The organism is Duganella sp. HH101 (assembly GCF_001758795.1).
In the GTDB taxonomy this organism is placed as follows: domain Bacteria; phylum Pseudomonadota; class Gammaproteobacteria; order Burkholderiales; family Burkholderiaceae_D; genus Rugamonas; species Rugamonas rivuli.
Genome location: NZ_LRON01000007.1, coordinates 228,475 through 284,672 on the forward strand (window position 1 = coordinate 228,475; position 56,198 = coordinate 284,672).

Here is a 56,198-nt window from a genome sequence, read left to right on the forward strand (position 1 = left end):
CGTTCCAGGAATTCCGGCAGCGCCGGCACGATGATGCGGCTGGCCACCGAGGAACCGGTGTCCACGCGCAGGTGGCCGCGCGGTGTGCCGTGGGCGGCGCCGAAGCTGTTGTCGATGTCCCCGAGATCCTTGATGAACCGCGTCGCCCTCTCGTAGTACAGGGCGCCGTCTTCCGTGACGGCGACATGGCGCGTGGTCCGCTGCAGCAGGCGCACGCCCAGGTGCGCCTCCAGCGACTGCACCAGCTTCGTCACCGTGGCCTTGGGCATTTGCAGCGAATCGGCCGCCTTGGTAAAGGTTCCCGCCTCCACCACGCGGGCGAAGGTGCGCATTGCCAGTAGCTGATCCATGATTCCTCCTGCTTCGATTATACATACAGGGGAATAAAGCATTCATTTATAGCTACTTTATCGAATAATGCGATGGCCTTAAAGTGGCTGCACTCAACTCACTTTATGGAGCAGATCATGAAACTTCAAGGCAAAGTAGCACTCATCACCGGCGGCACCTCGGGCATCGGCCTGGCGACGGCGCAGGAGTTCGCGCGGCAGGGCGCCACCGTCTACGTTACCGGCCGCCGCCAGCCGGAGCTCGACGCCGCGGTCGACGCCATCGGCCACGGTGCCGTCGGCGTGCGCGCGGACAGCGCCAATCTGGCGGACCTGGACCGCGTGTGTGCGGAAATCGGCCGCCGCTCCGGCCAGCTGGACATCCTGTTCGCCAACGCCGGCGGCGGCGACATGCAGCCGCTGGGGGCGATCACCGAGGAGCATTTCGACCGCATCTTCGGCGCCAATGTGCGCGGCACCGTGTTCACCGTGCAGAAGGCGCTGCCGCTGCTGAAGGATGGCGCCTCGGTGATACTGTCCGGTTCGACGACGACGGTGCAGGGCACGGAGAACTTCAGCGTCTACAGCGCCAGCAAGGCGGCGGTGCGCAACTTCGCCCGCTCCTGGCTGCTGGACCTGAAACCGCGCGGCATCCGCGTCAACGTCATCAGCCCTGGCCCGGTGGCCACGCCGGGTTTGGCCGGGCTGGTGCCGGCCGAGCATGTGGACGGTTTGTATGGCCACCTGGCCAGCCTGGTGCCGATGGGCCGCCTGGGCGATGCGGCGGAAATCGCCAAGGGCGTGCTGTTCCTGGCCTCCGCCGACAGCAGCTTCGTGAACGGCATCGAGCTGTTCGTCGACGGCGGCGTCGCGCAGATCTGAGGATAAAAAAAGCGCCGGAAATTCCGGCGCTGTTGCTGGCAGCGGTGCGGCTTACTGCACCGTGAGGATCACCTTGACGGTGTCGTCGACCTGCGATTTCTCGATGTAGCCGATGGCCTGCGGATCGGCCGCCACGGCTTTCTTCACCTCGGCGCTGGAGCCCAGCTCCTTCGGTGCGCTGGCCTTGCCGGTAAATACCAGCTTGGACCAGATGGCCTTGACCTGCGTGGAATCCTTGTCCAGCACTTTTTTATAGAACTCGTTGCGCAGCGGGCCGTCGGTGTGCTCGATAGGCGTGAACAGCGTCGATTTACCAAGGAAGAACTGGGCCGCCTGTTCGCTGAACATGCGCGTGGCCGGATTCTTCGGGCTGACGATGACGACGATTTCCGCCGCGAATACAGGGGCTGCGGCCAGCCATACGCCTGCCGCCAGCAGCAATTTTCCGATAGTCGTTTTCATATGGGTTCTCCTTAGAAGACGAAATCGATGGCGGCGGCGTACACGTTGACGGTGCTGCCCGCAAAGCCCGGTTTGGGATTGAGGAAGTAGCCCGCGCCGTCGCGCGTTTTGATGCGATCCATCTGCACCTTGAACGCGGCCGATTTGTAGAAGTCCCAGCGCACGCCGATGCCGGTGGTCGATTGCAGGCCGGATTTGATGGCCGCGTTGGTGCCGGCGGTCAGCGCCGCCAATGGACCCGCGGTCGGCATCGACGCGAAGTCGCGGACGCTGTCCTGCTTGACGTCGCCGTGCACGATGAAGGGCACGAACTTGCCGTAGCGGTAGCCCATCATGATGTACCAGGAACTGGTGTCCGGCACCAGGCGCGATTCGGTCTTGCGCTTCGCGTATTCGGCCTGGCCGATGATATTGTTGTAGTCCATCGTGATGCCGGCCGACGTGAAGGTGCCCTTGATGTCGGTGAGCTTGACTTCATTCGCCACCGAGGTCAGGCCGACTTTGTTCAGCGTGCCCACCAGGCCGGTGAGGCTGGCGTTGTCGTAGATGCCGAAGCTGGCCTGCGAGCGGCCGATGCGGTAGGTGAACGGGCCGTTCTCCACCAGCAGCTGGGTCGAGACCACAGGCTTGAAGTCGACGTAGTAATTGCCCGGCGAGCGCACCTTGGCGCGGCCGACCGCCGCCTGCGCGGTCACGGTGGTGTCGCCGAAGCTGTGCTGGTAGACCACGTCGCCGCCGTCGGCGTTATCGACCGTGACCTGGCGATACACCTCGTTCGGCGGGCGCAGCATGGTGTTGGCGTAGCCGACGTTGCGCACGTCGGAAATCATGTACACCGGCAGGCCGATGCGGCCCACGCGCAGCGAGAAATCGTCATTGAGCTTGAACTTGGCGAAAGCCCATGCCAGTTCGGCGCCGAACTGGTCGTTGTTGCCATTCTTGCGGACCAGGCCTTGCGCGGTGAACGAGACGGTGTCGCTCCATTTGGCGGTGGCCTGGATGCCGAGATTCGAATCGACGCCGGGGCGTGCGTGCTTGGTGACGCCGGACGCCTGGTTGACGCGGTTGAATTCCGCCTGGTCGGAGTTGGACATCGTCAGGGCGCCGGTGCCGAAACCGCTGACGGTGATCGGCATGCCGTCCTGCGCACGGGCGGTGGTGGCGGCCAAGGCGCCGAGGACTGCTAAAGCTGTAATTGCAAGCTTGGGTTGTTTCATCGTGTACCCCTCCGTTGGTTGATGGCGCCGTTATAGGTTGTTGTGTGCGCCTTTTTTAGTGTGGCCCGGGGAGCAGGGCTTGTGGGCGATTTTGTGGAGAAATGTCACAATTGCGTTGTGCAGAGGCAACAAATTGCAAGATGGAAGCGGTGTCATATGATGCAAACGGCAAGCTTGTCTAAAGGATGTGCTTGATCTACAGAGGGTATTCGGCGGCGGCCGGCGCGCCTTGTCCAAGACAGCCATGACACAATTTGCGCCGGCGCGCGGGGTGTTTACAGGGCCGGCATTTTGCGGAAGCCGACGCCCAGGCGGTTCCAGGAATTGATGGTGTTGATGGCCAGCGTCAGGTCCACTTGTTCCTTGGGCGTGAACTGGGCTTGCAGCCGTTCGTAGTCGGCGTCCGGTGCGTGGGTGGTGGAGAGCTGGGTCAGCGCCTCGGTCCAGGCCAGCGCGGCCTGTTCGCGCTCGCTGAAGAACGGCGTTTCGCGCCATGCGGCCACGCCGTGCATGCGGCGGTCGCTCTCGCCGGCCTTGCGGGCGTCGGTGGTGTGCATGTCGATGCAGAAGGCGCAGCCGTTGATCTGCGAGGCGCGCAGCTTGACCAGCTCCAGCAGCGACGGCTCCAGTCCCAGTTTATTGACCGCGACTTCCAGCGCGATCATGGCTTTCATGGCGTCGGGGGAGGCGGTGTAGAAGTCGGTGCGTGCGTTCATGGTGGTCTTCCTTCAATGTGGTGGGTGAATGAAGCCATTGTAGGAGACCAATCGCGGGCCTGGAGAGGCCAATCCGGACTGAAAACACCAGTCCAATGCGCATTGCGCGGTCTAGCGGCCGGCAGCCGCGCGCTGGGCGGCGGGGAGGTTGCGGGCGATGGCGCGCAGCATCTGTTCGACGTCGATAGGCTTGGCGATGAAGTCGTTCATGCCGGAGGCGATGCACTGCTCGCGCTCGGACAGCATGACGCCGGCCGTCATCGCCAGCACCGGCAGCTCCAGTTTGAGTTCGCCGCGGATGCGGGCGGTGGCTTCGAAGCCGTCCATCTCCGGCATCTGCACGTCCATCAGCACCAGGTCGTAGCGGTGGGCGTCGGTGCGCAGCAGGTCGAGCGCGGCGCGGCCGTTGTCCACCGATTCGATGCTGGCGCCGGCGTGGGCCAGCATGCTTTGCGCCACCAGCTGGTTGATCGGATTGTCCTCCACCAGCAGGATGCGCACACCGTCGATGCGCACGCCCGGGGCGCCGGCATCGGCGCCCGGCGCGGCGCTGGCGACGACGGGCGCCTTGTTCAACGCCAGTTGCAGGGTTTCGTTCAGGCGGGCCATGGTGACGGGCTTGAGCAGCACCGCGTTGGCCGCCTCCGCGCCCTCGGTGTGCAGCAGCTTGCCCTGGCCGAAGGCGCTGACCATCAGGATCACGGCGGGGCAGTGGTCCGGCATGGCGGCGCGGATCGCCTGCATGGTATCGAGGCCGTTCATGCCGGGCATGTCCCAGTCGACCAGCACCGCGTCGTAGCGGGTGGCGGCGGAGCGCAGCAGCGCCAGCGCCTGTTCGCCCGAGCCGGCCCGGTCGCTGCTCCAGCCGCGCGCGACGATGGTGCGGCACAGATAATCGGCGCCGAGCGGATCGTCGTCGACCACCAGCAGGTGCTGGGGCGGCAGCTGCGCGCCTTGCGGCGGCGGCTCGTCGGCGCGCAGCAGCGGCACGGTCAGCGTGAAGGCGCTGCCGGCGCCGGAGGTGCTCCGGACTTCGATGGCGCCGCCCATCAGCGCGGCGATGCGGCGCGAGATCACCAGTCCCAGGCCGGTGCCGCCGAAGCGCCGCGTCATCGAGGCGTCGGCCTGCGAGAACGGCGCGAACAACTGCGCCAGCTGGTCCGGCGGGATGCCGATGCCGCTGTCGCGCACCGTGAAGCGCAGCGTGGCCGTGCCGTCGGTGGCGGCGTCGCCGATGCGCTCGACCAGCACCGATACCGATCCCTTCTCGGTGAACTTGATGGCGTTGCCGACCAGGTTGATCAGGATCTGCTGCAAGCGGTGGCCGTCGCCGAGCAGCGACTGCGGCACGTCGGCTTCGACGCCGATGGCCAGCTCCAGGTCTTTCTCGCCGGAGTTGACGGTCATGATGGTGGCGATGGCCTCGAGCACGGCCTGCAGCTGGAACGGCGCCGGCGCCAGCTCCATGCGGCCGGCCTCGATCTTGGAGAAGTCCAGCACGTCGTTGAGGATGCTGAGCAGCGAATTGCCGGACGACCGTATCATCTTCAGATACTTTTGCTGGTCGGGCGAGAGCGAGGTGTTGTTCAACAAATGCGTCATGCCCAGCACGGCGTTGAGCGGGGTGCGGATTTCATGGCTCATGTTGGCGACGAATTCGGACTTGGCGCGGCTGGCCGCTTCGGCCAGGTCGCGGGCGACGATCAGCGAGCTTTCCGATTCGCGCAGCGCGGCGGTCTTTTCCTCGGCCAGCGCGGAGGCGTAGGCCTGGCGCGCGGTCAGCGCCCGCACCACGCCGAAGAACAGCAGGCTGATGATGGCGCCGGCCAGCAGCACGATGTGCGACTTCTGACGGTCGATGGAATTCTCGAACGCCGGCAGCGACGTGAAACGCAGCGTCCAGCGATGGTGCAGCAGCACCAGCGGCGCGGTGCGCAGATAGGGATTGGGATACTGCAGGCTGTCGTCTGCGCTGCGCTTGCTGCTGGCGTACAGGCGGGCTTCGGGCGTAGTGTCCTTGCCGTCGAAGATCTCCAGCTGGATCGCCTGGTCGGCGGGGCCGAGCAGGCCGGCCATCATGTCGTCGGCGCGGATCGGGCTATACGAATAACCCTGCAGCGCCGCCATGCGCTGCGCCGCCGTCAGCGCGGCGCCCGGCGTGGCGGGCTTGCGGTAGATCGGGAAGTACATCAGGAAGCCGGGCTGGCCCTCGTTGCCGGCGTTCTGCACCAGCACCACCTTGGCCGACAGCACCGGCTCGCCGGTGCGCGCGGCCTCCAGCAGCGCGGCGCGGCGGATCGGCTCGGACATCATGTCGTAGCCGAAGGCGCGCAGGTTCTGGCCCTGGAACGGTTCCAGGTACAGCACCACGGTCGACATCTCGCCCAGGCTCTCGCCCGGCCGCGACCAGATGCGGAAGTCGGGATGCCCCTGGCCGCGCACCTGCGCCGCCAGCGCGTCGCGGCCGGCGGCCGGCACCAGCGGCGCGTAGCCCAGCCCCAGCACGCCGGGGAAGCTGTGCGGCAGGTCCAGCGCGTCGGCGAAGTCGCGCCACTGCGCGCGGGTCGGCTCCGGTTCGGCATTGAACAGCGCCCGCGCCCCGCGCAAGCCCGATTCGTACAGGGCCATGCGGCTGGCGATGCGCTCGGCGATGTCGCCGCATTCGGTGTCGAACTGTTCGCGCGCGCGGCGCTCGGTGCTCAGCGCCACCAGGTGCCAGACCACCACCGTCAGGCCGACGCCGATCAGCAGCGTGGCCCATTGCGCGGCGCTGTGGCCGCGCACCGCGCCGCTCATGCGCCGGCGCTCGCTGGCGTCGGCGCACAGCACCATGCCGATCAGGCTGCACAGCACGACGAAGCTGTCGAGCGCGATCAGCGCGTCGTTCAGCGTGCCGACCGCGAACGGGCCCAGGCCGCGGATGGTGCACCACACCGCGCCGCCGGCCGTCGCCAGGCAGACCAGGCAGGCGCCGCGCAGGCCGTGGCGGTACGAGGCCCAGCCCACGCACAGCATGAAGATGTAGGGCAGCCAGCCCAGGCCATCGCCGCCGGCGTAGCGGCGGCCGAAGATCCAGGCGATCAGCGCCGCCAGCGCCGCCAGCGACAGCGCCGCCTCCAGCGCCACGGCCGGCCGCCAGCGCGGGTGGCGCCAGGCCAGGATCGCCGGCGCCACCGTCAGCACGCCGGCGATGTCGCCGACCCACCAGGTCAGCGCCACGGTGCCGTAGGCGGCGGCAGGCACCACGCCGCCGGCCACCAGCGTGCTGCTGCCGATGCCGGCGCTGAGCACGCACACGACCAGGGCGATCATCGCGAATTTGTAGACATCCTGCAGTTGGCTGAGCGGCCGCGCGCTGTCGGTGTAGCGCCGCATCAGCCAGGCGCCGGCCAGCGCTTCGAGGGTGTTGCCGAAGGCGATCAGCAGCGAGGCCGTCACCAGGCCTGTGCTCAGCGGCAGGCCGTTGGCGGTGAAGGTGGCCAGGTTGGCGGCCAGTGCGCCCAACAGGATCGCCGGCCAGGCCCGGTAGCCCATCAGCAGGACGGCGGCGAAGGCGATGCCCGACGGCGGCCAGACCGGCGTGGCGTTGGTGTGGGCGAAGGCCAGCATCAGGCTGGCGTTGGCGACCAGGTAGTAGCACACGGTCAGCAGCACCAGCGCGAGCGGCGCGGGGCCTGAGTGGGGGGCTGGCGGATTGTCCGGTTTGGGGCCTGCGCGCATGGCAGATAGCTAGGTTGTCTGGGTGGCAATCACTATACCCCGAAATGCGGCGGAGCGACATTTGTTGGGTTTATGGCAGGAGGACGTAGCCAACCGGCTTGCGGCATGTAATACTTAAATTTCATCATTCTAGTGACGTGCGCAGCCCATGGCGTTGAAACAGTATCTGCCGACCACCCTTAGATTCCGCCTCAGCGGCCTGGTCATGCTGCTGGTGCTGGGCGCGACCGTCACCGTGACGGTCGTCGCGCTGATGCTGGCCGAGCGCGATATGAAAGAGGTCATCGGCAGCCAGCAGTATGCCCTGCTGTCCGGCGCCGCCGCCCACATCGATGAACACCTGGCCGGCAAGAAGGCCATGCTGGCGGCGCTGGCCGAGTCGCTGCCGGCGGCCACGCTGCGCGACCCCGCCGCGCTGCGCGCCTACCTGAAGGCGCGGCCGACGGCGCGCGGCCAATTCTCCTTCCTTGAAATCTACGATGCCCAAGGCCTGCTGACCGGCGCGCTGGAGGAAGCCTTGCCGGACCAGCCCTATCACGCCGCCGGCCAGGAATGGTTCGACCTGACGCTGTCGCGGCGGCGCGGCGTGGTGTCGGCGCCGTTTGCCAGCAAGCTGGCCGGGGCGCCGACGGTGCTGATCACGGCGCCGGTGCTGGACGGCGAAGGCCGCGTGGCGCTGGTGCTGGCGGGCGGCATCAACCTGCTGCACTACGCGCCGTTCGAGTCGCTCAGCGCGCTCAAGCCGGGCAGCACCGGCTTCACCTTCATCATGACGGCCGAAGGCATCCTGCTCAGCCATCCGAACAAGGCGCGCCTGCTGCACAGTATTAATGAACGCCCCGGCAAGAACCGGGCGACGGAAATGGCGCTGGCCGGCTTCCAGGGCTGGACCGAGGCCGAGAACAAGGACGGCGTCAAGGGCATCTACTCCTATCGCCGCCTGCAGCATGCGCGCTGGATCGTGGCGGCGCGCTTCCCCAGCGACGAGGCGCTGGCGCCGCTGCGCGAGATGCGCTACGAGGCCGCCGCCGCGGCGACCGTGTTCGCCTGCCTGGCCGGCGTGCTGGCCTGGCTGGGCATCGCGCGGCTGCTGCGGCCCTTGCAGCGGCTGCGCCGCAACATCGCCGAGGTCAAGGACAGCCGCGCCGGCATCCAGGTGCTGCAGCTGGACCGCAAGGATGAAATCGGCGAATTGAGCGGCGCCTTCTACCGCCTGATGGCCGAGCGCGAGGCGGCCCAGCTGCGCACCTATGAAAGCGAGAAGCGGGCGCGCATCCTGGCCGACAACCTGCCGCTGCTGATCGCCTACCTGGACCGCGACAAGCGCTACCTGTTCACCAACGAGCACTATCGCACGCTGTGGGGCATCGATCCGCAGGGCATGCTGGGCAAGAGCGTGGCCGAGATCTTCGGCCAGGCCGCCGATTCGTGGCAGGGAGACCTGGATCATGCGCTGGACGGCGGCCGCCTGCACTACGAGCGCGAGTTCGAGAGCGGTGGCCAGATCCAGCACTTCATGGTGGACCTGGTGCCGGACATCGATGCCGACGGCGAGGTGCAGGGCACGTATCTGATGGCGATGGATATCACCGACCGCAAGAACGCGGAGCTGATCCAGGCCGCCGGCGAGCAGCGCGCCGCCGCCGCCAGCCGCGCCAAGAGCGAGTTCGTGGCCAATATGAGCCACGAGATCCGCACGCCGATGAACGCGGTGCTGGGCGTGGCCTACCTGCTGGGGAACACGGAGCTGAGCGCGCAGCAGCAGGAGTATGTGGACATGATACGGTCCTCAGGCAATGTGCTGCTGGGGATCCTGAACGATGTGCTGGACTTCTCCAAGATCGAGGCGGGGCGCATGGAGCTGGCGCCGTCGGCCTTCAAGCTGGACGAGGTGCTGGAGGCGGTGAGCACGGTGATGACGCCGAATGCGGCCGCGCGCGGCATCCAGCTGACGGTGGCGGCCGACGCCGCGGTGCCGCAGACGGTGGTGGGCGACGCCATGCGCCTGCAGCAGATCCTGATCAATTTGCTGGGCAACGCGATCAAGTTCACCGAGCATGGCCAGGTGGCGCTGCGGGTCGAGCGTTCGGCCAACGGCATGGCCGGATACGCCGGCGACGCCGTCGGCCTGCGCTTCGTGGTGCGCGACACCGGCATCGGCATGGACCTGGAGCAGCAGAGCCGCCTGTTCGAAGCCTTCAACCAGGCCGACGCCTCGACCACGCGCCGCTTCGGCGGCACCGGCCTGGGGCTGGCAATCTGCCGCCGCCTGGCGGAGCTGATGGGCGGCGGCATCGCCGTCAGCAGCATGCCGGGCAAGGGCAGCGAGTTTGTCGTCACGCTGCCTTTCCTGCTGCCGCAGGCCGAAGCGATCGCGCCGCCGGCGCCCGCCGACGACGACGCGGCGGAGCAGTGCCTCAAGGGCCTGCGCCTGCTGCTGGTGGAGGACCATCCGCTCAACCAGGTGGTGGCGCGCGGCATGCTGGAATACGCCGGCGCCAGCGTGGACGTGGCGGAAAACGGCCAGCTGGCGGTGGACCGGCTGCGCGCGCATCCGGCCGACTACGACATCGTGCTGATGGACGTGCAGATGCCAGTGATGGACGGCTTCGCGGCCACCGGCGCGATACGCCAGGAGCTGAAGCTGGACCTGCCCATCCTGGCGATGACGGCGGGCGTAATGCAGTCGGAGCAGGAGCGCTGCATCGCCGCCGGCATGAACGACTTCATCGCCAAGCCTATCGATGTCGAGCAGATGCTGGACATCATATCGCGCCACATACCGGCCGGCCGGCGGCCCTGATCCCCAGCATTTGGCGACGGCGGCGTGCATTTCGCGCCGGCCGGCCGCATTTCGTCGCATCGTCCCCGCCGCCGGTGGAGCGCTGGCTAGAGTGGAGTCTCATACACTCACCGGAGTTCATCATGCGCTACACCAGTCTCGTTGCCGCCGTCCTGTCCACCCTGACCCTGCTGGCCGCCACGCCGTCGCAAGCCGCCGACCTGAAGATCACCGTCACCGGCGTCGCCAGCGCCGACGGCCAGGTGCTGGTTGCGCTGTACAACTCGGCCGAGACCTACCAGAAGAAGGCCTTCCGCGTGGCGGGCGCACCGGCGGTGGCCGGCGCCATCGCGATCGAGATCAAGGACCTGCCGCCCGGCGACTACGCCTATTCGCTGTTCCACGACGCTAACGGCAACGGCAAGATGGACAGCAACGTGATCGGCATTCCGACCGAGGACTACGCCTTCAGCAACAACGCCATGGGCAAATTCGGTCCGCCGAACTACGAGGCGGCGCGCTTCACGCTGCCGGCCGCCGGCGCCACCACCAGCGTCAACCTGCACTAAGCGGAGGCCTGCCATGAGCGACCGCCGCCAATTCCTGTCCCGTAGCATCGGCCTGGCCGCCCTCGGCCTGAGTTCCGGCGCCGCGCTGGCCGACGCCGACACCTACCGCCGCTTCCACCAGGCGCTGGCCCGCGAGCCCAGGCTGGCGGCCTTCGCCGGCGCCACCGGTGAGCTCTCCGGCGACGCGGCGGTCCACGGCCGCATGCCGGCCGACCTGCAGGGCGTCTTCTACCGCAATGGCCCCGGGCGATTCGAGTTGGGCGGCGAGCGCTATCACCACTGGTTCGACGGCGACGGCTTCGCGCAGCGCTGGCAGATCGGCGGCGGCAAGGTCAGTCATCGCGGCCGTTTCGTCGCCACGCAGAAGTTCGTCGAGGAGAGCGCTGCGGAACAGTTCCTGTACCCGGCCTTCGGCACCCACATCGGCCGCAAGCAGCCCAAGAACAACGACACGATGAACGCCGCCAATACCAACCTGCTGCCGCTCGGCGGGCGGGTGTACGCTTTGTGGGAGGGCGGTTCCGCCGTCGAAGTCGATCCGCAGACGCTGGAAACGCGCGGCATCAAGACCTGGAGCCCGGAGCTGAAGGCGATGCCGTTCTCCGCCCATCCCAAGGTCGATCCCGACGGCGGCGTATGGAACTTCGGCACCATGCCGGGTGCGAACCTGCTGGTGCTGTATCAACTGAGCGCCGCCGGAGAATTGAAACGCAGCGCCGTCGTCAAGGTGCCGCAGCTGAACATGGTGCACGATTTCGTCGTCAGCGGCCGCCACCTGATCTTCCTGGTCCCGCCGTACGACCTGGTGGGCGGGGTGGACACGAGCTTTCGCGAGAACCTGCAATGGGCGGGCGACAAGCGGCCCTTGCGCGCGGTGGTCATCGCCAAGGACACGCTGGAGCTGCGCCAGATATTCGAACTGCCGGCGCGCTCGGTCTTCCACTTCGGGAACGCCTTCGAAGACGGCGCCTGCACCCGGCTGGACGTGGTGATGCATGACGGCGACATCCTGCCGGAACTGGGCCTGGTCATGCGCGGCGAGCTGCGGCCCTTCCATGCGTCCGCCAGCACGGTGCAGGTGACGCTGGACTACGCCAGCGGCCAGGCGCGCGAGGCGCGTTTGTTCGGCGCCAGCGAGTTCCCACGGGTGGCGCCGCAGGTGGTGTCGGCGCGCCACCGCAAGCTGGCGGTGCTGGGCGTGGCGTCCGGCAGCAAGGACTACATCCTCAACACCGTCAACCTGATCGACATCGGCAGCGGCAAGGCGGACAGCTACAGCTTCGGCGCCGGCTGGCAGGTGGAGGAGCATGTGCTGGTGCCACGGCGCGGCGCCCGATCCGAGACCGACGGCTACCTGGTCGGCGTGGCCCAGGACTCGCGGCGCGCCCAGACCGTGCTGACGGTGTTTGATGCACACAACATCAAAGCCGGTCCAAGGGCGATGGCGAGGCTTTCTTATACTTCGCCGCTTTGCTTTCATGGTAACTTTCTGCCGGCATGACTAACTTGGGATACACGATGAATAACCGCAGCGAGGCAGGCATGGCCTCATTGGATGTCGCAGAGCCGTCGCTGGCGCATCCGATGGACCTGATCCCGTTCTTCCGCCGCTGGCCGGCGACGGCGCAGCGCAACCTGCTGTACACGCTGTTGTGGAACTGCGGCCTGGGCACGGTCCTGACGGTGCTGGAGATGCTGATGTCGGCCGACCGTCGGGCATTGCTGGGGGATTGGCAGTGGGCGCTGGTGCAGGCGCACTGGCTGCCGATGCTGTTCATTTCGAACCTGATCGGCTTCCTGGTCCATGGCGGCACCGCGGCGACCAACGCGCTGACCCAGGGCTGGCCGGGCCGCGCCAAGGGCATGCCCCGGCTGCTGTTCAACCTTGGGCTGGTGCTGGCCAGCGTGCTGATAGGCCTGAGCGTAGGCACGGCACTGCTGAACGGGCAGAATTTCTTCGACTTGCTGGGCAACCGCAGCGCCGTGCTGCAATCCGTGATCCTGGCGATGGTGATCGCGCTGCTGATGTACCTGGTGCGGCGCGGCGCCGAGCGCAGGCTGGCCGCAGCGCTGGAGAAGGCGCGGCAGCAGGAGCTGATCGCCTCCAGCGCGCGGCTGCTGGCGGAGGCGCGCTTGCGCGCCCTGCAGGCGCAGATCGAACCGCACTTCCTGTACAACACGCTGGCCAATGTGGTGAGCCTGATCGGCCCGCAGCCGGCCAAGGCCCAGCACATGCTGGAACGGTTCATCGACTACCTGCGCGCCAGCCTCGCGGCCAGCCGAGGCGAGGAGGCGACGCTGGGTTCCGAGGCCAAACTGATCGCCGCCTACCTGGACGTGCTGGCGGTGCGCATGGGCGAGCGGCTGCGCTATCGCATCGAGGTGCCGGACGAGCTGCGCCAGTTCGCGATCGCCCCGATGCTGCTGCAGCCGGTGGTAGAGAACGCGATATCGCACGGGCTGGAGCCGAAGGTGGAGGGCGGCGAGATCGTCGTCAGCGCCCAGCTGGACGGCGCGCACCTGCGCCTGCAGATCAGCGACACCGGCGCGGGCCTGGGCAGCACCATGTCTGCCAAGCCGGGCGGCGGGGTAGGGCTGAGCAATCTGCGCGAACGTTTGCGCAGTTTGTACGGCGCCGCCGCTCGGGTAGAATTACTGGAAAATCAACCTTGCGGCATGACGGTGCGCCTCATGCTGCCTTTGAATGCGAGCCTGACATCGAACCACTCCGCGCCCTGATCGCAGACGACGAAGAACATCTGCGCGACTATCTTGAAGGTCAACTGAAAACGGCGTGGCCGGAACTGAAGGTGGTGGCCAAGGCCGCCAACGGCATCGAGGCGCTGCGCCTGATCGGCGAGGAGGCGCCGGACGTGGTGTTCCTCGACATCCGCATGCCCGGCATGACGGGGATGGACGTGGCGGCCCGGCTGGTGGCGGACGCCAAACCGCCGCACATCGTGTTCGTGACGGCCTTCGACCAGTACGCGGTGGAGGCGTTCGAGCATTCCGCCGTCGACTATTTGCTGAAACCGGCGAGCCTGGAGCGGCTGGACAAGACCGTCGCCAAGCTGAAGGCCGCGCTGAGGGCCAAGGAGCCTGCGGCGGCCGGCATCACGGCGGCGACGCTGCATGCCTTGCTGGCGCAGCTGGGCGGGGCGGCGCAGGCGGTGGCGGCGCCTGCAACGGCCCCCGCGCCCGCACCCACGCTGCAATGGATACGCGCCTCGCAAGGCGACCAGACGCGCCTGATCTCCGTCGACGAGGTGATCTACTTCCAGAGCAACGACAAGTACACCAGCGTCTTCCTGGCCGACGGCGAGAGCCTGATACGCACGCCGATCAGCAAGCTGCGCGAGCAGCTGGACGAGCAGAAGTTCTGGCAGATCCACCGCAGCGTGATCGTCGCCGCGCACCACGTGGCCGGCACGCGCCAGGATTTCCGGGGCCGCCTGATGGTGCAGCTCAAGGGCCGCGAGGAGCAGCTGGTGGTCAGCCGTAACTACGTCGACCTGTTCCGCCAGATGTAGGCGCCAGCAGTGGAGGTGGCCGCCGCGCTTGCCGCTACCTGACCAGCATGCTGCCGGGGGCGATATGATAGGCGTCGTAGTAATAGCGCTTGTAGATCGCCGCGATGGCGCCGCTTTTCTGCATGTCGCGCATCGCCGATTCCAGCGCCGCCAGGCGCTCCGGCGACACCGCCTTGCGCGATACCGCGACCGCGCGCGGCGGGCCATCGTCGACCATGCGGTAGGCGGCTTTCTCCACCTGGTCTGCCATATGCAGCTCGGCGACCACGGCCTCGCCCTGGTCCTCGGGTATCAGCACCGCATCGATGCGCCCCAGCGCGAGCTTCTGGAAGTTGGCCTCCATGTCCTTGACGGCTTCCTTCCGCAAATTGCAATCGTGCTCGATACGGCGCACGTGCTCGGCGCCGAACTTGACGCCGATGCGCAGCGGCGCCAGGTCGGCATACTCGTTGATGACGATGTTCGCGCCTTTGCGCACATAGAACACGCGGTCGGCGCTGTGCTCGCGGTAGGGCGTCTGCAGGAATTGCAGGTAGGCGCTGCGGCGCGGCGTCTCGCGCACGCCGATCATGACGTCGGCGTCGCCCTGTTCGAGCATGAACAGGCAGCGCCTCAGCGGGCATGGCTTGATCTGCAGCGTCATGCCGCTGCGGCGGGCCAGCTCGCGCATGACTTCCGTGTAGGCGCCGCCGTAGACACCGTCGTTTTCGGTGGACCACGGCAGTATCCTGTTAAAGGCGAGCACCAGCGGGCGCTCCGCAGCCGTTTCGGCATGCGCAGGCGCCGCCAGCGACGCCGCCAACGCCGCTGCGATCATCAGGTGAGCGCGCAGAATCTTATTTGCCCAGCACAGGTTTGACCTTGGCCGCCGCTTCCTTGGCGCGGCTGCGCGCGGTCTCCACGTCGTCGGCGGTGGCCAGCGCCACGCCCATGCGGCGGCGCGCGAACGATTCCGGCTTGCCGAACAGGCGGATGTCGGTGCCCGGCACGCGCAGCGCTTCGGCTACGCCTTCAAAGGCGATGCCTGCCGCTTCGTGCTGGCCGTAGATGACGGCCGAAGCTCCCGGCGCCTTCAGCGCGACGTTGACCGGCAGGCCGAGGATGGCCTTGGCGTGCAGCTCGAATTCGCTCTGCACCTGGGTCGCCATCGTCACCATGCCGGTGTCGTGCGGGCGCGGGCTCACTTCCGAGAACCAGACCATGTCTTCCTTGACGAACAGCTCGACGCCGAACAGGCCCAGGCCACCCAGGTCGCCGGTGACTTTCCCGGCGATGTCGCGGGCGCGCGCCAGCGCCAGAGGGTTCATGCGGCAAGGCTGCCAGGATTCGACGTAGTCGCCCTGTATCTGCACGTGGCCGATAGGATCGCAGAACTGCGTCTCGACCTTGCCGTCGGCGCCGATGGAGCGCACCGTCAGCAGCGTGATTTCGTAGTCGAAGTCGATGAAGCCTTCAACGATGACGCGGCCCGAATCGACGCGGCTGCCGGCGGCGGCGTAGTCCCATGCGGCTTTGACTTCGGCGGCGCTGTCGATCTTGGACTGGCCTTTGCCGGACGAGGACATGACAGGCTTGATCACGCATGGGAAGCCGATGGCGGCGGTGGCTTGCTCCAGTTCCGCCAGGCTGCTGGCGAAGCGGTAGGGCGACGTCGCCAGGCCCAGGGTTTCGGCGGCCAGGCAGCGGATGCCTTCGCGGTTCATGGTCAGCTGGGCGGCGCGGGCGGTCGGGATGCAGGTGATCTTGCCGGCCTGTTCCAGCGCGGCCAGCGTGTCGGTGGCGATGGCTTCGATTTCCGGCACGATCAGGTCCGGCTTTTCCTGCTCGATCAGCGCGGCCAGCGCGGCGCCGTCGGCCATGTTGATGACGTGGGCGCGGTGCGCGACCTGGTGGCCCGGCGCGTTCGGATAGCGGTCCACGGCGATCACTTCCACGCCAAGGCGCTGCAGCGCGATGATAACTTCCTTGCCGAGTTCACCGGAGCCGAGCAGCATGACCTTGGTGGCGGTAGGAGATAGTGGGGTGCCGAAAATGCGTGGAGTGTTCATGTGGACGTCCGGGATATATAAGGGGAAAACGGTGGATGGTGTGCAGCCGCAGCGCTGCGCGGGCCGACTATAGCAAACTGCGGCTATTTTGGACAGCGGCCGGGAGCTTATAATAAGCTCAATCTTGGCATCGCATTAACCGGCGCTGCATCGGGGGCGCTTATCGCGGCCCGGCCGCGCTTATCCGGCGCCGGCCGCGCCGGTCGCATGGCCGCCCGCGCAGCCGCGCCATCGGGCAAAGTGTGTCCATGACATCCCGTCATGGACATGATTAAGGACATAAGATGAAACCAATGCACGTCATCGCAGCGGCACTCGCCGCCACCTCGCTGTGGGTAGTCGCCGCGGAATCGACCGGCAAGCTGCCGGCGCCGTGGTTCGTGACCGGCGGTGCGCCGTCGTCGTACCAGGCTGGCATCGACAGCGTCGAAACCGTCAGCGGCAAGGGCTCCAAGTTTTTGCGCTATACGCAGGGCGATGGCAAGAGCTGGGCCACGCTGGCGCAGGCGGTGTCCTCCCAGCGCTACCTCGGCCAGCGCGTGCGCTTCCAGGCGCGGGTCAAGTCGCGCGATGTGAGCAAATGGGCCGGATTGTGGATGCGGGTCGACGGCAAGACGCCGGTCAGCCTGGCCTTCTACAACAGCCAGGACCAACCGATATCCGGCACCACCGACTGGCAAACCCGCAGCGTCACGCTGGACGTGCCGGAGGAGGCGACGTCCATCAATTTCGGTGTGATCAACGCCGGTGTCGGGCAAGTCTGGATAGACGATCTGTCGCTGGAGATCGTGGGCAAGGACGTGCCGGTAGACGCGCCGCGCCCCAACAAGCTGCCGGAGTCGCCGACCTTATGACTGCCGCCGTTGGCAGCAGTTACCTGGCGTTGAGGCAGGTGGCATCAAGCACCGGGCGGCAGAAGGTGCTCAGCGCGGTCCTGGCCGCCGGCTTCGTGCTGACCTGCCTGGTGCTCAAGGCTTATACCTTGCTCGCCTTGTTCGGCGCGATGCTGCTGCCGGTCGGCGCCAGCGGCGCCAGCTTGCTGGCGCTGCTCGAAGCCTTGGCCAGGCTGCGGGAGTGGCGCTTCCTGTGGCCGGCCTTGCTGGCCATGGTAGGCTTGTCCAGCTGGATGGCCGGTTTGCTCTATCACGGCGGCCTGGCGACGCTCGGCATCATCACGCACAACGATTTGCTGGTGCAGCTGGCGGTGGCGGCGCTGGCCTTGCTGCTGCTGGCGCCGCGCCTGTGGGTCGCGCAGCAGCAGTCTCGCGCCTTGCTGGTGGCGCAGCTGAAGCAGGCCGCCTTGTCCGCCGACCTGAAGGCCTTGCAGGCGCAGATCGAGCCGCACTTCCTGTACAACACGCTGGCCAACACGCGCTACCTTGCGCGCCACGATCCCGAGCGCGCGGTGGAGATGCTCGATCACCTGATCGGCTATCTGCATACGGCCTTGCCGGACCTGCGCAGCCCGATGTCCAATATGGCGCGCGAATGCGAACTGGCGGGGCACTACCTCGCGCTGATGGGCATACGCTTCGGCGACCGCCTGCAGTTCGAGATCGACTGCCCGCCCGAACTGGGCGCGTTCGTGCTGCCGCCGTTGATGCTGATGCCGCTGGTGGAAAACGCCGTACAGCACGGCGTCGAGCCGCATCCCGGCAACGTCACCGTGCGGATGCAGGTGCGCCGTCGCGAAGGCACGCTGGTGGTGGCGGTGCGCGACAACGGCGCCGGCCCAGGCAAATCCGTGTTGGGCAGCGGCGTCGGCCTGCGCAATCTGCGCGAGCGGCTGGCGGCCCTGCATGGCGGCGCCGCCGCGTTCCGCCTGCAAGTGGCGGCGGACGGCTGGACCGAAGCCGAAATCACCTTACCGATGGAGAACGCATGACGTCCCTGTCCACGCGTCGCCCGCGCATACTGATTGCGGACGACGAGCCCTTGCTGCGCGCGGAACTGCGGCAATCGCTGGCGGCCCTGTGGCCGGAGGCCGAGATGGTGGCGGAGGCGGCAGACGGCTACGAAGCGCTGCGGCTGGCCCGCGCAATGGAGCCGGACGTCGCCTTCCTCGACATCCGCATGCCGGGCCTGAGCGGCCTGGAGGTGGCGCGCACTTTCGGCGCACGCACGCATGTGGTGTTCGTCACCGCTTACCAGGAGCACGCATTGGCCGCCTTCGACGAAGGCGCGATCGACTATGTGCTCAAGCCCACCGACCCTGTGCGGCTGGTGCGCGCCATCGAGCGCGTACGCGCGCGCCTCGGCACGCCGCCGCCGGACCTGGCGCGGCTGATGCAGCAGCTGTCGCCCAAGCCGGCCGCGCCCTCATGGCTGCAAGCGACCGTCGGCAACGCGATCCATTTCATCGACTTGAGCGATGTGATCTACTTTTGTTCGGAGTTTAAATACACGAGGGTGGTCACGCCGCAGCAGGCCGAAGCCCACATCCGCACGCCGTTGAAAGACCTGGCCTCCGAGCTGGAGGACGCGGGATTCTGGCAGATACACAGGGGATATGTGGTGGCGGTCAAGCGCATCGCCGCCGTCAGCCGGGATGCCGACGGCGCCTTGTGGCTAAGCCTGCGCGGCCACGCCGACAAGCTGCCCGTGAGCCAGCGCTTCCAGCACCGCTTCAAGGGCATGTAGCGTTCAGCGTTAGAACGAATAGACCAGCGTCACCGACGTCTGGGTATCGGTGTTCTTTTTATCTTCCGGCACGTTGGTGTCGTTGCGGACGCTGAAGGCGGCCTTCATCTGCATGGTGCTGTTGATCTTGGTGCGCAGCGCGGTCTCGGCCAGCGAGTGGATGTTGGACGTGCCGCGCTCCACGCTCAGGTTCTGCGTGAACAGGGCGGTGTCGCTCAATTTCCATTTCAGGTTGGCCGCGCCGCGCACGGTCAGGCCGCTTTCCGCTTCGCCGGTCGAACGCGTGCCGTTGAAATAGCCAGGACCGATTTCCACGTCCATGGTGTGTTCCGGCGTCGTGTAGGTCTGGGTTCCGTAACCGACGCCCACGGTGGAGTAGCGTGTATAAGCGCCGAATTTATCGTTGACGTGCGTGGCCAGTGCGAACAGCTTGTCGTGATCCTGCAGCAGCTTGTACGCCGACTTGGCGGAGAACGAATAGCGTTGCGCCGAACGCTCGCGCACTTTTTCGCCGTTGGCGTTCGTTACCTGCTCGTCCTTGAAGTATCCGGCCAGGATGTACTCGTTGCTCCAGTCGGGCAGCTCCTGCTTCGCATCCAGCTTGCCGGTGACGGAAGTACCGACCGTGTTACCGGAAGTGGAGATGGCGCCCAACTCCGCGGAGTTGTTCCAGCCATGATCGGGGACGGACTCCGCGGCGGCATAACCTTGAACCAGGGAGAGGGAAAGGGCGGGGATGAGGAATATCGCTTTCATGCCGATATTGTACCTTAGACCAAAAAGCAACGCATTCAAACGGGCTCTGCCGGTGCGTGCGGCGTCGTACAGATAGATATCCAGGCTTGCGAGAAAATTAATATACTTTCTCAAAGGACATCGATCATGGACGCCTCTCTTCGTTTCGCACAATGCCTGTTATGCCTCGGCCTTGTCGCCAGTACCGCCTATGCCGCAGCCGGCGTCAATCGCTGCGTTTCGGCCGACGGCAAAGTGCTGCTGACCGACGCCGATTGCCCAGCGGGCAGCCAGTCCGATGCCAGCGATGACGGCGCGGCAGGCATTGTCATTAACAGCGGCGGCGTCGCTCCGAAGTCCGCCAGCGGCTTCGAACGCGTGGCGGTGGGTGTTCCAGCGGCACAGCTGCCGCGCAGCCCATGGGCCGATCTGCCGCGCCCCCTCACACGCAAGACCATCGGCCAGGATGCGGGAACCCTCCAGGCAGCCTATCTCACCATGCAGATGCAGGACGAAATGCGCCGTCAACGCCATGTCGCCGCGCTGCGCTAACCGGGACACCATATGAAAATGACCACCGCTGCGGCCATGGCCGCGCTGCTCTTGTCCTGTTACGCCCACGCCGATGACAACGTCGCCTACCTTGCAGATGTCGACTCGTTTGGCGACGGCATGGGCGATTCCGCCGGCGCCACCTGGGGAGGCGGCATCGCGCGGCTCGACAGCGTGACCGATGGCGAGTTCAATCCGATCGGCCAGCAGTGGAATTTCGGTTCCGTCTACTGGTCCGGCGTGGACACCGGCCTGACCATCACGCTGGCGCATACCGCCTCCGTCAACCGTCTGGTCCTGGAAGCCGACAACGGCGACGACTACCGCATCGAATTCCTCGACCGCGCCAATGTCTGGCAATCGGCGACCACGGTCAATACCGACCAGTCCCCGACGGGCCAGAACCTGTTTGGCGGCCCGTTGCTCACGCCGGTGGTGGCCAAGGCCTTCCGCATCACGGCGAAGGGCGACAACCATTATTCGGTGGCCGAGTTCCAGGCCTTCGGCGAACTGGTGGTCGACGATACGCCTCCCGGCGGCCCAGGCGATCCGACTTCGCCGATTCCGGAACCATCGACTTGGCTGATGATGGCTGCGGGCCTGGCGCTGCTGGCCGCACGCCGCGCGCAGCTTGCCTACCTGGCCATCGCCAGGCGATAGCGTTCGGCGTCCCAGTCCAGCAGTTCGGCCAACTGCGGCGTCGACAGCGTGGTCAGCGCCGCATCGAAAGGCTGGCGGGCCAGGATGTCGTAGTAGCAGCGCAGCTGCGCCGTGCGCGCTGCGCCGAAGTCTCCGGCCGCATACACGCCCACGCCAGCGATGAAGGCCAGCCTGGCCTCGGCGCCCATGGTTTGCGCGGCGACGAACGAATCGGCATCCGCGTAGCACGCGGCCTCCGCGCCGAGGAACACCACATGATCCGGACACAATGCCCACTCCTTCCGGAGCCGTTTGTACAGACGCGGATCGAGGGCCAACTGCTGTATGCCTTCGTCGGGAATGGCTGTCAGTGGCGGCATTGCGTTCGCCTCGGCGCCGGTCGGTGCGACCGGTGCGACGGGCTCGATGCGCATGCAGGCCAGCAGCGACGTCAGTATCGCTTCTACTTCCCCCACGTCGGCACCGCCTATCACCACGCCATGATTCTGCAGGAAGACAATCTGCGCGTCCGGCTGTTCGCGCAAGCGCGCCGCAATCGCCCCGGCCAGCGTGGCCCCCGGTTTGTGGTAATCCACCCAGCACCAAGGCGCCGGGGCCGGTGCGGGGCCGGTGAAGTCCGCACGGACCAGATGCGCCAGTACCTCGACCGCATGCAGATGCAGCACCACTGTCTGCGGCATCAGCGCATGCATCAGCGTCTCGATCGATGGCCGCAGTATGCTGCCCGCGAGCGCTCGCGGCACGACATCCAGGTCGCCGGCGGCGATGGCGGCCCGCAAATGGGCCAGGTCCACCGGCACGAAGATGTCCGACCGCTGCGCCTCCGCCAGCCACGTGCCCGAAGCCTTGACCCACATCGTGTCGCCGTCCTTCCACGATGCGTTGCCGCCAGCACCCTGTACCAGCAGGGGATCGGCGCCAACCCGCGCACAATAGGCGCTGACCGCCGCGCGCAGGCCGCCGCGCTTGTCGTCGCGCGCGTTCAATGCGCCGCCCCAAGCCGTTCGAGCAGCTTGCGCACCTGGCCGAATTCCTGGAACACCGCGTCGGCGGCATTCTCGCCCTGGCCTTGCTGCACGCCGTTGTGCAGTTTTTGCAGCGTGACAGCGTCTATCCTGCGGCGGGCGCCGCCGATGTCGTTGACCGGGTTATCGCCGATCATCCAGATGCAGTTGCCGCTGGGGCGTACCTTTTTCAGCGCCAGTTCGAACTGCGCGCCGTGCGGCTTGTCGTAGCCCGCTTCCTCGCTGGTGACGATATAGTCGAAGTAGCGGTCCAGGCCGAAGTAGACCATCTTGCGGAACTGGATCTGCGCGGTCAGGTCGGTGACGATGGCGGTGGGGATGCCGAGCAGGCGGATGTCGTCCAGCAGTTCCTTGACGCCGTCGAACAGCACCGCGTTGCTGAGGAAGGTGCGCCAGTAGGTCTGCTCCAGGTCCAGCGCCACCAGCACCTGCGAGCCCAGGCCGATGATCTCCAGCATGCGCTGCAGGTACAGCAGGCGGCTGTGCGAGGCCGCCGTGTCCTTCAGGCGCAGCTTCACTTCGCTACGGGCGCTGGCATAAGCCTTGTCGAAATCGTCCGGGTCGAGCGAGAAGGTGGCAGCCACCTTGCCGCGCACCGCGCTCATGGCCAGCGCGTGGGCCGGGTCGTAGTGGTACAGCGTGTTGTCGGTGTCGAACAGGATGGCGTCCGGGATCTGCGTGAAGCGGTCGTCGTTGGATATTTTGATCATAATGATTTACCAGATTAAGCGTTTGTTCAAGGCTTGGTGTATGTGCGCCAATGCGATCAGCTGCATCAGCCCCAGCGCGCCGTCGCGCCATTGCGGTACGGTGTCGAGAAACTCGGTAATGCGCGGGAACAGCGTGGCGGCGGCCATGGCGATATCCTCGCTGGTGGCTTCGCCTTCGATGGTCAGGGCGATCTCGCTGGCGTCGTCGTCCATCGCCAGGTCGACATGCAGGCCGCACACGCCGACCAGCACCCGCCGCAGCGACAGCTCGTTGAGGCCATTGCGGGAGCGCACCAGCAGCTTGACGCGCGGCGCCTCGCTGCCGAGCGGGTGCTCCAGCAGGTCCGGGTGGATCGGCCGCAGCGACAGCACCAGGCTGGCGTGGCGCGCCTGCGGCCGCACGAAGCGGATCGAGTCCGGCTCCCGCTTGTCGAGCGAGGAGCGCACCCGTTCGGCGCTGTGGCCCCGTTCCAGCACGTCGCGCTGCAGCTTGTAGTAGCGCCGCAGCCCTTCGTCGATGTCGAGGTAGATGCTCAGGTCATAGCACTCGCGCAGCACCGGCAGGTACAGCGCATGCAGGCCGCTGGCGATGATGAAATCGTTGCTGCGCACGCGCTGCGGGCGGCTCATCTTGCCGCTGCCATGGTCGTAGTGGCGCGACAGGATGGTCTTGCCGTCGGTGAGGGCCAGCAGATCGTTGGCATAGGATTCCAGGTCGTTGGCCATCGGGCTCAGATGGGTCATGACCTGCCACATCGGCTTGGCCCGGTCCCACAGGTGGTAGTCGTCGCCGGACAGGTGCGCCACCGAATGGCCGCCGAACAGGCCGCGCAGCGATTCGGCCAGCGTATCCTTGCCGGCGCCGGAGTCGCCGGCGATGCCGATCACGAAAGGCTTGCGGCTGAAACGGAAGTAGTCGTTCGAGCTGACCGTTTCGCGCCACATCCGCAGCGCCAGCACGATGCCGACGGCGGTCATCATCGTGTGCACCACCGGCGTCACCGACGCCAGCGGCAGCGCGGCCATGACGTCCGGCGGCAGGTTGTCCAGCACGTACAGCGCCGAGAAGCCCGCCGTCAGCAGCACTGCCATCCTGTCGCTGGCGGCCTGGTAGAAGACCAGCGCCGGCACGATCCACACGAACCAGCCTGGCGAGGCAGGCGTCAGCAGCACCACCAGCAGGAAGCCCAGTCCCAGCAAGGCGCTGAACAGTTCGAAGTTCATGCGCCGCACGCGCCAGGCCAGGTATAGCGTGACCAGGTAGGCCAGCGGCATCACGTACACGGTGGTGCCGGCGCCGACGTGCAGCGAGAACTGATAGACCTTGCCCATCTCCGGGTTATTCAGCAGCATGCGCAGCGCCGACGCCGAGTACAGGAAGGGCAGGCCGAACACGGCGCCGGCCAGCGCCGCGCCACGCGCGAAGGCGGGCAACTGCTGCTGCAAGGCGCGGTTGCGGGTCAGGTAGATCAGGAAGAAGGGCAGCGCCAGCACCATGCTCAGTTTTGCCGATACCGCCGCTGCACACAAGGCGCCTGCCGCCGCCAGCTGCCGCCGCCGCGTGCAGTACAGCGCCGCCACCAGCAACAGCATCGGCACCACGTCGTTCAGGCCGAGGCCATAGGTGGCCAGCAGCATCACGGGCGACAGCCAGTACAAGGCCAGCAGCAGCGTGTCGCGGCCGGGCAGCATCCGGCTCAGCACCAGCAGCAGCAACAGGTCCGCGCCCAGCAGGCCGGCGCCGTAGGCATGGCCGATGCCGATCCCGGCCGCCTTGGCCAGCAATGCCAGCGGCATCAGCGCCAGCCACATGACGTAACCGTAGGGGAAGGCCGCCGGCGTGCCGCCCTGGGCGAGGAACACCGTCCAGGGATCGGCGGACAGCTGGCCGGCGCTGGCGGACAGGAAGGGCGCATACCATTCGGTGACGGCGTGCGGCACGATCGTCGCCAGCATCGCGATCCTCAGCGCCAGGCCGAATGCAAACAGCGGATGGCGGAACAGGCGCATCATGCAAGCACCTGGTCTTGCGACAGATCCCGCCACAGGTCCGGCCGTTTGGTGCAGACCGCGTCGGCGACGATGCCGCGTTCGGCCAGCAGCGCCGCCAGTTGGGCGATTTCTTCCGTGCCCCGTCCCTGCAGCTCCGGCGACACCAGGCATAGCTTGAAGCCCGCGCCACGCAGGCGCGCGGCGTCCCCGCCGCTGAGCGGGAAGCGGCTGAAGCAGTCGACCCACACCCAGTCGATCTGTCCGGCCAGCGTCAGCGCCGTGTCGACGGATTCGAACTCCGACACCCGCACCGCGCAACGCCGCTCACCGGCCCTGGCCCACTTCACCAGGAAGGGAAAGGACTGGTCGAGGAAAAAATAGTCTTCGATGCCGTGCTTGCGCAGCAGCGCGATCAGCGGCGCTTCCAGGCCTTCCTCCTTGACGTTGAGGATCAGCGTGCCGTGGCGGTAGGCCGACAGCCACGGTTCGAACGCCTCGCCGGGCGTCAAGGGATCGTGATGGATGATGAGCCGCCCGCCGTCGCTGCGGATATCGACTTCCACGCCGAGGTGTTCGGGCGTGTCGGCCAATTGGGCCAGGGTATTGCGGCGATGTGAGATCAGTTTCATGGTTTCAGTGAGTTTTTTAATTGCAGGCTGAAGTCGACGGTGCGCCGGATGAATTTCCGCTTGGCCGCCCAGTTGACGTTCCAGTGCGAGACGCCGTGCGCGCGCTCGCCGAAGTGCACGGGGAAGCGGTGCACAGCCAACCCGGCGCGGCGTGCCTGGTAGTAGGCGTACAGGTCGAGCGAGAAGTCGTGGGGTGCGTTGCGCCAGGTGTCGAAGAAGCGCCTGGAAAACATGGTCGGCTGGGCGTTGATGTCCCACAGCGGGGTCGCCAGCAGCAGCGTCTCGAAGGCGCTCATGCCGGCGGTGAACAGCACATCGGCCAGCGGCCTGCCGTAGCGGCGGCCCTTGACGAAAATGCCGTCGCCGTGGCGTTCGAACAGGGCTAGTCCGTGCAAGGCGTCCTGCGGATCGGTCTGGAGGTCGGCATGGGTCCAGCCGACGATCTCGCCGGTGGCCGCCGCCAGTCCCGCCAAGATGCCGTGGCCGTAGCCCTGGTTGACGTCGACGCGGATGCTGCGGCAACCGGGGCAGGCCGGCAGCAGCGCGGCCAGCACCTGCGGGCTGTCGTCGGTTGAACCGTTATCGACAAGGATGATTTCGACGTCGTCCCGCAGCGCCAGTGGATAGCAGCGCTTGAGTAGAAGAGGCAGATTGGCGGCTTCGTTGTAGCAGGGGATCACCAGCGAGAATCTCATGGCAGCTCCGTACGGCGGGCGTGGGAGAAGACCAGCGTCTTCATGCCGATGAAGTTCAGCGTGGCCGATACGCCGGTCGCCGCCACGAAGGCCAGCGGTACCGCAACTGCGGGTCCGGCCGCGTCCAGCATCCGCAGCACGACGGCGTTGACCGCGACGTTCGCGGCCAGCGTTGCGCCGTACAGGACGGCGAAGCGCGCCGCGCTGCCGGGAGCTGCGGCGCGGTGGCCGAAGGTCCAGCGGCGGTTGGCGCAGTAGGCGAACACCGTACCCGCCAGGAAGCCGATAGCTTTGGCCGGCGCGGTGGCCGCCAGCCCGGACGCCATCAACGCGCGATAGACCAGCAGGTCCACCAGCACCGTCAGCGTGCCGACCACCAGGAACACCGGCAGCTCGCGCCGCATCACGCCATCCTCCCGGGATCGGCCGGTGTGATAGCGCGGTAGCGGTGCGCCAGCTCCGTCACGGCTTCGGCGGGAACGCGGGCGTCCTGCTCCAGCGTGTACGGATGGCCGGCCCATTTGTGGAAGCAGGACTGCCAGTACTCGAAGGTACGCAGGTCATCCGGCGTGCCCCAGGACAGGTAGTGGTCCACTTCGAACAGGCGGCAGTTCAGCCCCATGGCGATGGCGTCGTTGATGCAGGAGTCCAGGTAGTACTCGCCGTTGACGCGGCCGTCGCGCGCGATCAGCGCATCCACCAGTCGGCGCAGGTCGGTGGCGCGGCGGAAAGTAAAGGCGCCCAGCACGATGGCGTCGGTGGCGGGATCTGCCAGCGGCGTCTTGACCGATATGCTGCGGATGCGGCCCTGGTCCTCGTCGATCCAGCCGAACATCTGCGGCCTGCGGATGGCGTTGGCGTTGCCGCGCACGCCCCATACGATCACGTCGACCTGCGGATCGTCGGCGAGCCGGCGGAACGCCGCCTGGTCGTACAGCATGCCGAAGTCGCATGCGCCCACCGTCAACGGGCCTTGCGTGTCCAAAGCCGCTACGGCCAGCGCGTCGACGCCGGCCAGCGCGGTGCAGGCCTGGCCTTCGCTGACCTGGGGCAGGGTGGCGATCACGGCGCCGGGATGGCGTTGGCGCAGTTCGTCGGCGATTGCTGCATGGCCCGGCATGTCGGCGCGCAGCACGAAGCAGTGCTGCAGCGCCGGCGGCAGGTCATGCACGGCCTGCGCCACCATCGGTTGTCCGGAGACGCCGATCAGCGGCTTGGTCAGCGCGTAGCCCTGGTCGGCGAAGCGCTGGCCCATGCCGGCCATCGGCAGCACCAGCGCGCCCGCCGCCGGGGCCTCCGGTGACGCGGCCGCGGACTCCGGCCGCTGCGCCAGGCGGGCGAAGGCGGACGACCAGCCCCGGTATTCGGCCACGTCATCTGGCGTCCCCCACTGCATGAAGTGCTGCAGCGGGTAGACTGCCACGCGCCGGCCGGCCGCCAGCATCGGACGGTAGGCCAGGCTAACGTAGTACTCCCCGCCGACCGTCAGTTGCTGTTCCATCGCGGCCGTGAAGGCCTCTTCCATCAACCGCCCCGACGCAAAGTAGTAGCTGCCGCTGGACGCATATTCTTCCATGCGGTTGTCGGTGTACGGCTGCTTTTCCTGGATGGCCTGCACCCATCCGTTATGCTCGCGCATGTAGGCATAGTTGGTGCTGCCCAGCGTGTGCGGGTGGAAGCCGCGATAGGCCGGAATCGCGCCGTCGCACTCGTTGATCGCGACGAACTGCTTGAAGTGCCGCCAGTCCCAGTAGCAGCTGAAGTCGCAGTAGTTCACCAGCACCGGACGCTCCGGATCGATCAGGTGTCCGACCTGGAGCACCGCGTGCACCGGGCCGAGTTTATGCGGCGCGATAGCGGCGATGCGGCCCTGCGGGCACCAGCGGCGCAGCACTTCCTCCATGCGGTAAGCCGGCTCGCGCAGATGCTCCTCGTTGCAGATGAAGAGGAAGTCCGCGTCCGCATCGAACATCTCGATGACATGGGCGATGATCGGCTTGCCGTCGATCTCGATCAATGGCTTGGGCAATTCGTAGCCGGCGCGGCGAAAGCGCTCGCCGAAGCCGGACATCGGTACGATGATTTGCATGGATCGCATGGTTCAGAGCTGGAACAGGTAATTGAGTTTGATGAAAGCCTTGCGGCCGGTATGCAGCTCCAGCCCGCGCGTGCGTTCCAGCAGTGCCGGATTGCCCACCAGTTGCAGGTTTTCCTGGCGGTCCGTATAGCCGGCGAACAGCGACGTGCCGGGGCTCAGCAGATAGCTGAACAGCAGGTCGGCGGTCAGCTGTTTGCCGCCGGGGAGCGCGGTCAGCTGGCTGTTGGTGCGCAGGTTGGTGTAGTCCAGGATCAGGTGGGCCGACAGGAAGCGGCTGTACTGGTAGTTGAACTTGGTGCGCGACAGCAGCTCGCGGTACACGCCGGTGCCGGCGCCCACGCCCACCATGCCGCTCTTGGTGCGCAGGTCGTTCCAGAACAGCGTCTGCTCCACGCGGAACTGCGGATGCGGCGTGAACTTGATGTTGGCCGAGACGCTGCGGGCGTCGCCGAGGGCGGCCTGCGTGCCGGCCGCCGGCACATAGTTGATCACGTCGTTCTGGCCGACCTTCACCCAGCCGTTCAGCCAGTCGAACCATTCGGTGCTGGCGGCCAGCTGGTAGCCGTTCTTGTGGAAACGCTGGCCGGCGTACAGTTCATGCGCGTCGAGCCTGTGGGCTTCGAAGGTGGTGGCGCGCAGGCCCTTGACGGTGTACCAGGCGTCGCTCGACCAGTCTTGCAGCTGGCCGTCGTGGTCCTTGGTGTAGAGCGCCTTGATGCTCGGCCCCGTGCTGACCAGCCAGGGGGCGTCGGTGAAGTTCCACATATAGCTCGCTTCCTGGCCCAGCTGGCGGATATCGGTGCGCGGGATGAAGGCCAGCTCGCTCTCGAAACGGCGCGACACGTCGAGATAGGTGGCCGCGTAGTTGAAGCTGCGGTCGGTGCGCCGCAGTTCGGCATAGGCCAGGCTGCCGGTGCTGTCCGGCGCGCCGCTGTCGCTGGTGCGGCTGCTGGCCGCCTGGCCGCTGGCCACCCAGTTTTCGTCCAGTTTCCAGCGCAGGTCGGCCCCGGCGACGGTGTTGGCATGGCCGGCGATGCGGCGGTCTGTCACCATCGCGCCCAGGTTCGAATCGGTATCAAAGTCGCGCTGGCCGCGCGCCACGGTGATGCGGGCCTTCTTGCCGTATGCCGGATCGCCCGGCGCCGCCAGCTTGCCTGGCGCCTCGTCGTTCATCAGCAGGCCGCCCAGCGACCAGTTGCCGGTGCGGCCGGTGATGCGCGCGCCCAGTTGCGGGTCGATGATGCGGCGCGAGAAGAACAGCTGCTGCGGCGTGGCGAAGAAGCCGGAATTCTCCAGGAAGAACGGGCGCTTTTCCGGGAACTGCACTTCGTAGCGCTGATCGATGATGACCTGCGGTTCGTCCGATTCGACTTCGCTGAAGTCGGGATTGAAGGTCAGGTCGACCGCGAAGGCGTCGGCCAGCACGAACTTGGCGTCCAGGCCGGCCTGGTTTTTGTTGTCGTGCTGCCAGCCGGGGCGCGTCGGATCGCTCTGGTCGAGCGCGCGGCTGCGGCCCAGGTATGCGTAGGGATTGAGCTGGATGTTGCGGCCGGCCGAGACCGGGGCGGCGATTTCCGCCGCCGCCATCTGCGGCACGAAGGCTTCCTGGCGCTGGGTGATGTAGGGCCAGTATGAGAACTCGTTCAGGCGCGGCACGATGCGGCCCACCGACACGCCCCAGTCCTGCACGTCGGCGCTGCGGAAGCGCAGGCTCTTGAACGGAATCGCCATCATGACGACGTAGCCGTCGGCGGTCAGCTTGCCGTCGGAGGTCCACTGGGTGTCGAAGTTGAAATCGTCGCCCACGCCTTCGGTGTGCTTGGCGTCCATCTGCACGCCGTAGGGATTTGCGTAGAAGCGGAATGAGCGCTGCTTGTCGTGGAAGGTGTCCAGGTCCAGCTGCACGGCGTCGTCGCCGGGCAGGTCTTCGCGGCGGGCGATGCGGGCGCGCACGAGTTTCGGATCGTCCTTGCAGACGAAGACGGCGTAGAAGTTCTGGTCGTCATAGGACAGGTAGGCGCGCGTCTCCAGCGACGCAGGCTGGCCGTCGCCTGGCTGGAACTGGCGGAAGCCCTTGACTTCGACGCCTGCATCGGCCGGGATGCCGGCGACATAATCGGACAGCGCAGGCGCATGCGCGGCGCGCGGGATGCGCAGTTTATCCTCGGCGGCGGCCGAAGCGGTGACGAAGATCAGGGCCGACAACAGGTTGCGGCGCAGGCTGGAAGGAGTAGTCAGTTGCATCATATTGCTTTCATTGGTAGGAATCGGAACGCACCTGGGCCATGGCCGGTGCGGTAGCGGTGGTGGATGCTGTACTGCGGTGATGGGAGGCTCCGGCCCGGTCATGCGCCGCGCCATCGCGTGGGCGCAGCGTGGCCCACAGCCACAGGCCCAGCGCCAGCAGCTGGCTCGCGGTCGACACAGTCAGCAGCAGAGGGAGTTGTGCCGGCGTGGCGAGGCTGAATGGCATGACCAGTGCGAACCCCAGCCAGAGCACGGCCAGTCCGGCGGCGCGCATGGCGTTGAAGGTGATGGAGCCGGCCAGCAGGCACCAGAGCCACAGCGCCGGGAACAGGCCGTAGTCGTCGGGCACGAAGGGGCTGCGCAGCGCCGCCAGTCCTAGCAGGGAAATCCAGACCGTGGCCTGGCGCAGTTGCGATGCGCCTTGCGTGCGCCAGGCTGCGACCGCCGCGATCGCCACCAGCAGCAGCGACCAGACCCACGCGGCGCCGGCCACCATGTGATGATCCATGCCGGACAGGCCAAGCAGGCGCAGTTTGAATACCAGCCCTGGTACCGAGTCGTTGATGGCGGCGACGCCTTCCAGGCCGTCGAGCGCCAGCCAGCTCCACAACTCGCCGCTGGCGATGCGCGGCAGTTCGAAGCCGATGAAATCCTTGAACGGCGCGGTGCCCAGCAGCGCCAGGCCCAGGCCCGCGTAGGCCAGCGACCACGCCACGCTCCAGCCCAGTGCGCGCCAGCGGCGGCCGAACAGCAGGTAGGCGCACAGGATGCCGGGGAAGATCTTGACCATGGCGACACCGAGCAGCGCGCCGCCCGCGAGGTTGCGGCCGCGCTGGAACAGCAGCATGGCCAGCACCGACAAGGCCAGCGCCGGCAGCTGGAAGTTCCCGGTCTGTAGCGTGATCAAGGTCGGCAGCGCGAGCCACGCGGCGGGCAGCAGCAGGGCGGCGCGGCGTCCGGCCTGGCCGCCGATCCAGCCGCACAAGGCCAGCATGGCGCCGGCCAGCAGCGCGGCATCGAGCGCGAACCATACTGCCCGTAGTTGCAGGAAGCCACCGCCAACGGCGCCGACGGCGCGCGGCAGCAGAAGGAACTGCGGCGGATACAGGTAGGCGTCCAGCTTGAAGCGGCCTTCGCTGCCTTCGTACGGGGTCGCTTCGTAGATATTCACGCCACCCGGCTTGGCCAGTTCCGAGGCTTTCCAGTAACCGGACAGGCAGCTGTGGTTGACGTAGAAGGGATCGAACCAGATCGCCGAGGCTTGCGGGCGCTGCGGATCGGCCATGTAGACCCCGAGGCCGGCGGTGCGCGCCAACGCGGTCAGCGCCAGCAGCAGCCACAGGACGGACAGCAGGCGGCGGCCGTTGGAGATGCCGTCGAACTGCGCCGGCAGCCGCCGCGCCAGCCGTGGGCTGAGCAGCAGGGCCGCGGCCAGCGGCAGCAGCGCCAGCAAGGCTTGCGGCGACGACGGCGCGAACAGCACGCTGCAGCCGACGGCGGCGAACATGCCGAACAACGCCGCCAACAGCAGCGCGATCACGCGCCGCTCGATGGAGATGGAAACAGGTCGATTCATGGTTTGACTCCGATGGCGTAGGCAAGTCCGGCGCAGCACAGCGCGGCGATGCCGGCCAGCGCGGTGCGCAGCAGGCGTTCCTGGCGGTGCGAGCGTTCCAGCGCTTCGCCGTAAGGCATGGTGGAATGGGCGATCATGGTGTACAGCGGCAGCCAGCTGCGCGGCCACAAACGGTTCAGCGCCAGGTCTAGCCGTTTGCGGGCGATGAACCACGGCGACTGCACTTTCTGCCGCAGCTCGACGAAGTTGGCCTTCGACAGCTCGGCCAGCACGTCGGTGTGGGGACGGCGCTGCTGTTCGTAGCGGCTGAAGGCTGCAGCCAGGTCCTGCGGGTGGTCCGCCAGCGCCGCCATCAGCACGCAGCAGTCTTCAAAGGCGGAGTTCATGCCCTGGCCGTAGAACGGATAGACGGCGTGGCAGGCGTCGCCCAGCAGCACGGCCCAGTCGCCGAAGCGCCACGGTGCGGTGCGGGTGGTGATCAGGGAGCCGGTCGGATGGCGCTCCCACTGATCCAGCAGCCCTGGCAGCAGCGGCAGCAGGTCGGGGAAGTACTTGGCGAACAGCGCGCTGACCTGTTCCGGCGTGCGCACGGTGGCGAAGCTTTCTTCGCCCTCGAACGGCAGGAACAAGGTCAGCGTGTGCGAACCGTCCAGGTTGGGATGCGAGACGAACAGGCAGTGGCTGCGCGGCCAGACATGGAGCGCGGTCAGCTCGATCACCGAACTGCCGTCCGGACGGGCCGCCAGTGTGAGTTCCTTGTAGCCCCATTCCAGGTACTCCTGATGGTAGTCGGCGCGTTCGCCGTGCTGCAGCTCGCGGCGCATGGCGGAGAAGGCGCCGTCTGCGCCAGCTACCCACTTAGGCTGCACTGTCACACTTCCATCCGGGGTGTCGAATTCCAGCGTGCGGTTGGCCTTGTCCGCGCGTACCAGACGATGCTCGAAGTGCAGCCTGACCTGCGGATGCTGCTGCGCACGGTCCAGCAGCAGGTGATTGAGTTCGTTGCGGTCGATGGAATGGAGTACCTCGCCGGCGTCCTTGCCGTAGGCCTGGTAGCGGGTGCTGCCGTCGGGCGCGTGGATCACGCGGCCGCTCATCACCACCGAGCGGGCCAGCACGTCGTCCAGCAGGCCCACCATGCGCAGGCCCTGCATGCCGCGCTTGGACAGGCCCAGATTGATGGAGCGGCCGGCGCCGGCCGACTGGCGGCGCGGGTCGGGGCGCCGTTCGTACAGGTCAACGCCATGGCCTTGCCGCGCCAGCGCCAGTGCCAGCAGCGAACCGGCCAGTCCACCGCCGACGATGGCGATGCGGGCGCCGTCGGCGTCCTGCGCGGGTTTCATCGCCGTGGTCATGGACGGCCCCCCAGCAAGGTGCCGGCAGCATCGGCCGTTGCGGCGTTGGCGCCGGCGCCTGCAACCGCAGCGCCATCGACGGCGGCAACGGCAGGCAGCAGCGCCAGCCGGATGTCGATGCGTTGTTCGACTTCGGCCTCGATTACGCCGTCCAACGCCTGTTCGAGCTTGGTGCTCGGCAGTGTGCCGGCCATGCGGTACAGGTAGGAGCGCAGGAAGGCGGCGCGCACGCTGGCCGGATAGCCGGCCCTCAGCAGGAAGGGCAGGTCGGAATCGACCATGTGCCGGATGGCGAGCATCGGGATCGGGCTGCGCAGCGGCCGGAACTCGGGGTTGCGCAGGCCTTCGCTCTCGTTCGCCGAGTGGAACTCGCCCAGCATCAGGCCCATGTCGACGAAGTCGCGCTTGAGCCGGTACTGCACTTCGTCGACCACGGCTGCGCCTTCCGTACCCAGGTTGGGAAAGACCACCATGAACGCCTTGTTGATCGCATCGGGTCCGCGGGTCGGCTCGGTGGCCAGGAACAGGTCGCGGTATTGGCTGATGATCGCGCTGATCTTGTCGAGGCTCAGGTCGCGGTCGGTGATTTCCGCCAGCCAGATGCTGTCCTGTAGCAGCGAGACAGGCACGAACGGGCATACCGCGCCCTTGCGGCCCAGGTCCGGATGGGGGCGGGCCAGGAAGGCGCGCACCCAATCCATCACCTGGGCCAGTGGCGTGCCGCCGGGGTATTCGCGGTCGACTTCGGAAACGCGCATCAGGCGTGGAGATGCAGCAGGATGGGCTGCGGTCTCCGCGTGGGCCGCCGCCATCGGGCAGGTCGCCTGCGGCTGCGTGGATTGAGGATCTTTTTGAGTCATCATGTCACCATCGTGAGAAGTTGTTATGCACGGTCGCCGGAGTTAAGCTCATGCCGGCTCGCGATACGTCGTGGTTGGCGGCGTCCGCGCCGTTTCTGTTTGCGCCGGGCCGCTGATCGCGTCCGGCAGTTGTTCGACCTGGCGTATCGCCTTGATGCAGTAGGCCGCCATGGCGACCGTCGCCATCAGCAGACCGAGGACGATGAACATCAGGCCTATTCCGCGACCGGGCCCGGTGCCGATCACCATTCCGACCGAGCCGGCCAGCGCGCCGCCGTGCGCCAGCATCGGTTCGAACAGCTGCTCGGCCAGGGGGCCGGCGAGGCAGTAGCCGAGCGGCATGGCGGCCTCCGACAGCAACCGCTGGATCGCGAAACAGCGGCCCTGCAGTTCGGCCGGCACCTTGCTCTGCCAGATGCTGTCGTTGGAGGCGCTAATGGCAGGCAGCACCGCGAACATCGCGAAGCCGGCCGCTGTCACCAGCACGAACGATGGCGCCAGGCCATGCACGGCGATCGCCAATCCGGCCAGCAGCGAGCAGCCCAGCACTCCATGGATGCGGCGGCGCGGGCCGCCGGTTGCGGTCATCGCCAGCCCGCCCAGCAGCAGGCCGGCGCCGCCTATGCCCATCTGCAGCCCCAGTCGCGCCGGATCGGCGAACGACAGCACCAGCGGCGTGATGGCGATGCTGGCGATCCCGAACAGGAAGTTATTGACGCCGAAGACCGACAGCAGGCCAAGCAGGCCGCCGCGCTGGCGTACGTAGCGGAAGCCGTCGCCGGCCTCGCGCCACAGGCTTTCGCCGCCCTCGCTGCGCTCCGGCCGCGGCACCCTGGCCAGCGCCAACGCGGCGGCTCCGGCCAGGAAGCTGGCGGCGTCGATCATCAGCACGCCGTGCAGGCTGAATGCGGTGACAAGCACGCCGGCCAGCAGCGGTCCGGCCACCTGCGCGACGGCGGCGCCGGTCTGCACCAGGCCATTGACGCGGGTCAGCTGGTCGCGGCTGGCCAGCAGCGGAATGCTGGCCGAGTAGGCCGGGGCCAGGAAGGCATTGGCCACGGCCGTGACGGCGACAGCGGCGTAGATGTGCCATAGCTCCAGGCGGCCGGCGGCCAGCAGCCCCGCCAGCGACAGCATGGTGGCGGCCGACAGCAGCTCGCAACACAGCATGACGCGCCGCCTGTCCCAACGGTCCACCAGCGCGCCGGCCAGCGGCGACACCAGCAGCGCTGGCACCGACATGGCGACGAAGATCAGCGCGAAGCGCGTCGTCGATCCGGTCTCCTGCAAGACCCAGATGCCCAGCGCGAAAGCCGACAGACGCGAGCCGACGCCGGAGATCAGCTGGCCGAACCAGATCAGCAGGAAGTTGCGCAGTCCACGGTCGTGGCTCACAACGCGGCTCATGCTGCGGCCTCGTTCCGGCGCGGCGCAGGCAGGAACCCACGCTGCTGCATGAAGCCGATGTAGGTCTCCAGCAGCGTGCGGTCGGCCGGCGGGCAGACGGTGCCCAGCGGCGCCACCGCGCCCATCGTAGCGCTGCAATCGAAGGCTGGTTCGCGCGGATCGACCTGCTCCGGGAACAGCGGTGCGAAAGTGGCCAGCGCATTGTCGCGTGACTTGGCGGCGGCGTCCTGCAGCGCGGTCCTCCAGGTCCCGTAGTCCGCCTGGTCCAGCGCATAGCCGGCGGCGCGCAGCGTCGCTACCAGTTCTCCGAGCGACATGCGGTGCGGATTGAGGAAGTGGAAATTGCCATTCTGGTCGCCTGCGCCGAGTGCCAACTGGACGATGGCGCGGCTGACGTAGTCCACCGGCGCCATGTCGAAGCCGTCGCCGTCGAGGCGTGGCGCCAGGCCCAGTTGCACGCAACCCTTGATCCAGGAGCTGAAGTAGTCTCCCAGGTTGCAGCCGCCGGTGCGGCTGTCGCCGGTGATGCGGGCAGGCCGGTAGACGGCGACAGGCAGGCCGCGCGCACGCGCCGCCAGCGCCAGCTGTTCGGCCACCCACTTGCTTTGGTTGTAGCCGCCTTGCTGGCCTTCCGCCTTCGGTGGAGCGGAGCGCTCGCGGACGGTAGCTTCTAGCTGGTCTTCGGTGACGTAGACGCCCAGCGTGGAGACCAGGTGCACCGGTTTGATCCGGACGCTGGAAGCCAGCCGCAGTACTGCCAGCGTGCCGCCGGCGTTGGCTGCCGCCAGGCTTTCGTAGGGGGCAAGGAAGTTGACCTGGCCGCCGTTGTGGAAGATCGCATCGACGCGCGCCGCCATCGCGGCAAAGGTGTCGGTGTCCAGCCCCAGGTCCGGGGCGGCGAGATCGCCTTGCAGCGGGACGATGCGCCGTTCGTCGCCGTCCCGCCACAAACCGTAGCTTTGCAGGTTGGCGCGGATGCGTTGCAGGCATTCCGGCAGCGTCGCGGCGCGCACCAGGCAGACGATTTCGGCGTCGGTCGCGTCGAGCAGGTCGCGCAGCAGATAGGCGCCGAGGAAGCCGGTGGCGCCGGTGATCAATACCGAACGTGGCGCGCCGCGCGCCGCGCCACGTTCGGTATTGATCACCGGCGCCACCGGCTTCCTCGGCGCCTATCTGCTGCGCGACCTGCTCGACGCGACCGACGCCGAAATCGTCTGCCTGGTGCGCGCCGCGACGCTGCCGGAATGCCTGCAACGCATCCGCGCCAACCTGCAAAGCTACGGTTTGTGGCGGGACGGCGACGAACGGCGCATCGTCCCGCTGCAAGGCGATCTCGCCGCCCCGGACCTGGGGCTGGACACCGACACCTTTGCCGCGATGGCGGCGCGCGTCGATGCGATCTTCCACAACGGCGGCCAGGTCAACTTCCTTGCCCCCTACGAAAGCCTGGCGGCAGCCAACGCCGGCGGCACGCTGGCAGTACTGCGGCTGGCTTCCAGCGTCCGGATCAAACCGGTGCACCTGGTCTCCACGCTGGGCGTCTACGTCACCGAAGACCAGCTAGAAGCTACCGTCCGCGAGCGCTCCGCTCCACCGAAGGCGGAAGGCCAGCAAGGCGGCTACAACCAAAGCAAGTGGGTGGCCGAACAGCTGGCGCTGGCGGCGCGTGCGCGCGGCCTGCCTGTCGCCGTCTACCGGCCTGCCCGCATCACCGGCGACAGCCGCACCGGCGGCTGCAACCTGGGAGACTACTTCAGCTCCTGGATCAAGGGTTGCGTGCAACTGGGCCTGGCGCCACGCCTCGACGGCGACGGCTTCGACATGGCGCCGGTGGACTACGTCAGCCGCGCCATCGTCCAGTTGGCACTCGGCGCAGGCGACCAGAATGGCAATTTCCACTTCCTCAATCCGCACCGCATGTCGCTCGGAGAACTGGTAGCGACGCTGCGCGCCGCCGGCTATGCGCTGGACCAGGCGGACTACGGGACCTGGAGGACCGCGCTGCAGGACGCCGCCGCCAAGTCACGCGACAATGCGCTGGCCACTTTCGCACCGCTGTTCCCGGAGCAGGTCGATCCGCGCGAACCAGCCTTCGATTGCAGCGCTACGATGGGCGCGGTGGCGCCGCTGGGCACCGTCTGCCCGCCGGCCGACCGCACGCTGCTGGAGACCTACATCGGCTTCATGCAGCAGCGTGGGTTCCTGCCTGCGCCGCGCCGGAACGAGGCCGCAGCATGAGCCGCGTTGTGAGCCACGACCGTGGACTGCGCAACTTCCTGCTGATCTGGTTCGGCCAGCTGATCTCCGGCGTCGGCTCGCGTCTGTCGGCTTTCGCGCTGGGCATCTGGGTCTTGCAGGAGACCGGATCGACGACGCGCTTCGCGCTGATCTTCGTCGCCATGTCGGTGCCAGCGCTGCTGGTGTCGCCGCTGGCCGGCGCGCTGGTGGACCGTTGGGACAGGCGGCGCGTCATGCTGTGTTGCGAGCTGCTGTCGGCCGCCACCATGCTGTCGCTGGCGGGGCTGCTGGCCGCCGGCCGCCTGGAGCTATGGCACATCTACGCCGCTGTCGCCGTCACGGCCGTGGCCAATGCCTTCCTGGCCCCGGCCTACTCGGCCAGCATTCCGCTGCTGGCCAGCCGCGACCAGCTGACCCGCGTCAATGGCCTGGTGCAGACCGGCGCCGCCGTCGCGCAGGTGGCCGGACCGCTGCTGGCCGGCGTGCTTGTCACCGCATTCAGCCTGCACGGCGTGCTGATGATCGACGCCGCCAGCTTCCTGGCCGGAGCCGCCGCGTTGGCGCTGGCCAGGGTGCCGCGGCCGGAGCGCAGCGAGGGCGGCGAAAGCCTGTGGCGCGAGGCCGGCGACGGCTTCCGCTACGTACGCCAGCGCGGCGGCCTGCTTGGCCTGCTGTCGGTCTTCGGCGTCAATAACTTCCTGTTCGGGATCGCCAGCATCGCCATCACGCCGCTGGTGCTGTCGTTCGCCGATCCGGCGCGACTGGGGCTGCAGATGGGCATAGGCGGCGCCGGCCTGCTGCTGGGCGGGCTGGCGATGACCGCAACCGGCGGCCCGCGCCGCCGCATCCATGGAGTGCTGGGCTGCTCGCTGCTGGCCGGATTGGCGATCGCCGTGCATGGCCTGGCGCCATCGTTCGTGCTGGTGACAGCGGCCGGCTTCGCGATGTTCGCGGTGCTGCCTGCCATTAGCGCCTCCAACGACAGCATCTGGCAGAGCAAGGTGCCGGCCGAACTGCAGGGCCGCTGTTTCGCGATCCAGCGGTTGCTGTCGGAGGCCGCCATGCCGCTCGGCTACTGCCTCGCCGGCCCCCTGGCCGAGCAGCTGTTCGAACCGATGCTGGCGCACGGCGGCGCGCTGGCCGGCTCGGTCGGAATGGTGATCGGCACCGGGCCCGGTCGCGGAATAGGCCTGATGTTCATCGTCCTCGGTCTGCTGATGGCGACGGTCGCCATGGCGGCCTACTGCATCAAGGCGATACGCCAGGTCGAACAACTGCCGGACGCGATCAGCGGCCCGGCGCAAACAGAAACGGCGCGGACGCCGCCAACCACGACGTATCGCGAGCCGGCATGAGCTTAACTCCGGCGACCGTGCATAACAACTTCTCACGATGGTGACATGATGACTCAAAAAGATCCTCAATCCACGCAGCCGCAGGCGACCTGCCCGATGGCGGCGGCCCACGCGGAGACCGCAGCCCATCCTGCTGCATCTCCACGCCTGATGCGCGTTTCCGAAGTCGACCGCGAATACCCCGGCGGCACGCCACTGGCCCAGGTGATGGATTGGGTGCGCGCCTTCCTGGCCCGCCCCCATCCGGACCTGGGCCGCAAGGGCGCGGTATGCCCGTTCGTGCCTGTCTCGCTGCTACAGGACAGCATCTGGCTGGCGGAAATCACCGACCGCGACCTGAGCCTCGACAAGATCAGCGCGATCATCAGCCAATACCGCGACCTGTTCCTGGCCACCGAGCCGACCCGCGGACCCGATGCGATCAACAAGGCGTTCATGGTGGTCTTTCCCAACCTGGGTACGGAAGGCGCAGCCGTGGTCGACGAAGTGCAGTACCGGCTCAAGCGCGACTTCGTCGACATGGGCCTGATGCTGGGCGAGTTCCACTCGGCGAACGAGAGCGAAGGCCTGCGCAACCCCGAGTTCCGGCCGCTGCGCAGCCCGATCCCGATGCTCGCCATCCGGCACATGGTCGATTCCGACCTGCCCTTCCTGCTGAGGGCCGGCTATCCGGCCAGCGTGCGCGCCGCCTTCCTGCGCTCCTACCTGTACCGCATGGCCGGCACACTGCCGAGCACCAAGCTCGAACAGGCGTTGGACGGCGTAATCGAGGCCGAAGTCGAACAACGCATCGACATCCGGCTGGCGCTGCTGCCTGCCGTTGCCGCCGTCGATGGCGCTGCGGTTGCAGGCGCCGGCGCCAACGCCGCAACGGCCGATGCTGCCGGCACCTTGCTGGGGGGCCGTCCATGACCACGGCGATGAAACCCGCGCAGGACGCCGACGGCGCCCGCATCGCCATCGTCGGCGGTGGACTGGCCGGTTCGCTGCTGGCACTGGCGCTGGCGCGGCAAGGCCATGGCGTTGACCTGTACGAACGGCGCCCCGACCCGCGCCGCCAGTCGGCCGGCGCCGGCCGCTCCATCAATCTGGGCCTGTCCAAGCGCGGCATGCAGGGCCTGCGCATGGTGGGCCTGCTGGACGACGTGCTGGCCCGCTCGGTGGTGATGAGCGGCCGCGTGATCCACGCGCCCGACGGCAGCACCCGCTACCAGGCCTACGGCAAGGACGCCGGCGAGGTACTCCATTCCATCGACCGCAACGAACTCAATCACCTGCTGCTGGACCGTGCGCAGCAGCATCCGCAGGTCAGGCTGCACTTCGAGCATCGTCTGGTACGCGCGGACAAGGCCAACCGCACGCTGGAATTCGACACCCCGGATGGAAGTGTGACAGTGCAGCCTAAGTGGGTAGCTGGCGCAGACGGCGCCTTCTCCGCCATGCGCCGCGAGCTGCAGCACGGCGAACGCGCCGACTACCATCAGGAGTACCTGGAATGGGGCTACAAGGAACTCACACTGGCGGCCCGTCCGGACGGCAGTTCGGTGATCGAGCTGACCGCGCTCCATGTCTGGCCGCGCAGCCACTGCCTGTTCGTCTCGCATCCCAACCTGGACGGTTCGCACACGCTGACCTTGTTCCTGCCGTTCGAGGGCGAAGAAAGCTTCGCCACCGTGCGCACGCCGGAACAGGTCAGCGCGCTGTTCGCCAAGTACTTCCCCGACCTGCTGCCGCTGCTGCCAGGGCTGCTGGATCAGTGGGAGCGCCATCCGACCGGCTCCCTGATCACCACCCGCACCGCACCGTGGCGCTTCGGCGACTGGGCCGTGCTGCTGGGCGACGCCTGCCACGCCGTCTATCCGTTCTACGGCCAGGGCATGAACTCCGCCTTTGAAGACTGCTGCGTGCTGATGGCGGCGCTGGCGGACCACCCGCAGGACCTGGCTGCAGCCTTCAGCCGCTACGAACAGCAGCGCCGTCCCCACACCGACGTGCTGGCCGAGCTGTCGAAGGCCAACTTCGTCGAGCTGCGGCAGAAAGTGCAGTCGCCGTGGTTCATCGCCCGCAAACGGCTAGACCTGGCGCTGAACCGTTTGTGGCCGCGCAGCTGGCTGCCGCTGTACACCATGATCGCCCATTCCACCATGCCTTACGGCGAAGCGCTGGAACGCTCGCACCGCCAGGAACGCCTGCTGCGCACCGCGCTGGCCGGCATCGCCGCGCTGTGCTGCGCCGGACTTGCCTACGCCATCGGAGTCAAACCATGAATCGACCTGTTTCCATCTCCATCGAGCGGCGCGTGATCGCGCTGCTGTTGGCGGCGTTGTTCGGCATGTTCGCCGCCGTCGGCTGCAGCGTGCTGTTCGCGCCGTCGTCGCCGCAAGCCTTGCTGGCGCTGCTGCCGCTGGCCGCGGCCCTGCTGCTCAGCCCACGGCTGGCGCGGCGGCTGCCGGCGCAGTTCGACGGCATCTCCAACGGCCGCCGCCTGCTGTCCGTCCTGTGGCTGCTGCTGGCGCTGACCGCGTTGGCGCGCACCGCCGGCCTCGGGGTCTACATGGCCGATCCGCAGCGCCCGCAAGCCTCGGCGATCTGGTTCGATCCCTTCTACGTCAACCACAGCTGCCTGTCCGGTTACTGGAAAGCCTCGGAACTGGCCAAGCCGGGTGGCGTGAATATCTACGAAGCGACCCCGTACGAAGGCAGCGAAGGCCGCTTCAAGCTGGACGCCTACCTGTATCCGCCGCAGTTCCTTCTGCTGCCGCGCGCCGTCGGCGCCGTTGGCGGTGGCTTCCTGCAACTACGGGCAGTATGGTTCGCGCTCGATGCCGCGCTGCTGGCCGGCGCCATGCTGGCCTTGTGCGGCTGGATCGGCGGCCAGGCCGGACGCCGCGCCGCCCTGCTGCTGCCCGCCGCGTGGCTCGCGCTGCCGACCTTGATCACGCTACAGACCGGGAACTTCCAGCTGCCGGCGCTGGCCTTGTCGGTGCTGGCCATGCTGCTGTTCCAGCGCGGCCGCAACCTCGCGGGCGGCGCGCTGCTCGGTGTCGCCATGGTCAAGATCTTCCCCGGCATCCTGTGCGCCTACCTGCTGTTCGGCCGCCGCTGGCGCGCACTGGGCTGGAGCGTGGCGTGGTCGCTGGCCTACGCGGGCCTGGGCCTGGCGCTGCTGGGCACCGCGCCGTTCAAGGATTTCATCGGCTTCGAACTGCCGCGCATCGCCAGCGGCGAGTTGTGGAGCTGGCTGGCGCTCGACGGCCTGGAAGGCGTCGCCGCCATCAACGACTCGGTACCAGGGCTGGTATTCAAACTGCGCCTGCTTGGCCTGTCCGGCATGGATCATCACATGGTGGCCGGCGCCGCGTGGGTCTGGTCGCTGCTGCTGGTGGCGATCGCGGCGGTCGCAGCCTGGCGCACGCAAGGCGCATCGCAACTGCGCCAGGCCACGGTCTGGATTTCCCTGCTAGGACTGGCGGCGCTGCGCAGCCCCTTCGTGCCCGACGACTACGGCCTGTTCCCGGCGCTGTGGCTCTGGTGCCTGCTGGCCGGCTCCATCACCTTCAACGCCATGCGCGCCGCCGGACTGGCCGTGCTCTGGCTGGGGTTCGCACTGGTCATGCCATTCAGCCTCGCCACGCCGGCACAACTCCCTCTGCTGCTGACTGTGTCGACCGCGAGCCAGCTGCTGGCGCTGGGCCTGTGGCTGTGGGCCACGCTGCGCCCACGCGATGGCGCGGCGCATGACCGGGCCGGAGCCTCCCATCACCGCAGTACAGCATCCACCACCGCTACCGCACCGGCCATGGCCCAGGTGCGTTCCGATTCCTACCAATGAAAGCAATATGATGCAACTGACTACTCCTTCCAGCCTGCGCCGCAACCTGTTGTCGGCCCTGATCTTCGTCACCGCTTCGGCCGCCGCCGAGGATAAACTGCGCATCCCGCGCGCCGCGCATGCGCCTGCGCTGTCCGATTATGTCGCCGGCATCCCGGCCGATGCAGGCGTCGAAGTCAAGGGCTTCCGCCAGTTCCAGCCAGGCGACGGCCAGCCTGCGTCGCTGGAGACGCGCGCCTACCTGTCCTATGACGACCAGAACTTCTACGCCGTCTTCGTCTGCAAGGACGATCCGAAACTCGTGCGCGCCCGCATCGCCCGCCGCGAAGACCTGCCCGGCGACGACGCCGTGCAGCTGGACCTGGACACCTTCCACGACAAGCAGCGCTCATTCCGCTTCTACGCAAATCCCTACGGCGTGCAGATGGACGCCAAGCACACCGAAGGCGTGGGCGACGATTTCAACTTCGACACCCAGTGGACCTCCGACGGCAAGCTGACCGCCGACGGCTACGTCGTCATGATGGCGATTCCGTTCAAGAGCCTGCGCTTCCGCAGCGCCGACGTGCAGGACTGGGGCGTGTCGGTGGGCCGCATCGTGCCGCGCCTGAACGAGTTCTCATACTGGCCCTACATCACCCAGCGCCAGGAAGCCTTCGTGCCGCAGATGGCGGCGGCGGAAATCGCCGCCCCGGTCTCGGCCGGCCGCAACATCCAGCTCAATCCCTACGCATACCTGGGCCGCAGCCGCGCGCTCGACCAGAGCGATCCGACGCGCCCCGGCTGGCAGCACGACAACAAAAACCAGGCCGGCCTGGACGCCAAGTTCGTGCTGGCCGACGCCTTCGCGGTCGACCTGACCTTCAATCCCGACTTCAGCGAAGTCGAATCGGACGAACCGCAGGTCATCATCGATCAGCGCTACGAAGTGCAGTTCCCGGAAAAGCGCCCGTTCTTCCTGGAGAATTCCGGCTTCTTCGCCACGCCGCAGCAGCTGTTCTTCTCGCGCCGCATCATCGACCCGCAACTGGGCGCGCGCATCACCGGCCGCACCGGCAACTGGTCGCTGGGCGGCCTGCTGATGAACGACGAGGCGCCAGGCAAGCTGGCGGCGCCGGGCGATCCGGCATACGGCAAGAAGGCCCGCATCACCGTGGCGCGCGGCCAGCGCGACTTTGATACCGATTCGAACCTGGGCGCGATGGTGACAGACCGCCGCATCGCCGGCCATGCCAACACCGTCGCCGGGGCCGACCTGCGCTGGAAACTGGACGAAAACTGGGTGGCCAGCGGCCAGGCGGCCAGCAGCCGCACCAGCGACAGCGGCGCGCCGGACAGCACCGGCAGCCTGGCCTATGCCGAACTGCGGCGCACCGACCGCAGCTTCAACTACGCGGCCACCTATCTCGACGTGTCGCGCCGTTTCGAGAGCGAGCTGGCCTTCATCCCGCGCACCGATATCCGCCAGCTGGGCCAGGAAGCGAGCTATATGTGGAACTTCACCGACGCCCCCTGGCTGGTCAGCACGGGGCCGAGCATCAAGGCGCTCTACACCAAGGACCACGACGGCCAGCTGCAAGACTGGTCGAGCGACGCCTGGTACACCGTCAAGGGCCTGCGCGCCACCACCTTCGAAGCCCACAGGCTCGACGCGCATGAACTGTACGCCGGCCAGCGTTTCCACAAGAACGGCTACCAGCTGGCCGCCAGCACCGAATGGTTCGACTGGCTGAACGGCTGGGTGAAGGTCGGCCAGAACGACGTGATCAACTATGTGCCGGCGGCCGGCACGCAGGCCGCCCTCGGCGACGCCCGCAGCGTCTCGGCCAACATCAAGTTCACGCCGCATCCGCAGTTCCGCGTGGAGCAGACGCTGTTCTGGAACGACCTGCGCACCAAGAGCGGCATGGTGGGCGTGGGCGCCGGCACCGGCGTGTACCGCGAGCTGCTGTCGCGCACCAAGTTCAACTACCAGTACAGCCGCTTCCTGTCGGCCCACCTGATCCTGGACTACACCAACCTGCGCACCAACAGCCAGCTGACCGCGCTCCCCGGCGGCAAACAGCTGACCGCCGACCTGCTGTTCAGCTATCTGCTGAGCCCCGGCACGTCGCTGTTCGCCGGCTATACGGACCGCCAGGAAAACCTGCAACTGGTGGGCAATCCGGCACTGCTGGAACGCACGCGCGGGCTGGAGCTGCATACCGGCCGCAAGGCTTTCATCAAACTCAATTACCTGTTCCAGCTCTGAACCATGCGATCCATGCAAATCATCGTACCGATGTCCGGCTTCGGCGAGCGCTTTCGCCGCGCCGGCTACGAATTGCCCAAGCCATTGATCGAGATCGACGGCAAGCCGATCATCGCCCATGTCATCGAGATGTTCGATGCGGACGCGGACTTCCTCTTCATCTGCAACGAGGAGCATCTGCGCGAGCCGGCTTACCGCATGGAGGAAGTGCTGCGCCGCTGGTGCCCGCAGGGCCGCATCGCCGCTATCGCGCCGCATAAACTCGGCCCGGTGCACGCGGTGCTCCAGGTCGGACACCTGATCGATCCGGAGCGTCCGGTGCTGGTGAACTACTGCGACTTCAGCTGCTACTGGGACTGGCGGCACTTCAAGCAGTTCGTCGCGATCAACGAGTGCGACGGCGCGATTCCGGCCTATCGCGGCTTCCACCCGCACACGCTGGGCAGCACCAACTATGCCTACATGCGCGAGCATAACGGATGGGTGCAGGCCATCCAGGAAAAGCAGCCGTACACCGACAACCGCATGGAAGAATATGCGTCCAGCGGCAGCTACTACTTTGCGTCGGGGCGGTTGATGGAAGAGGCCTTCACGGCCGCGATGGAACAGCAACTGACGGTCGGCGGGGAGTACTACGTTAGCCTGGCCTACCGTCCGATGCTGGCGGCCGGCCGGCGCGTGGCAGTCTACCCGCTGCAGCACTTCATGCAGTGGGGGACGCCAGATGACGTGGCCGAATACCGGGGCTGGTCGTCCGCCTTCGCCCGCCTGGCGCAGCGGCCGGAGTCCGCGGCCGCGTCACCGGAGGCCCCGGCGGCGGGCGCGCTGGTGCTGCCGATGGCCGGCATGGGCCAGCGCTTCGCCGACCAGGGCTACGCGCTGACCAAGCCGCTGATCGGCGTCTCCGGACAACCGATGGTGGCGCAGGCCGTGCATGACCTGCCGCCGGCGCTGCAGCACTGCTTCGTGCTGCGCGCCGACATGCCGGGCCATGCAGCAATCGCCGACGAACTGCGCCAACGCCATCCCGGCGCCGTGATCGCCACCCTGCCCCAGGTCAGCGAAGGCCAGGCCTGCACCGCGCTGGCCGGCGTCGACGCGCTGGCCGTAGCGGCTTTGGACACGCAAGGCCCGTTGACGGTGGGCGCATGCGACTTCGGCATGCTGTACGACCAGGCGGCGTTCCGCCGGCTCGCCGACGATCCGCAGGTCGACGTGATCGTATGGGGCGTGCGCGGCAACGCCAACGCCATCCGCAGGCCGCAGATGTTCGGCTGGATCGACGAGGACCAGGGCCGCATCCGCAGCATATCGGTCAAGACGCCGCTGGCAGATCCCGCCACCGACGCCATCGTGCTGGGCGCCTTTACTTTCCGCCGCGCCACCGACCTGCGCCGACTGGTGGATGCGCTGATCGCGCGCGACGGCCGCGTCAACGGCGAGTACTACCTGGACTCCTGCATCAACGACGCCATCGCCATGGGGCTGAACTGCCGCCTGTTCGAAGTGGACCACTACCTGTCCTGGGGCACGCCGGATGACCTGCGTACCTTCGAGTACTGGCAGTCCTGCTTCCACAAATGGGCCGGCCATCCGTACACGCTGGAGCAGGACGCCCGCGTTCCCGCCGAAGCCGTGACGGAGCTGGCGCACCGCTACCGCGCTATCACACCGGCCGATCCCGGGAGGATGGCGTGATGCGGCGCGAGCTGCCGGTGTTCCTGGTGGTCGGCACGCTGACGGTGCTGGTGGACCTGCTGGTCTATCGCGCGTTGATGGCGTCCGGGCTGGCGGCCACCGCGCCGGCCAAAGCTATCGGCTTCCTGGCGGGTACGGTGTTCGCCTACTGCGCCAACCGCCGCTGGACCTTCGGCCACCGCGCCGCAGCTCCCGGCAGCGCGGCGCGCTTCGCCGTCCTGTACGGCGCAACGCTGGCCGCGAACGTCGCGGTCAACGCCGTCGTGCTGCGGATGCTGGACGCGGCCGGACCCGCAGTTGCGGTACCGCTGGCCTTCGTGGCGGCGACCGGCGTATCGGCCACGCTGAACTTCATCGGCATGAAGACGCTGGTCTTCTCCCACGCCCGCCGTACGGAGCTGCCATGAGATTCTCGCTGGTGATCCCCTGCTACAACGAAGCCGCCAATCTGCCTCTTCTACTCAAGCGCTGCTATCCACTGGCGCTGCGGGACGACGTCGAAATCATCCTTGTCGATAACGGTTCAACCGACGACAGCCCGCAGGTGCTGGCCGCGCTGCTGCCGGCCTGCCCCGGTTGCCGCAGCATCCGCGTCGACGTCAACCAGGGCTACGGCCACGGCATCTTGGCGGGACTGGCGGCGGCCACCGGCGAGATCGTCGGCTGGACCCATGCCGACCTCCAGACCGATCCGCAGGACGCCTTGCACGGACTAGCCCTGTTCGAACGCCACGGCGACGGCATTTTCGTCAAGGGCCGCCGCTACGGCAGGCCGCTGGCCGATGTGCTGTTCACCGCCGGCATGAGCGCCTTCGAGACGCTGCTGCTGGCGACCCCGCTGTGGGACATCAACGCCCAGCCGACCATGTTTTCCAGGCGCTTCTTCGACACCTGGCGCAACGCACCCCACGACTTCTCGCTCGACCTGTACGCCTACTACCAGGCACGCCGCGCCGGGTTGGCTGTGCACCGCTTCCCCGTGCACTTCGGCGAGCGCGCGCACGGCGTCTCGCACTGGAACGTCAACTGGGCGGCCAAGCGGAAATTCATCCGGCGCACCGTCGACTTCAGCCTGCAATTAAAAAACTCACTGAAACCATGAAACTGATCTCACATCGCCGCAATACCCTGGCCCAATTGGCCGACACGCCCGAACACCTCGGCGTGGAAGTCGATATCCGCAGCGACGGCGGGCGGCTCATCATCCATCACGATCCCTTGACGCCCGGCGAGGCGTTCGAACCGTGGCTGTCGGCCTACCGCCACGGCACGCTGATCCTCAACGTCAAGGAGGAAGGCCTGGAAGCGCCGCTGATCGCGCTGCTGCGCAAGCACGGCATCGAAGACTATTTTTTCCTCGACCAGTCCTTTCCCTTCCTGGTGAAGTGGGCCAGGGCCGGTGAGCGGCGTTGCGCGGTGCGGGTGTCGGAGTTCGAATCCGTCGACACGGCGCTGACGCTGGCCGGACAGATCGACTGGGTGTGGGTCGACTGCTTCAGCCGCTTCCCGCTCAGCGGCGGGGACGCCGCGCGCCTGCGTGGCGCGGGCTTCAAGCTATGCCTGGTGTCGCCGGAGCTGCAGGGACGGGGCACGGAAGAAATCGCCCAACTGGCGGCGCTGCTGGCCGAACGCGGCATCGTCGCCGACGCGGTCTGCACCAAACGGCCGGACCTGTGGCGGGATCTGTCGCAAGACCAGGTGCTTGCATGATGCGCCTGTTCCGCCATCCGCTGTTTGCATTCGGCCTGGCGCTGAGGATCGCGATGCTGGCGACGATCGTGCCGCACGCCGTCACCGAATGGTATGCGCCCTTCCTGTCCGCCAGCGCCGGCCAGCTGTCCGCCGATCCCTGGACGGTGTTCCTCGCCCAGGGCGGCACGCCGGCGGCCTTCCCCTACGGTTACGTCATGTGGCTGGCGCTGATGCCGCTGGCATTGCTGGCCAAGGCGGCCGGGATCGGCATCGGCCATGCCTACGGCGCCGGCCTGCTGGGCGCGGACCTGTTGCTGCTGCTGGTGCTGAGCCGGATGCTGCCCGGCCGCGACACGCTGCTGCTGGCCTTGTACTGGCTGTCGCCCGTGATGCTGCTGGCCACCTATGGCCTCGGCCTGAACGACGTGGTGCCGATGCTGTTGCTGGTGGCGGCGCTGTACTGCACGCGGCGGCGGCAGCTGGCGGCGGCAGGCGCCTTGTGTGCAGCGGCGGTATCGGCAAAACTGAGCATGGTGCTGGCGCTGCCCTTCTTCCTGATCTACCTGACCCGCAACCGCGCCTTGCAGCAGCAGTTGCCCGCCTTCGCGCGTGGCGCGGCGCTGGCCGGCGCCGTGTTCGGCCTGCCCTTCCTGTACTCGGCGTCGGCGCTGCGCATGCTGCTGAATAACCCGGAGATGGGCAAGGTCTATCAGTTCTCGCTGCACGTCGGCGCCGGCACCACCGTGTACGTGATGCCGCTGGCCTACCTGGTCACGCTATACCTGGCCTGGCGCGTGCGGCGCATGAACTTCGAACTGTTCAGCGCCTTGCTGGGACTGGGCTTCCTGCTGGTGGTGCTGCTGACGCCTGCCTCGCCAGGCTGGTTCGTGTGGATCGTGCCGGCGCTGGTCTTCTACCAGGCCGCCAGCGACAGGATGGCAGTGCTGCTGACGGCGGGCTTCTCGGCGCTGTACGTGCTGGACAACCTGCCGCCGGACGTCATGGCCGCGCTGCCGCTGGCGTCGGTGACGCCGGTGGTGCACACGATGATGACCGCCGTCGGCATCGTGCTGGCGCTGCGGATGTGGCGCGAAACGGTCAGCTCGAACGACTACTTCCGTTTCAGCCGCAAGCCTTTCGTGATCGGCATCGCCGGCGACTCCGGCGCCGGCAAGGATACGCTGGCCGAATCGCTGCGCGGCCTGTTCGGCGGCCATTCGGTGGCGCACCTGTCCGGCGACGACTACCACCTGTGGGACCGGGCCAAGCCGATGTGGCAGGTCATGACCCATCTGAGCCCGATGGCCAACGACCTGGAATCCTATGCCAACGATCTGCTGGCCCTCACCGACGGCAAGACCATCCTGTCGCGCCACTACGACCATGGCAGCGGCAAGATGAGCCGCCCGCAGCGCGTGCGCAGCAACGATTTCATCATCGCCAGCGGCCTGCATGCGCTGTACCTGCCGGTGCTGCGCGAGTGCTATGACCTGAGCATCTACCTCGACATCGACGAAGGGCTGCGGCGCTACTACAAGCTGCAGCGCGACGTGCTGGAACGGGGCCACAGCGCCGAACGGGTGCGCTCCTCGCTCGACAAGCGGGAGCCGGACTCGATCCGCTTCGTGCGGCCGCAGGCGCGCCACGCCAGCCTGGTGCTGTCGCTGCGGCCGATCCACCCGGACCTGCTGGAGCACCCGCTCGGCAGCGAGGCGCCGCGCGTCAAGCTGCTGGTGCGCTCCCGCAATGGCCTCAACGAGCTGTCGCTGCGGCGGGTGCTGGTCGGCGTGTGCGGCCTGCATGTCGACCTGGCGATGGACGACGACGCCAGCGAGATCGCCCTGACCATCGAAGGCGAAGCCACCAGCGAGGATATCGCCATGGCCGCCGCCACGCTGTTCCCGCGCATTACCGAGTTTCTCGACACCGTACCGCAATGGCGCGACGGCGCGCTGGGGCTGATGCAGCTGATCGCATTGGCGCACATACACCAAGCCTTGAACAAACGCTTAATCTGGTAAATCATTATGATCAAAATATCCAACGACGACCGCTTCACGCAGATCCCGGACGCCATCCTGTTCGACACCGACAACACGCTGTACCACTACGACCCGGCCCACGCGCTGGCCATGAGCGCGGTGCGCGGCAAGGTGGCTGCCACCTTCTCGCTCGACCCGGACGATTTCGACAAGGCTTATGCCAGCGCCCGTAGCGAAGTGAAGCTGCGCCTGAAGGACACGGCGGCCTCGCACAGCCGCCTGCTGTACCTGCAGCGCATGCTGGAGATCATCGGCCTGGGCTCGCAGGTGCTGGTGGCGCTGGACCTGGAGCAGACCTACTGGCGCACCTTCCTCAGCAACGCGGTGCTGTTCGACGGCGTCAAGGAACTGCTGGACGACATCCGCCTGCTCGGCATCCCCACCGCCATCGTCACCGACCTGACCGCGCAGATCCAGTTCCGCAAGATGGTCTACTTCGGCCTGGACCGCTACTTCGACTATATCGTCACCAGCGAGGAAGCGGGCTACGACAAGCCGCACGGCGCGCAGTTCGAACTGGCGCTGAAAAAGGTACGCCCCAGCGGCAACTGCATCTGGATGATCGGCGATAACCCGGTCAACGACATCGGCGGCGCCCGCCGCAGGATAGACGCTGTCACGCTGCAAAAACTGCACAACGGCGTGCAGCAAGGCCAGGGCGAGAATGCCGCCGACGCGGTGTTCCAGGAATTCGGCCAGGTGCGCAAGCTGCTCGAACGGCTTGGGGCGGCGCATTGAACGCGCGCGACGACAAGCGCGGCGGCCTGCGCGCGGCGGTCAGCGCCTATTGTGCGCGGGTTGGCGCCGATCCCCTGCTGGTACAGGGTGCTGGCGGCAACGCATCGTGGAAGGACGGCGACACGATGTGGGTCAAGGCTTCGGGCACGTGGCTGGCGGAGGCGCAGCGGTCGGACATCTTCGTGCCGGTGGACCTGGCCCATTTGCGGGCCGCCATCGCCGCCGGCGACCTGGATGTCGTGCCGCGAGCGCTCGCGGGCAGCATACTGCGGCCATCGATCGAGACGCTGATGCATGCGCTGATGCCGCAGACAGTGGTGCTGCATCTGCATGCGGTCGAGGTACTGGCGCATCTGGTCCGTGCGGACTTCACCGGCCCCGCACCGGCCCCGGCGCCTTGGTGCTGGGTGGATTACCACAAACCGGGGGCCACGCTGGCCGGGGCGATTGCGGCGCGCTTGCGCGAACAGCCGGACGCGCAGATTGTCTTCCTGCAGAATCATGGCGTGGTGATAGGCGGTGCCGACGTGGGGGAAGTAGAAGCGATACTGACGTCGCTGCTGGCCTGCATGCGCATCGAGCCCGTCGCACCGGTCGCACCGACCGGCGCCGAGGCGAACGCAATGCCGCCACTGACAGCCATTCCCGACGAAGGCATACAGCAGTTGGCCCTCGATCCGCGTCTGTACAAACGGCTCCGGAAGGAGTGGGCATTGTGTCCGGATCATGTGGTGTTCCTCGGCGCGGAGGCCGCGTGCTACGCGGATGCCGATTCGTTCGTCGCCGCGCAAACCATGGGCGCCGAGGCCAGGCTGGCCTTCATCGCTGGCGTGGGCGTGTATGCGGCCGGAGACTTCGGCGCAGCGCGCACGGCGCAGCTGCGCTGCTACTACGACATCCTGGCCCGCCAGCCTTTCGATGCGGCGCTGACCACGCTGTCGACGCCGCAGTTGGCCGAACTGCTGGACTGGGACGCCGAACGCTATCGCCTGGCGATGGCCAGGTAGGCAAGCTGCGCGCGGCGTGCGGCCAGCAGCGCCAGGCCCGCAGCCATCATCAGCCAAGTCGATGGTTCCGGAATCGGCGAAGTCGGATCGCCTGGGCCGCCGGGAGGCGTATCGTCGACCACCAGTTCGCCGAAGGCCTGGAACTCGGCCACCGAATAATGGTTGTCGCCCTTCGCCGTGATGCGGAAGGCCTTGGCCACCACCGGCGTGAGCAACGGGCCGCCAAACAGGTTCTGGCCCGTCGGGGACTGGTCGGTATTGACCGTGGTCGCCGATTGCCAGACATTGGCGCGGTCGAGGAATTCGATGCGGTAGTCGTCGCCGTTGTCGGCTTCCAGGACCAGACGGTTGACGGAGGCGGTATGCGCCAGCGTGATGGTCAGGCCGGTGTCCACGCCGGACCAGTAGACGGAACCGAAATTCCACTGCTGGCCGATCGGATTGAACTCGCCATCGGTCACGCTGTCGAGCCGCGCGATGCCGCCTCCCCAGGTGGCGCCGGCGGAATCGCCCATGCCGTCGCCAAACGAGTCGACATCTGCAAGGTAGGCGACGTTGTCATCGGCGTGGGCGTAACAGGACAAGAGCAGCGCGGCCATGGCCGCAGCGGTGGTCATTTTCATATGGTGTCCCGGTTAGCGCAGCGCGGCGACATGGCGTTGACGGCGCATTTCGTCCTGCATCTGCATGGTGAGATAGGCTGCCTGGAGGGTTCCCGCATCCTGGCCGATGGTCTTGCGTGTGAGGGGGCGCGGCAGATCGGCCCATGGGCTGCGCGGCAGCTGTGCCGCTGGAACACCCACCGCCACGCGTTCGAAGCCGCTGGCGGACTTCGGAGCGACGCCGCCGCTGTTAATGACAATGCCTGCCGCGCCGTCATCGCTGGCATCGGACTGGCTGCCCGCTGGGCAATCGGCGTCGGTCAGCAGCACTTTGCCGTCGGCCGAAACGCAGCGATTGACGCCGGCTGCGGCATAGGCGGTACTGGCGACAAGGCCGAGGCATAACAGGCATTGTGCGAAACGAAGAGAGGCGTCCATGATCGATGTCCTTTGAGAAAGTATATTAATTTTCTCGCAAGCCTGGATATCTATCTGTACGACGCCGCACGCACCGGCAGAGCCCGTTTGAATGCGTTGCTTTTTGGTCTAAGGTACAATATCGGCATGAAAGCGATATTCCTCATCCCCGCCCTTTCCCTCTCCCTGGTTCAAGGTTATGCCGCCGCGGAGTCCGTCCCCGATCATGGCTGGAACAACTCCGCGGAGTTGGGCGCCATCTCCACTTCCGGTAACACGGTCGGTACTTCCGTCACCGGCAAGCTGGATGCGAAGCAGGAGCTGCCCGACTGGAGCAACGAGTACATCCTGGCCGGATACTTCAAGGACGAGCAGGTAACGAACGCCAACGGCGAAAAAGTGCGCGAGCGTTCGGCGCAACGCTATTCGTTCTCCGCCAAGTCGGCGTACAAGCTGCTGCAGGATCACGACAAGCTGTTCGCACTGGCCACGCACGTCAACGATAAATTCGGCGCTTATACACGCTACTCCACCGTGGGCGTCGGTTACGGAACCCAGACCTACACGACGCCGGAACACACCATGGACGTGGAAATCGGTCCTGGCTATTTCAACGGCACGCGTTCGACCGGCGAAGCGGAAAGCGGCCTGACCGTGCGCGGCGCGGCCAACCTGAAATGGAAATTGAGCGACACCGCCCTGTTCACGCAGAACCTGAGCGTGGAGCGCGGCACGTCCAACATCCACTCGCTGGCCGAGACCGCGCTGCGCACCAAGATCAACAGCACCATGCAGATGAAGGCCGCCTTCAGCGTCCGCAACGACACCAACGTGCCGGAAGATAAAAAGAACACCGATACCCAGACGTCGGTGACGCTGGTCTATTCGTTCTAACGCTGAACGCTACATGCCCTTGAAGCGGTGCTGGAAGCGCTGGCTCACGGGCAGCTTGTCGGCGTGGCCGCGCAGGCTTAGCCACAAGGCGCCGTCGGCATCCCGGCTGACGGCGGCGATGCGCTTGACCGCCACCACATATCCCCTGTGTATCTGCCAGAATCCCGCGTCCTCCAGCTCGGAGGCCAGGTCTTTCAACGGCGTGCGGATGTGGGCTTCGGCCTGCTGCGGCGTGACCACCCTCGTGTATTTAAACTCCGAACAAAAGTAGATCACATCGCTCAAGTCGATGAAATGGATCGCGTTGCCGACGGTCGCTTGCAGCCATGAGGGCGCGGCCGGCTTGGGCGACAGCTGCTGCATCAGCCGCGCCAGGTCCGGCGGCGGCGTGCCGAGGCGCGCGCGTACGCGCTCGATGGCGCGCACCAGCCGCACAGGGTCGGTGGGCTTGAGCACATAGTCGATCGCGCCTTCGTCGAAGGCGGCCAATGCGTGCTCCTGGTAAGCGGTGACGAACACCACATGCGTGCGTGCGCCGAAAGTGCGCGCCACCTCCAGGCCGCTCAGGCCCGGCATGCGGATGTCGAGGAAGGCGACGTCCGGCTCCATTGCGCGGGCCAGCCGCAGCGCTTCGTAGCCGTCTGCCGCCTCCGCCACCATCTCGGCCTCCGGCCACAGGGCCGCCAGCGATTGCCGCAGTTCCGCGCGCAGCAAGGGCTCGTCGTCCGCAATCAGTATGCGCGGGCGACGCGTGGACAGGGACGTCATGCGTTCTCCATCGGTAAGGTGATTTCGGCTTCGGTCCAGCCGTCCGCCGCCACTTGCAGGCGGAACGCGGCGGCGCCGCCATGCAGGGCCGCCAGCCGCTCGCGCAGATTGCGCAGGCCGACGCCGCTGCCCAACACGGATTTGCCTGGGCCGGCGCCGTTGTCGCGCACCGCCACCACCAGCGTGCCTTCGCGACGGCGCACCTGCATCCGCACGGTGACGTTGCCGGGATGCGGCTCGACGCCGTGCTGTACGGCGTTTTCCACCAGCGGCATCAGCATCAACGGCGGCAGCACGAACGCGCCCAGTTCGGGCGGGCAGTCGATCTCGAACTGCAGGCGGTCGCCGAAGCGTATGCCCATCAGCGCGAGGTAGTGCCCCGCCAGTTCGCATTCGCGCGCCATATTGGACATCGGGCTGCGCAGGTCCGGCAAGGCCGTATGCAGATAGCCGATCAGGTGATCGAGCATCTCCACCGCGCGCTCGGGATCGTGGCGCGCAAGGTAGCGCGTGTTGGCCAGCGTGTTGTACAGGAAGTGCGGCTCGATCTGCGCCTGCAAGGCCTTCAGGTCGGCGGACAAGGCGGCCTGCTTCAGCTGCGCCACCAGCAAGGCGCGAGACTGCTGCTGCGCGACCCACAGGCGCGGCGCCAGCAGCAGCAAGGCCAGCGCCGCCACCGCCAGCTGCACCAGCAAATCGTTGTGCGTGATGATGCCGAGCGTCGCCAGGCCGCCGTGATAGAGCAAACCGGCCATCCAGCTGGACAAGCCTACCATGGCCAGCAAGGCCGGCCACAGGAAGCGCCACTCCCGCAGCCTGGCCAAGGCTTCGAGCAGCGCCAGCAAGCTGGCGCCGCTGGCGCCGACCGGCAGCAGCATCGCGCCGAACAAGGCGAGCAAGGTATAAGCCTTGAGCACCAGGCAGGTCAGCACGAAGCCGGCGGCCAGGACCGCGCTGAGCACCTTCTGCCGCCCGGTGCTTGATGCCACCTGCCTCAACGCCAGGTAACTGCTGCCAACGGCGGCAGTCATAAGGTCGGCGACTCCGGCAGCTTGTTGGGGCGCGGCGCGTCTACCGGCACGTCCTTGCCCACGATCTCCAGCGACAGATCGTCTATCCAGACTTGCCCGACACCGGCGTTGATCACACCGAAATTGATGGACGTCGCCTCCTCCGGCACGTCCAGCGTGACGCTGCGGGTTTGCCAGTCGGTGGTGCCGGATATCGG

At 67.1% G+C, this 56,198-nt stretch carries 51 protein-coding genes (2 of these 51 only partly in view); 25 read left to right on the forward strand and 26 right to left on the reverse strand.

Annotation, left to right across the window (positions count from 1 at the left end; translation table 11 throughout):
- Positions 1-350, reverse strand: partial view of a LysR family transcriptional regulator gene (locus tag DUGA2_RS13920; RefSeq protein WP_070267053.1) — the start only. The gene continues 550 nt to the left of window position 1, outside the view; only the first 350 of its 900 coding nucleotides appear in the window; its start codon is at positions 348-350; its stop codon lies off the left edge, out of view.
- Positions 351-467: 117 nt separating this feature from the next.
- On the opposite strand from DUGA2_RS13920, the gene DUGA2_RS13925 reads away from it, so the two are divergent.
- Positions 468-1,211: an SDR family oxidoreductase gene (locus tag DUGA2_RS13925; protein WP_070267108.1), complete on the forward strand. Its 744-nt coding sequence runs from the start codon at positions 468-470 to the stop codon at positions 1,209-1,211.
- 51 nt (positions 1,212-1,262) lie between these two features.
- On the opposite strand, the gene DUGA2_RS13930 is transcribed toward DUGA2_RS13925, so the two are convergent.
- The 4 genes from DUGA2_RS13930 to DUGA2_RS13945 form a co-directional block, all read right to left on the reverse strand.
- Positions 1,263-1,673, reverse strand: a complete 411-nt coding sequence (locus DUGA2_RS13930; protein WP_070267052.1) for a hypothetical protein — start codon at positions 1,671-1,673, stop codon at positions 1,263-1,265.
- A gap of 11 nt (positions 1,674-1,684) precedes the next feature.
- Positions 1,685-2,890 carry a hypothetical protein gene (locus DUGA2_RS13935; RefSeq protein ID WP_070267051.1) on the reverse strand — a complete coding sequence of 402 codons (1,206 nt, stop codon included), beginning with the start codon at positions 2,888-2,890 and terminating at the stop codon, positions 1,685-1,687.
- A 275-nt stretch (positions 2,891-3,165) separates the two neighbouring features.
- Complete coding sequence (locus tag DUGA2_RS13940) at positions 3,166-3,606, reverse strand: carboxymuconolactone decarboxylase family protein (protein ID WP_008448900.1); 441 nt, start codon at positions 3,604-3,606, stop codon at positions 3,166-3,168.
- A gap of 111 nt (positions 3,607-3,717) precedes the next feature.
- On the reverse strand, positions 3,718-7,326 hold the full coding sequence (locus tag DUGA2_RS13945) for a CHASE domain-containing protein (RefSeq protein WP_070267050.1): 3,609 nt from the start codon (positions 7,324-7,326) through the stop codon (positions 3,718-3,720).
- Positions 7,327-7,474: 148 nt separating this feature from the next.
- Between DUGA2_RS13945 and DUGA2_RS13950 the strand changes: the two genes are divergently transcribed.
- From DUGA2_RS13950 to DUGA2_RS13970, 5 genes are all read left to right on the forward strand, one after another.
- On the forward strand, positions 7,475-10,129 hold the full coding sequence (locus tag DUGA2_RS13950) for an ATP-binding protein (RefSeq protein ID WP_070267049.1): 2,655 nt from the start codon (positions 7,475-7,477) through the stop codon (positions 10,127-10,129).
- A 122-nt stretch (positions 10,130-10,251) separates the two neighbouring features.
- A complete protein-coding gene (locus DUGA2_RS13955; protein ID WP_070267048.1) occupies positions 10,252-10,677 on the forward strand; it encodes a DUF2141 domain-containing protein in 426 nt (141 codons plus the stop codon).
- A 13-nt stretch (positions 10,678-10,690) separates the two neighbouring features.
- On the forward strand, positions 10,691-12,178 hold the full coding sequence (locus tag DUGA2_RS13960; RefSeq protein WP_070267047.1) for a carotenoid oxygenase family protein: 1,488 nt from the start codon (positions 10,691-10,693) through the stop codon (positions 12,176-12,178).
- A gap of 17 nt (positions 12,179-12,195) precedes the next feature.
- The gene (locus DUGA2_RS13965; RefSeq protein ID WP_070267046.1) at positions 12,196-13,416 is read left to right on the forward strand and encodes a sensor histidine kinase; all 1,221 of its coding nucleotides are present in this window, start codon (positions 12,196-12,198) and stop codon (positions 13,414-13,416) included.
- A gap of 20 nt (positions 13,417-13,436) precedes the next feature.
- Positions 13,437-14,207, forward strand: coding sequence for a LytTR family DNA-binding domain-containing protein (locus tag DUGA2_RS13970; protein WP_070267107.1), 771 nt, complete (start codon positions 13,437-13,439; stop codon positions 14,205-14,207).
- A gap of 34 nt (positions 14,208-14,241) precedes the next feature.
- Here the strand turns inward: DUGA2_RS13970 and DUGA2_RS13975 are convergent, their stop codons facing one another.
- Both DUGA2_RS13975 and purT read right to left on the reverse strand, forming a co-directional pair.
- Positions 14,242-15,024 carry an ABC transporter substrate-binding protein gene (locus tag DUGA2_RS13975; RefSeq protein WP_070267045.1) on the reverse strand — a complete coding sequence of 261 codons (783 nt, stop codon included), beginning with the start codon at positions 15,022-15,024 and terminating at the stop codon, positions 14,242-14,244.
- Between the two features lie 19 nt (positions 15,025-15,043).
- Positions 15,044-16,255 (reverse strand): formate-dependent phosphoribosylglycinamide formyltransferase, encoded by a 1,212-nt coding sequence (purT, locus tag DUGA2_RS13980; RefSeq protein ID WP_070267044.1) that lies wholly within the window; start codon positions 16,253-16,255, stop codon positions 15,044-15,046.
- A gap of 284 nt (positions 16,256-16,539) precedes the next feature.
- On the opposite strand from purT, the gene DUGA2_RS13985 reads away from it, so the two are divergent.
- From DUGA2_RS13985 to DUGA2_RS13995, 3 genes are read left to right on the forward strand one after another with little or no spacing between them, the layout of a single operon-like run.
- The gene (locus DUGA2_RS13985; RefSeq protein WP_070267043.1) at positions 16,540-17,109 is read left to right on the forward strand and encodes a transcriptional regulator; all 570 of its coding nucleotides are present in this window, start codon (positions 16,540-16,542) and stop codon (positions 17,107-17,109) included.
- The gene (locus DUGA2_RS13990) at positions 17,106-18,140 is read left to right on the forward strand and encodes a sensor histidine kinase (protein WP_070267042.1); all 1,035 of its coding nucleotides are present in this window, start codon (positions 17,106-17,108) and stop codon (positions 18,138-18,140) included. The genes DUGA2_RS13985 and DUGA2_RS13990 overlap by 4 nt, the downstream gene beginning before the upstream one ends.
- Positions 18,137-18,895, forward strand: coding sequence for a LytTR family DNA-binding domain-containing protein (locus tag DUGA2_RS13995; protein WP_070267041.1), 759 nt, complete (start codon positions 18,137-18,139; stop codon positions 18,893-18,895). Before DUGA2_RS13990 ends, DUGA2_RS13995 begins: the two co-directional genes overlap by 4 nt.
- Positions 18,896-18,904: 9 nt before the next feature.
- On the opposite strand, the gene DUGA2_RS14000 is transcribed toward DUGA2_RS13995, so the two are convergent.
- Complete coding sequence (locus DUGA2_RS14000; protein WP_070267040.1) at positions 18,905-19,651, reverse strand: YdiY family protein; 747 nt, start codon at positions 19,649-19,651, stop codon at positions 18,905-18,907.
- Between the two features lie 126 nt (positions 19,652-19,777).
- Between DUGA2_RS14000 and DUGA2_RS14005 the strand changes: the two genes are divergently transcribed.
- Positions 19,778-20,182 carry a hypothetical protein gene (locus DUGA2_RS14005; protein ID WP_070267039.1) on the forward strand — a complete coding sequence of 135 codons (405 nt, stop codon included), beginning with the start codon at positions 19,778-19,780 and terminating at the stop codon, positions 20,180-20,182.
- 12 nt (positions 20,183-20,194) lie between these two features.
- Complete coding sequence (locus DUGA2_RS14010; protein ID WP_070267038.1) at positions 20,195-20,842, forward strand: PEP-CTERM sorting domain-containing protein; 648 nt, start codon at positions 20,195-20,197, stop codon at positions 20,840-20,842.
- Here the strand turns inward: DUGA2_RS14010 and DUGA2_RS14015 are convergent.
- Genes DUGA2_RS14015 through DUGA2_RS14075 form a run of 13 tightly spaced genes read right to left on the reverse strand, consistent with a single transcriptional unit; the run spans position 20,818 to position 36,581 of the window.
- Entirely contained in the window at positions 20,818-21,828 is a 1,011-nt protein-coding gene (locus DUGA2_RS14015; RefSeq protein WP_168167750.1) for a class II aldolase/adducin family protein, read from the reverse strand. The genes DUGA2_RS14010 and DUGA2_RS14015 overlap by 25 nt on opposite strands.
- Complete coding sequence (locus tag DUGA2_RS14020; protein ID WP_070267037.1) at positions 21,825-22,577, reverse strand: HAD family hydrolase; 753 nt, start codon at positions 22,575-22,577, stop codon at positions 21,825-21,827. The genes DUGA2_RS14015 and DUGA2_RS14020 overlap by 4 nt, the downstream gene beginning before the upstream one ends.
- 6 nt (positions 22,578-22,583) lie before the next feature.
- Entirely contained in the window at positions 22,584-24,590 is a 2,007-nt protein-coding gene (locus DUGA2_RS14025) for a uridine kinase (protein ID WP_070267036.1), read from the reverse strand.
- The gene (locus DUGA2_RS14030) at positions 24,587-25,198 is read right to left on the reverse strand and encodes a phosphatidylinositol-specific phospholipase C/glycerophosphodiester phosphodiesterase family protein (protein WP_070267035.1); all 612 of its coding nucleotides are present in this window, start codon (positions 25,196-25,198) and stop codon (positions 24,587-24,589) included. The genes DUGA2_RS14025 and DUGA2_RS14030 overlap by 4 nt, the downstream gene beginning before the upstream one ends.
- Positions 25,195-25,893, reverse strand: coding sequence for a glycosyltransferase family 2 protein (locus DUGA2_RS14035; RefSeq protein ID WP_070267034.1), 699 nt, complete (start codon positions 25,891-25,893; stop codon positions 25,195-25,197). The genes DUGA2_RS14030 and DUGA2_RS14035 overlap by 4 nt, the downstream gene beginning before the upstream one ends.
- Positions 25,890-26,297, reverse strand: coding sequence for a GtrA family protein (locus DUGA2_RS14040; protein WP_070267033.1), 408 nt, complete (start codon positions 26,295-26,297; stop codon positions 25,890-25,892). Before DUGA2_RS14040 ends, DUGA2_RS14035 begins: the two co-directional genes overlap by 4 nt.
- On the reverse strand, positions 26,297-27,982 hold the full coding sequence (locus DUGA2_RS14045) for a sugar phosphate nucleotidyltransferase (protein WP_070267032.1): 1,686 nt from the start codon (positions 27,980-27,982) through the stop codon (positions 26,297-26,299). The genes DUGA2_RS14040 and DUGA2_RS14045 overlap by 1 nt, the downstream gene beginning before the upstream one ends.
- A 12-nt stretch (positions 27,983-27,994) precedes the next feature.
- Positions 27,995-30,238 (reverse strand): carbohydrate binding family 9 domain-containing protein, encoded by a 2,244-nt coding sequence (locus tag DUGA2_RS14050; RefSeq protein ID WP_070267031.1) that lies wholly within the window; start codon positions 30,236-30,238, stop codon positions 27,995-27,997.
- A 7-nt stretch (positions 30,239-30,245) separates the two neighbouring features.
- Positions 30,246-31,814 carry a glycosyltransferase family 87 protein gene (locus DUGA2_RS14055; RefSeq protein WP_070267030.1) on the reverse strand — a complete coding sequence of 523 codons (1,569 nt, stop codon included), beginning with the start codon at positions 31,812-31,814 and terminating at the stop codon, positions 30,246-30,248.
- Complete coding sequence (locus DUGA2_RS14060; protein ID WP_141758496.1) at positions 31,811-33,169, reverse strand: NAD(P)/FAD-dependent oxidoreductase; 1,359 nt, start codon at positions 33,167-33,169, stop codon at positions 31,811-31,813. The genes DUGA2_RS14055 and DUGA2_RS14060 overlap by 4 nt, the downstream gene beginning before the upstream one ends.
- Complete coding sequence (locus DUGA2_RS34040; protein WP_168167749.1) at positions 33,166-34,032, reverse strand: DUF6875 domain-containing protein; 867 nt, start codon at positions 34,030-34,032, stop codon at positions 33,166-33,168. The genes DUGA2_RS14060 and DUGA2_RS34040 overlap by 4 nt, the downstream gene beginning before the upstream one ends.
- A 45-nt stretch (positions 34,033-34,077) precedes the next feature.
- On the reverse strand, positions 34,078-35,436 hold the full coding sequence (locus DUGA2_RS14070; RefSeq protein WP_070267028.1) for an MFS transporter: 1,359 nt from the start codon (positions 35,434-35,436) through the stop codon (positions 34,078-34,080).
- Positions 35,433-36,581, reverse strand: coding sequence for a thioester reductase domain-containing protein (locus DUGA2_RS14075; protein WP_168167788.1), 1,149 nt, complete (start codon positions 36,579-36,581; stop codon positions 35,433-35,435). Before DUGA2_RS14075 ends, DUGA2_RS14070 begins: the two co-directional genes overlap by 4 nt.
- Between DUGA2_RS14075 and DUGA2_RS14080 the strand changes: the two genes are divergently transcribed.
- The 13 genes from DUGA2_RS14080 to DUGA2_RS14140 are packed head-to-tail and all read left to right on the forward strand — an operon-like array spanning position 36,526 to position 52,289.
- Positions 36,526-37,674 carry a thioester reductase domain-containing protein gene (locus tag DUGA2_RS14080; RefSeq protein ID WP_168167789.1) on the forward strand — a complete coding sequence of 383 codons (1,149 nt, stop codon included), beginning with the start codon at positions 36,526-36,528 and terminating at the stop codon, positions 37,672-37,674. The genes DUGA2_RS14075 and DUGA2_RS14080 overlap by 56 nt on opposite strands.
- The gene (locus DUGA2_RS14085) at positions 37,671-39,029 is read left to right on the forward strand and encodes an MFS transporter (RefSeq protein WP_070267028.1); all 1,359 of its coding nucleotides are present in this window, start codon (positions 37,671-37,673) and stop codon (positions 39,027-39,029) included. The genes DUGA2_RS14080 and DUGA2_RS14085 overlap by 4 nt, the downstream gene beginning before the upstream one ends.
- A 45-nt stretch (positions 39,030-39,074) precedes the next feature.
- Positions 39,075-39,941, forward strand: coding sequence for a DUF6875 domain-containing protein (locus DUGA2_RS34045; protein ID WP_168167749.1), 867 nt, complete (start codon positions 39,075-39,077; stop codon positions 39,939-39,941).
- A complete protein-coding gene (locus DUGA2_RS14095) occupies positions 39,938-41,296 on the forward strand; it encodes an NAD(P)/FAD-dependent oxidoreductase (RefSeq protein WP_141758496.1) in 1,359 nt (452 codons plus the stop codon). The genes DUGA2_RS34045 and DUGA2_RS14095 overlap by 4 nt, the downstream gene beginning before the upstream one ends.
- Entirely contained in the window at positions 41,293-42,861 is a 1,569-nt protein-coding gene (locus DUGA2_RS14100) for a glycosyltransferase family 87 protein (protein ID WP_070267030.1), read from the forward strand. Before DUGA2_RS14095 ends, DUGA2_RS14100 begins: the two co-directional genes overlap by 4 nt.
- A 7-nt stretch (positions 42,862-42,868) precedes the next feature.
- On the forward strand, positions 42,869-45,112 hold the full coding sequence (locus DUGA2_RS14105) for a carbohydrate binding family 9 domain-containing protein (RefSeq protein WP_070267031.1): 2,244 nt from the start codon (positions 42,869-42,871) through the stop codon (positions 45,110-45,112).
- A 12-nt stretch (positions 45,113-45,124) separates the two neighbouring features.
- The gene (locus DUGA2_RS14110) at positions 45,125-46,810 is read left to right on the forward strand and encodes a sugar phosphate nucleotidyltransferase (protein WP_070267032.1); all 1,686 of its coding nucleotides are present in this window, start codon (positions 45,125-45,127) and stop codon (positions 46,808-46,810) included.
- Positions 46,810-47,217 (forward strand): GtrA family protein, encoded by a 408-nt coding sequence (locus DUGA2_RS14115; protein WP_070267033.1) that lies wholly within the window; start codon positions 46,810-46,812, stop codon positions 47,215-47,217. Before DUGA2_RS14110 ends, DUGA2_RS14115 begins: the two co-directional genes overlap by 1 nt.
- Complete coding sequence (locus DUGA2_RS14120) at positions 47,214-47,912, forward strand: glycosyltransferase family 2 protein (protein WP_070267034.1); 699 nt, start codon at positions 47,214-47,216, stop codon at positions 47,910-47,912. Before DUGA2_RS14115 ends, DUGA2_RS14120 begins: the two co-directional genes overlap by 4 nt.
- Complete coding sequence (locus DUGA2_RS14125) at positions 47,909-48,520, forward strand: phosphatidylinositol-specific phospholipase C/glycerophosphodiester phosphodiesterase family protein (protein WP_070267035.1); 612 nt, start codon at positions 47,909-47,911, stop codon at positions 48,518-48,520. Before DUGA2_RS14120 ends, DUGA2_RS14125 begins: the two co-directional genes overlap by 4 nt.
- Positions 48,517-50,523, forward strand: coding sequence for a uridine kinase (locus DUGA2_RS14130; protein ID WP_070267036.1), 2,007 nt, complete (start codon positions 48,517-48,519; stop codon positions 50,521-50,523). The genes DUGA2_RS14125 and DUGA2_RS14130 overlap by 4 nt, the downstream gene beginning before the upstream one ends.
- 6 nt (positions 50,524-50,529) lie before the next feature.
- Complete coding sequence (locus DUGA2_RS14135; protein WP_070267037.1) at positions 50,530-51,282, forward strand: HAD family hydrolase; 753 nt, start codon at positions 50,530-50,532, stop codon at positions 51,280-51,282.
- A complete protein-coding gene (locus DUGA2_RS14140) occupies positions 51,279-52,289 on the forward strand; it encodes a class II aldolase/adducin family protein (RefSeq protein ID WP_168167750.1) in 1,011 nt (336 codons plus the stop codon). Before DUGA2_RS14135 ends, DUGA2_RS14140 begins: the two co-directional genes overlap by 4 nt.
- On the opposite strand, the gene DUGA2_RS14145 is transcribed toward DUGA2_RS14140, so the two are convergent.
- Positions 52,265-52,912 carry a PEP-CTERM sorting domain-containing protein gene (locus tag DUGA2_RS14145; protein WP_070267038.1) on the reverse strand — a complete coding sequence of 216 codons (648 nt, stop codon included), beginning with the start codon at positions 52,910-52,912 and terminating at the stop codon, positions 52,265-52,267. The genes DUGA2_RS14140 and DUGA2_RS14145 overlap by 25 nt on opposite strands.
- A 12-nt stretch (positions 52,913-52,924) precedes the next feature.
- On the reverse strand, positions 52,925-53,329 hold the full coding sequence (locus DUGA2_RS14150; RefSeq protein ID WP_070267039.1) for a hypothetical protein: 405 nt from the start codon (positions 53,327-53,329) through the stop codon (positions 52,925-52,927).
- Between the two features lie 126 nt (positions 53,330-53,455).
- On the opposite strand from DUGA2_RS14150, the gene DUGA2_RS14155 reads away from it, so the two are divergent.
- The gene (locus DUGA2_RS14155; RefSeq protein WP_070267040.1) at positions 53,456-54,202 is read left to right on the forward strand and encodes a YdiY family protein; all 747 of its coding nucleotides are present in this window, start codon (positions 53,456-53,458) and stop codon (positions 54,200-54,202) included.
- A 9-nt stretch (positions 54,203-54,211) separates the two neighbouring features.
- Here the strand turns inward: DUGA2_RS14155 and DUGA2_RS14160 are convergent, their stop codons facing one another.
- The 3 genes in view from DUGA2_RS14160 to DUGA2_RS14170 are tightly spaced (each overlapping or abutting the next) and all read right to left on the reverse strand, a layout consistent with a single transcriptional unit that may run on beyond the window.
- Complete coding sequence (locus DUGA2_RS14160) at positions 54,212-54,970, reverse strand: LytTR family DNA-binding domain-containing protein (protein WP_070267041.1); 759 nt, start codon at positions 54,968-54,970, stop codon at positions 54,212-54,214.
- Complete coding sequence (locus tag DUGA2_RS14165) at positions 54,967-56,001, reverse strand: sensor histidine kinase (RefSeq protein WP_070267042.1); 1,035 nt, start codon at positions 55,999-56,001, stop codon at positions 54,967-54,969. Before DUGA2_RS14165 ends, DUGA2_RS14160 begins: the two co-directional genes overlap by 4 nt.
- On the reverse strand, positions 55,998-56,198 hold the end of the coding sequence (locus DUGA2_RS14170; RefSeq protein ID WP_070267043.1) for a transcriptional regulator. Its footprint extends 369 nt past the window's final position; the window shows 201 of its 570 coding nt (coding positions 370-570); the start codon falls outside the window, past its right edge; its stop codon occupies positions 55,998-56,000. The genes DUGA2_RS14165 and DUGA2_RS14170 overlap by 4 nt, the downstream gene beginning before the upstream one ends.

Excerpts from the sequence above, each read along its gene's own strand:
- DUGA2_RS13925 (WP_070267108.1), top strand. The coding sequence starts at position 468 with ATGAAACTTCAAGGCAAAGTAGCACTCATCACCGGCGGCACCTCGGGC.
- DUGA2_RS13930 (WP_070267052.1), bottom strand. The coding sequence starts at position 1,673 with ATGAAAACGACTATCGGAAAATTGCTGCTGGCGGCAGGCGTATGGCTG.
- DUGA2_RS13935 (WP_070267051.1), bottom strand. The coding sequence starts at position 2,890 with ATGAAACAACCCAAGCTTGCAATTACAGCTTTAGCAGTCCTCGGCGCC.
- DUGA2_RS13940 (WP_008448900.1), bottom strand. The coding sequence starts at position 3,606 with ATGAACGCACGCACCGACTTCTACACCGCCTCCCCCGACGCCATGAAA.
- DUGA2_RS13945 (WP_070267050.1), bottom strand. The coding sequence starts at position 7,326 with ATGCGCGCAGGCCCCAAACCGGACAATCCGCCAGCCCCCCACTCAGGC.
- DUGA2_RS13950 (WP_070267049.1), top strand. The coding sequence starts at position 7,475 with ATGGCGTTGAAACAGTATCTGCCGACCACCCTTAGATTCCGCCTCAGC.
- DUGA2_RS13955 (WP_070267048.1), top strand. The coding sequence starts at position 10,252 with ATGCGCTACACCAGTCTCGTTGCCGCCGTCCTGTCCACCCTGACCCTG.
- DUGA2_RS13960 (WP_070267047.1), top strand. The coding sequence starts at position 10,691 with ATGAGCGACCGCCGCCAATTCCTGTCCCGTAGCATCGGCCTGGCCGCC.
- DUGA2_RS13965 (WP_070267046.1), top strand. The coding sequence starts at position 12,196 with ATGAATAACCGCAGCGAGGCAGGCATGGCCTCATTGGATGTCGCAGAG.
- DUGA2_RS13975 (WP_070267045.1), bottom strand. The coding sequence starts at position 15,024 with ATGATCGCAGCGGCGTTGGCGGCGTCGCTGGCGGCGCCTGCGCATGCC.
- purT (WP_070267044.1), bottom strand. The coding sequence starts at position 16,255 with ATGAACACTCCACGCATTTTCGGCACCCCACTATCTCCTACCGCCACC.
- DUGA2_RS13985 (WP_070267043.1), top strand. The coding sequence starts at position 16,540 with ATGAAACCAATGCACGTCATCGCAGCGGCACTCGCCGCCACCTCGCTG.
- DUGA2_RS13990 (WP_070267042.1), top strand. The coding sequence starts at position 17,106 with ATGACTGCCGCCGTTGGCAGCAGTTACCTGGCGTTGAGGCAGGTGGCA.
- DUGA2_RS13995 (WP_070267041.1), top strand. The coding sequence starts at position 18,137 with ATGACGTCCCTGTCCACGCGTCGCCCGCGCATACTGATTGCGGACGAC.
- DUGA2_RS14000 (WP_070267040.1), bottom strand. The coding sequence starts at position 19,651 with ATGAAAGCGATATTCCTCATCCCCGCCCTTTCCCTCTCCCTGGTTCAA.
- DUGA2_RS14005 (WP_070267039.1), top strand. The coding sequence starts at position 19,778 with ATGGACGCCTCTCTTCGTTTCGCACAATGCCTGTTATGCCTCGGCCTT.
- DUGA2_RS14010 (WP_070267038.1), top strand. The coding sequence starts at position 20,195 with ATGAAAATGACCACCGCTGCGGCCATGGCCGCGCTGCTCTTGTCCTGT.
- DUGA2_RS14020 (WP_070267037.1), bottom strand. The coding sequence starts at position 22,577 with ATGATCAAAATATCCAACGACGACCGCTTCACGCAGATCCCGGACGCC.
- DUGA2_RS14025 (WP_070267036.1), bottom strand. The coding sequence starts at position 24,590 with ATGATGCGCCTGTTCCGCCATCCGCTGTTTGCATTCGGCCTGGCGCTG.
- DUGA2_RS14030 (WP_070267035.1), bottom strand. The coding sequence starts at position 25,198 with ATGAAACTGATCTCACATCGCCGCAATACCCTGGCCCAATTGGCCGAC.
- DUGA2_RS14035 (WP_070267034.1), bottom strand. The coding sequence starts at position 25,893 with ATGAGATTCTCGCTGGTGATCCCCTGCTACAACGAAGCCGCCAATCTG.
- DUGA2_RS14040 (WP_070267033.1), bottom strand. The coding sequence starts at position 26,297 with ATGCGGCGCGAGCTGCCGGTGTTCCTGGTGGTCGGCACGCTGACGGTG.
- DUGA2_RS14045 (WP_070267032.1), bottom strand. The coding sequence starts at position 27,982 with ATGCAAATCATCGTACCGATGTCCGGCTTCGGCGAGCGCTTTCGCCGC.
- DUGA2_RS14050 (WP_070267031.1), bottom strand. The coding sequence starts at position 30,238 with ATGATGCAACTGACTACTCCTTCCAGCCTGCGCCGCAACCTGTTGTCG.
- DUGA2_RS14055 (WP_070267030.1), bottom strand. The coding sequence starts at position 31,814 with ATGAATCGACCTGTTTCCATCTCCATCGAGCGGCGCGTGATCGCGCTG.
- DUGA2_RS14060 (WP_141758496.1), bottom strand. The coding sequence starts at position 33,169 with ATGACCACGGCGATGAAACCCGCGCAGGACGCCGACGGCGCCCGCATC.
- DUGA2_RS34040 (WP_168167749.1), bottom strand. The coding sequence starts at position 34,032 with ATGATGACTCAAAAAGATCCTCAATCCACGCAGCCGCAGGCGACCTGC.
- DUGA2_RS14070 (WP_070267028.1), bottom strand. The coding sequence starts at position 35,436 with ATGAGCCGCGTTGTGAGCCACGACCGTGGACTGCGCAACTTCCTGCTG.
- DUGA2_RS14085 (WP_070267028.1), top strand. The coding sequence starts at position 37,671 with ATGAGCCGCGTTGTGAGCCACGACCGTGGACTGCGCAACTTCCTGCTG.
- DUGA2_RS34045 (WP_168167749.1), top strand. The coding sequence starts at position 39,075 with ATGATGACTCAAAAAGATCCTCAATCCACGCAGCCGCAGGCGACCTGC.
- DUGA2_RS14095 (WP_141758496.1), top strand. The coding sequence starts at position 39,938 with ATGACCACGGCGATGAAACCCGCGCAGGACGCCGACGGCGCCCGCATC.
- DUGA2_RS14100 (WP_070267030.1), top strand. The coding sequence starts at position 41,293 with ATGAATCGACCTGTTTCCATCTCCATCGAGCGGCGCGTGATCGCGCTG.
- DUGA2_RS14105 (WP_070267031.1), top strand. The coding sequence starts at position 42,869 with ATGATGCAACTGACTACTCCTTCCAGCCTGCGCCGCAACCTGTTGTCG.
- DUGA2_RS14110 (WP_070267032.1), top strand. The coding sequence starts at position 45,125 with ATGCAAATCATCGTACCGATGTCCGGCTTCGGCGAGCGCTTTCGCCGC.
- DUGA2_RS14115 (WP_070267033.1), top strand. The coding sequence starts at position 46,810 with ATGCGGCGCGAGCTGCCGGTGTTCCTGGTGGTCGGCACGCTGACGGTG.
- DUGA2_RS14120 (WP_070267034.1), top strand. The coding sequence starts at position 47,214 with ATGAGATTCTCGCTGGTGATCCCCTGCTACAACGAAGCCGCCAATCTG.
- DUGA2_RS14125 (WP_070267035.1), top strand. The coding sequence starts at position 47,909 with ATGAAACTGATCTCACATCGCCGCAATACCCTGGCCCAATTGGCCGAC.
- DUGA2_RS14130 (WP_070267036.1), top strand. The coding sequence starts at position 48,517 with ATGATGCGCCTGTTCCGCCATCCGCTGTTTGCATTCGGCCTGGCGCTG.
- DUGA2_RS14135 (WP_070267037.1), top strand. The coding sequence starts at position 50,530 with ATGATCAAAATATCCAACGACGACCGCTTCACGCAGATCCCGGACGCC.
- DUGA2_RS14145 (WP_070267038.1), bottom strand. The coding sequence starts at position 52,912 with ATGAAAATGACCACCGCTGCGGCCATGGCCGCGCTGCTCTTGTCCTGT.
- DUGA2_RS14150 (WP_070267039.1), bottom strand. The coding sequence starts at position 53,329 with ATGGACGCCTCTCTTCGTTTCGCACAATGCCTGTTATGCCTCGGCCTT.
- DUGA2_RS14155 (WP_070267040.1), top strand. The coding sequence starts at position 53,456 with ATGAAAGCGATATTCCTCATCCCCGCCCTTTCCCTCTCCCTGGTTCAA.
- DUGA2_RS14160 (WP_070267041.1), bottom strand. The coding sequence starts at position 54,970 with ATGACGTCCCTGTCCACGCGTCGCCCGCGCATACTGATTGCGGACGAC.
- DUGA2_RS14165 (WP_070267042.1), bottom strand. The coding sequence starts at position 56,001 with ATGACTGCCGCCGTTGGCAGCAGTTACCTGGCGTTGAGGCAGGTGGCA.